Annotated in this window: 60 protein-coding genes and 1 other annotated feature (2 of these 61 cut by a window edge); of the genes, 55 read left to right on the top strand and 5 right to left on the bottom strand. The window is 35.5% G+C overall.

What is annotated here, in order from left to right; genetic code table 11:
* From mrdA to hslO, 20 genes are all read left to right on the top strand, one after another.
* A protein-coding gene (gene mrdA / locus ACYQ3D_RS08015; RefSeq protein ID WP_459837648.1) for a penicillin-binding protein 2 crosses the window boundary here: on the top strand, positions 1–597 show its end. 1,251 nt of this gene lie to the left of the window's left edge; 597 of the gene's 1,848 nt are visible here — the last part of the coding sequence; its start codon lies beyond the left edge, outside the window; the stop codon is at positions 595–597.
* A 21-nt stretch (positions 598–618) separates the two neighbouring features.
* A complete protein-coding gene (minC, locus tag ACYQ3D_RS08010) occupies positions 619–1,221 on the top strand; it encodes a septum site-determining protein MinC (protein ID WP_459837646.1) in 603 nt (200 codons plus the stop codon).
* A gap of 13 nt (positions 1,222–1,234) precedes the next feature.
* On the top strand, positions 1,235–2,026 hold the full coding sequence (gene minD, locus ACYQ3D_RS08005) for a septum site-determining protein MinD (RefSeq protein ID WP_459837643.1): 792 nt from the start codon (positions 1,235–1,237) through the stop codon (positions 2,024–2,026).
* A 16-nt stretch (positions 2,027–2,042) separates the two neighbouring features.
* Entirely contained in the window at positions 2,043–2,315 is a 273-nt protein-coding gene (gene minE / locus ACYQ3D_RS08000; protein WP_459837642.1) for a cell division topological specificity factor MinE, read from the top strand.
* Positions 2,316–2,451: 136 nt separating this feature from the next.
* Entirely contained in the window at positions 2,452–3,579 is a 1,128-nt protein-coding gene (rodA, locus tag ACYQ3D_RS07995; protein ID WP_459837641.1) for a rod shape-determining protein RodA, read from the top strand.
* A gap of 119 nt (positions 3,580–3,698) precedes the next feature.
* On the top strand, positions 3,699–4,565 hold the full coding sequence (locus ACYQ3D_RS07990; protein ID WP_459837639.1) for a site-2 protease family protein: 867 nt from the start codon (positions 3,699–3,701) through the stop codon (positions 4,563–4,565).
* A gap of 41 nt (positions 4,566–4,606) precedes the next feature.
* Entirely contained in the window at positions 4,607–6,256 is a 1,650-nt protein-coding gene (locus ACYQ3D_RS07985) for an Rne/Rng family ribonuclease (protein ID WP_459837638.1), read from the top strand.
* 149 nt (positions 6,257–6,405) lie between these two features.
* Positions 6,406–6,482: a sequence feature (ribosomal protein L21 leader region), on the top strand.
* Positions 6,483–6,492: 10 nt separating this feature from the next.
* A complete protein-coding gene (rplU, locus tag ACYQ3D_RS07980) occupies positions 6,493–6,804 on the top strand; it encodes a 50S ribosomal protein L21 (RefSeq protein ID WP_459837637.1) in 312 nt (103 codons plus the stop codon).
* Positions 6,804–7,139 (top strand): ribosomal-processing cysteine protease Prp, encoded by a 336-nt coding sequence (locus tag ACYQ3D_RS07975; protein WP_459837635.1) that lies wholly within the window; start codon positions 6,804–6,806, stop codon positions 7,137–7,139. Before rplU ends, ACYQ3D_RS07975 begins: the two co-directional genes overlap by 1 nt.
* Positions 7,132–7,434, top strand: coding sequence for a 50S ribosomal protein L27 (rpmA, locus tag ACYQ3D_RS07970; RefSeq protein WP_459837634.1), 303 nt, complete (start codon positions 7,132–7,134; stop codon positions 7,432–7,434). The genes ACYQ3D_RS07975 and rpmA overlap by 8 nt, the downstream gene beginning before the upstream one ends.
* 262 nt (positions 7,435–7,696) lie before the next feature.
* Positions 7,697–8,986: a GTPase ObgE gene (gene obgE / locus ACYQ3D_RS07965; RefSeq protein WP_459837632.1), complete on the top strand. Its 1,290-nt coding sequence runs from the start codon at positions 7,697–7,699 to the stop codon at positions 8,984–8,986.
* Positions 8,987–9,002: 16 nt separating this feature from the next.
* On the top strand, positions 9,003–9,293 hold the full coding sequence (gene yhbY, locus ACYQ3D_RS07960) for a ribosome assembly RNA-binding protein YhbY (protein WP_459837630.1): 291 nt from the start codon (positions 9,003–9,005) through the stop codon (positions 9,291–9,293).
* A gap of 15 nt (positions 9,294–9,308) precedes the next feature.
* Positions 9,309–10,424 carry a glutamate 5-kinase gene (proB, locus tag ACYQ3D_RS07955; protein ID WP_459837628.1) on the top strand — a complete coding sequence of 372 codons (1,116 nt, stop codon included), beginning with the start codon at positions 9,309–9,311 and terminating at the stop codon, positions 10,422–10,424.
* Between the two features lie 208 nt (positions 10,425–10,632).
* Complete coding sequence (locus ACYQ3D_RS07950) at positions 10,633–11,889, top strand: glutamate-5-semialdehyde dehydrogenase (protein WP_459837626.1); 1,257 nt, start codon at positions 10,633–10,635, stop codon at positions 11,887–11,889.
* Positions 11,890–12,057: 168 nt separating this feature from the next.
* Positions 12,058–12,729: a cytochrome c biogenesis CcdA family protein gene (locus ACYQ3D_RS07945; protein WP_459837678.1), complete on the top strand. Its 672-nt coding sequence runs from the start codon at positions 12,058–12,060 to the stop codon at positions 12,727–12,729.
* Positions 12,730–12,816: 87 nt separating this feature from the next.
* The gene (locus tag ACYQ3D_RS07940; protein WP_459837625.1) at positions 12,817–13,380 is read left to right on the top strand and encodes a TlpA family protein disulfide reductase; all 564 of its coding nucleotides are present in this window, start codon (positions 12,817–12,819) and stop codon (positions 13,378–13,380) included.
* A 420-nt stretch (positions 13,381–13,800) separates the two neighbouring features.
* Positions 13,801–14,988, top strand: coding sequence for a hypothetical protein (locus ACYQ3D_RS07935; RefSeq protein ID WP_459837624.1), 1,188 nt, complete (start codon positions 13,801–13,803; stop codon positions 14,986–14,988).
* A gap of 14 nt (positions 14,989–15,002) precedes the next feature.
* Positions 15,003–16,166, top strand: coding sequence for a M20 family metallopeptidase (locus ACYQ3D_RS07930; RefSeq protein ID WP_459837623.1), 1,164 nt, complete (start codon positions 15,003–15,005; stop codon positions 16,164–16,166).
* Between the two features lie 462 nt (positions 16,167–16,628).
* Positions 16,629–17,519, top strand: a complete 891-nt coding sequence (locus ACYQ3D_RS07925) for a PHP domain-containing protein (protein ID WP_459837621.1) — start codon at positions 16,629–16,631, stop codon at positions 17,517–17,519.
* Positions 17,512–18,381: an Hsp33 family molecular chaperone HslO gene (gene hslO, locus ACYQ3D_RS07920; RefSeq protein WP_459837620.1), complete on the top strand. Its 870-nt coding sequence runs from the start codon at positions 17,512–17,514 to the stop codon at positions 18,379–18,381. Before ACYQ3D_RS07925 ends, hslO begins: the two co-directional genes overlap by 8 nt.
* Here hslO and ACYQ3D_RS07915 read toward each other — a convergent pair.
* Positions 18,374–18,895 (bottom strand): hypothetical protein, encoded by a 522-nt coding sequence (locus ACYQ3D_RS07915; RefSeq protein ID WP_459837618.1) that lies wholly within the window; start codon positions 18,893–18,895, stop codon positions 18,374–18,376. The genes hslO and ACYQ3D_RS07915 overlap by 8 nt on opposite strands.
* Before the next feature lie 145 nt (positions 18,896–19,040).
* On the opposite strand from ACYQ3D_RS07915, the gene nadD reads away from it, so the two are divergent.
* From nadD to ACYQ3D_RS07880, 7 genes are all read left to right on the top strand, one after another.
* Positions 19,041–19,664, top strand: a complete 624-nt coding sequence (gene nadD / locus ACYQ3D_RS07910; protein ID WP_459837616.1) for a nicotinate-nucleotide adenylyltransferase — start codon at positions 19,041–19,043, stop codon at positions 19,662–19,664.
* Positions 19,657–20,214 carry a bis(5'-nucleosyl)-tetraphosphatase (symmetrical) YqeK gene (gene yqeK, locus ACYQ3D_RS07905; RefSeq protein WP_459837615.1) on the top strand — a complete coding sequence of 186 codons (558 nt, stop codon included), beginning with the start codon at positions 19,657–19,659 and terminating at the stop codon, positions 20,212–20,214. Before nadD ends, yqeK begins: the two co-directional genes overlap by 8 nt.
* A gap of 25 nt (positions 20,215–20,239) precedes the next feature.
* On the top strand, positions 20,240–21,418 hold the full coding sequence (locus ACYQ3D_RS07900; RefSeq protein ID WP_459837613.1) for an LCP family protein: 1,179 nt from the start codon (positions 20,240–20,242) through the stop codon (positions 21,416–21,418).
* Between the two features lie 60 nt (positions 21,419–21,478).
* The gene (gene rsfS, locus ACYQ3D_RS07895) at positions 21,479–21,835 is read left to right on the top strand and encodes a ribosome silencing factor (protein WP_459837612.1); all 357 of its coding nucleotides are present in this window, start codon (positions 21,479–21,481) and stop codon (positions 21,833–21,835) included.
* A 310-nt stretch (positions 21,836–22,145) separates the two neighbouring features.
* On the top strand, positions 22,146–24,623 hold the full coding sequence (gene leuS / locus ACYQ3D_RS07890; RefSeq protein WP_459837611.1) for a leucine--tRNA ligase: 2,478 nt from the start codon (positions 22,146–22,148) through the stop codon (positions 24,621–24,623).
* Between the two features lie 582 nt (positions 24,624–25,205).
* Positions 25,206–25,799 (top strand): ComEA family DNA-binding protein, encoded by a 594-nt coding sequence (locus ACYQ3D_RS07885; RefSeq protein WP_459837610.1) that lies wholly within the window; start codon positions 25,206–25,208, stop codon positions 25,797–25,799.
* A gap of 16 nt (positions 25,800–25,815) precedes the next feature.
* Positions 25,816–28,113: a DNA internalization-related competence protein ComEC/Rec2 gene (locus ACYQ3D_RS07880; protein ID WP_459837609.1), complete on the top strand. Its 2,298-nt coding sequence runs from the start codon at positions 25,816–25,818 to the stop codon at positions 28,111–28,113.
* A gap of 35 nt (positions 28,114–28,148) precedes the next feature.
* Here ACYQ3D_RS07880 and ACYQ3D_RS07875 read toward each other — a convergent pair whose 3' ends face one another.
* The 3 genes from ACYQ3D_RS07875 to ACYQ3D_RS07865 form a co-directional block, all read right to left on the bottom strand.
* Positions 28,149–28,880, bottom strand: a complete 732-nt coding sequence (locus tag ACYQ3D_RS07875; protein ID WP_459837608.1) for a CAP domain-containing protein — start codon at positions 28,878–28,880, stop codon at positions 28,149–28,151.
* 78 nt (positions 28,881–28,958) lie between these two features.
* Positions 28,959–29,261, bottom strand: a complete 303-nt coding sequence (locus ACYQ3D_RS07870; RefSeq protein WP_459837606.1) for an alpha/beta-type small acid-soluble spore protein — start codon at positions 29,259–29,261, stop codon at positions 28,959–28,961.
* Between the two features lie 40 nt (positions 29,262–29,301).
* Positions 29,302–29,604 carry an alpha/beta-type small acid-soluble spore protein gene (locus ACYQ3D_RS07865; protein ID WP_459837605.1) on the bottom strand — a complete coding sequence of 101 codons (303 nt, stop codon included), beginning with the start codon at positions 29,602–29,604 and terminating at the stop codon, positions 29,302–29,304.
* Between the two features lie 177 nt (positions 29,605–29,781).
* Between ACYQ3D_RS07865 and holA the strand changes: the two genes are divergently transcribed.
* Positions 29,782–30,789 carry a DNA polymerase III subunit delta gene (holA, locus tag ACYQ3D_RS07860; RefSeq protein WP_459837604.1) on the top strand — a complete coding sequence of 336 codons (1,008 nt, stop codon included), beginning with the start codon at positions 29,782–29,784 and terminating at the stop codon, positions 30,787–30,789.
* A gap of 45 nt (positions 30,790–30,834) precedes the next feature.
* Here holA and rpsT read toward each other — a convergent pair whose 3' ends face one another.
* Positions 30,835–31,101, bottom strand: coding sequence for a 30S ribosomal protein S20 (gene rpsT / locus ACYQ3D_RS07855; RefSeq protein ID WP_459837603.1), 267 nt, complete (start codon positions 31,099–31,101; stop codon positions 30,835–30,837).
* Positions 31,102–31,301: 200 nt separating this feature from the next.
* Here rpsT and ACYQ3D_RS07850 point away from each other — a divergent pair, with 200 nt between their 5' ends.
* The 27 genes from ACYQ3D_RS07850 to recO all read left to right on the top strand — a co-directional run.
* Positions 31,302–31,637: a phage holin family protein gene (locus ACYQ3D_RS07850; RefSeq protein WP_459837602.1), complete on the top strand. Its 336-nt coding sequence runs from the start codon at positions 31,302–31,304 to the stop codon at positions 31,635–31,637.
* A gap of 17 nt (positions 31,638–31,654) precedes the next feature.
* Positions 31,655–32,635, top strand: a complete 981-nt coding sequence (gpr, locus tag ACYQ3D_RS07845) for a GPR endopeptidase (RefSeq protein WP_459837601.1) — start codon at positions 31,655–31,657, stop codon at positions 32,633–32,635.
* 141 nt (positions 32,636–32,776) lie between these two features.
* Complete coding sequence (spoIIP, locus tag ACYQ3D_RS07840; protein WP_459837600.1) at positions 32,777–33,913, top strand: stage II sporulation protein P; 1,137 nt, start codon at positions 32,777–32,779, stop codon at positions 33,911–33,913.
* Positions 33,914–33,974: 61 nt separating this feature from the next.
* Positions 33,975–35,780: a translation elongation factor 4 gene (lepA, locus tag ACYQ3D_RS07835; protein WP_459837599.1), complete on the top strand. Its 1,806-nt coding sequence runs from the start codon at positions 33,975–33,977 to the stop codon at positions 35,778–35,780.
* Positions 35,781–35,798: 18 nt separating this feature from the next.
* Entirely contained in the window at positions 35,799–36,935 is a 1,137-nt protein-coding gene (gene hemW, locus ACYQ3D_RS07830; protein ID WP_459837598.1) for a radical SAM family heme chaperone HemW, read from the top strand.
* Between the two features lie 120 nt (positions 36,936–37,055).
* The gene (gene hrcA, locus ACYQ3D_RS07825; RefSeq protein ID WP_459837597.1) at positions 37,056–38,099 is read left to right on the top strand and encodes a heat-inducible transcriptional repressor HrcA; all 1,044 of its coding nucleotides are present in this window, start codon (positions 37,056–37,058) and stop codon (positions 38,097–38,099) included.
* A gap of 71 nt (positions 38,100–38,170) precedes the next feature.
* On the top strand, positions 38,171–38,878 hold the full coding sequence (grpE, locus tag ACYQ3D_RS07820; RefSeq protein ID WP_459837596.1) for a nucleotide exchange factor GrpE: 708 nt from the start codon (positions 38,171–38,173) through the stop codon (positions 38,876–38,878).
* Positions 38,879–38,962: 84 nt separating this feature from the next.
* Complete coding sequence (dnaK, locus tag ACYQ3D_RS07815; protein ID WP_459837595.1) at positions 38,963–40,834, top strand: molecular chaperone DnaK; 1,872 nt, start codon at positions 38,963–38,965, stop codon at positions 40,832–40,834.
* A 136-nt stretch (positions 40,835–40,970) separates the two neighbouring features.
* A complete protein-coding gene (gene dnaJ, locus ACYQ3D_RS07810) occupies positions 40,971–42,098 on the top strand; it encodes a molecular chaperone DnaJ (RefSeq protein WP_459837593.1) in 1,128 nt (375 codons plus the stop codon).
* Between the two features lie 9 nt (positions 42,099–42,107).
* Positions 42,108–42,971: a 50S ribosomal protein L11 methyltransferase gene (gene prmA, locus ACYQ3D_RS07805; RefSeq protein WP_459837592.1), complete on the top strand. Its 864-nt coding sequence runs from the start codon at positions 42,108–42,110 to the stop codon at positions 42,969–42,971.
* A gap of 4 nt (positions 42,972–42,975) precedes the next feature.
* A complete protein-coding gene (locus ACYQ3D_RS07800; RefSeq protein WP_459837590.1) occupies positions 42,976–43,719 on the top strand; it encodes a 16S rRNA (uracil(1498)-N(3))-methyltransferase in 744 nt (247 codons plus the stop codon).
* Between the two features lie 2 nt (positions 43,720–43,721).
* Positions 43,722–45,023, top strand: coding sequence for a tRNA (N(6)-L-threonylcarbamoyladenosine(37)-C(2))-methylthiotransferase MtaB (gene mtaB, locus ACYQ3D_RS07795; RefSeq protein WP_459837589.1), 1,302 nt, complete (start codon positions 43,722–43,724; stop codon positions 45,021–45,023).
* Between the two features lie 126 nt (positions 45,024–45,149).
* The gene (locus ACYQ3D_RS07790) at positions 45,150–45,494 is read left to right on the top strand and encodes a histidine triad nucleotide-binding protein (RefSeq protein WP_459837588.1); all 345 of its coding nucleotides are present in this window, start codon (positions 45,150–45,152) and stop codon (positions 45,492–45,494) included.
* A 23-nt stretch (positions 45,495–45,517) separates the two neighbouring features.
* Positions 45,518–45,961, top strand: a complete 444-nt coding sequence (locus tag ACYQ3D_RS07785) for a GatB/YqeY domain-containing protein (protein WP_459837587.1) — start codon at positions 45,518–45,520, stop codon at positions 45,959–45,961.
* Between the two features lie 101 nt (positions 45,962–46,062).
* The gene (gene yqfC, locus ACYQ3D_RS07780; RefSeq protein WP_459837585.1) at positions 46,063–46,341 is read left to right on the top strand and encodes a sporulation protein YqfC; all 279 of its coding nucleotides are present in this window, start codon (positions 46,063–46,065) and stop codon (positions 46,339–46,341) included.
* A gap of 15 nt (positions 46,342–46,356) precedes the next feature.
* Positions 46,357–47,571, top strand: a complete 1,215-nt coding sequence (yqfD, locus tag ACYQ3D_RS07775) for a sporulation protein YqfD (protein ID WP_459837584.1) — start codon at positions 46,357–46,359, stop codon at positions 47,569–47,571.
* Positions 47,572–47,575: 4 nt separating this feature from the next.
* Positions 47,576–48,526: a PhoH family protein gene (locus tag ACYQ3D_RS07770; RefSeq protein ID WP_459837583.1), complete on the top strand. Its 951-nt coding sequence runs from the start codon at positions 47,576–47,578 to the stop codon at positions 48,524–48,526.
* Between the two features lie 20 nt (positions 48,527–48,546).
* Positions 48,547–50,682, top strand: a complete 2,136-nt coding sequence (locus ACYQ3D_RS07765; protein ID WP_459837582.1) for an HD family phosphohydrolase — start codon at positions 48,547–48,549, stop codon at positions 50,680–50,682.
* Positions 50,663–51,094 (top strand): rRNA maturation RNase YbeY, encoded by a 432-nt coding sequence (gene ybeY / locus ACYQ3D_RS07760; protein WP_459837581.1) that lies wholly within the window; start codon positions 50,663–50,665, stop codon positions 51,092–51,094. Before ACYQ3D_RS07765 ends, ybeY begins: the two co-directional genes overlap by 20 nt.
* Positions 51,094–51,798: a diacylglycerol kinase gene (locus tag ACYQ3D_RS07755; RefSeq protein WP_459837579.1), complete on the top strand. Its 705-nt coding sequence runs from the start codon at positions 51,094–51,096 to the stop codon at positions 51,796–51,798. The genes ybeY and ACYQ3D_RS07755 overlap by 1 nt, the downstream gene beginning before the upstream one ends.
* An 87-nt stretch (positions 51,799–51,885) precedes the next feature.
* Positions 51,886–53,175 (top strand): hemolysin family protein, encoded by a 1,290-nt coding sequence (locus ACYQ3D_RS07750; protein WP_459837578.1) that lies wholly within the window; start codon positions 51,886–51,888, stop codon positions 53,173–53,175.
* Entirely contained in the window at positions 53,176–53,793 is a 618-nt protein-coding gene (locus ACYQ3D_RS07745) for a DUF502 domain-containing protein (RefSeq protein ID WP_459837577.1), read from the top strand.
* Positions 53,783–54,235, top strand: coding sequence for a GNAT family N-acetyltransferase (locus tag ACYQ3D_RS07740; protein ID WP_459837574.1), 453 nt, complete (start codon positions 53,783–53,785; stop codon positions 54,233–54,235). Before ACYQ3D_RS07745 ends, ACYQ3D_RS07740 begins: the two co-directional genes overlap by 11 nt.
* 19 nt (positions 54,236–54,254) lie before the next feature.
* Entirely contained in the window at positions 54,255–55,166 is a 912-nt protein-coding gene (gene era / locus ACYQ3D_RS07735; protein WP_459837572.1) for a GTPase Era, read from the top strand.
* Positions 55,167–55,170: 4 nt separating this feature from the next.
* Complete coding sequence (gene mgtE, locus ACYQ3D_RS07730; protein WP_459837571.1) at positions 55,171–56,529, top strand: magnesium transporter; 1,359 nt, start codon at positions 55,171–55,173, stop codon at positions 56,527–56,529.
* A gap of 29 nt (positions 56,530–56,558) precedes the next feature.
* Positions 56,559–57,245, top strand: a complete 687-nt coding sequence (gene deoC / locus ACYQ3D_RS07725; RefSeq protein WP_459837569.1) for a deoxyribose-phosphate aldolase — start codon at positions 56,559–56,561, stop codon at positions 57,243–57,245.
* A gap of 154 nt (positions 57,246–57,399) precedes the next feature.
* Positions 57,400–57,671 carry the start of a DNA repair protein RecO gene (gene recO / locus ACYQ3D_RS07720; RefSeq protein ID WP_459837567.1) on the top strand. The gene runs 484 nt beyond the window's last position, so the window shows 272 of its 756 coding nt (coding positions 1–272); the start codon lies at positions 57,400–57,402; its stop codon lies beyond the right edge, outside the window.

Below are 57,671 nucleotides of genomic sequence, written 5' to 3'. Positions count from 1 at the left end.
AGTCAGACGAAAGTGGATCTACCTAATGAAGCGCAAGGCTTAGTACCTGATCCAGCCTGGCGTAAAAATAGATTTGATAAGAGGGAAAATCAAATCTGGTATCCTGGTTATACTATTAATCTTGCTATTGGTCAAGGTAATTTAAGAACTTCTCCACTGCAGTTAGCCAATTTAGTTTCTGCTGTAGCTAATGGAGGTAAGTTATATCAGCCTTTAATAGTTGATAAAATTATTGATTCTGAAGGTGAATTAATCAAAAATGTACAGCCGCAACTATTAAGTGAATTAGAAGTTGCTCAATCAGATTTAGAGGTAATTACCAAGGGGATGCAAGGAGTTACTGAATACGGTACGGCTGAGGATTCTTTTGAGAATATTCCTCTTGCTATAGCAGGAAAGACTGGTACAGCTCAAACAGGAGGTAATAGACCTAATCATGGTTGGTTTGCTGGTTTTGCTCCTGTTGATGAGCCAGAGATTGCTATTTCAGTCTTTATAGAATATGGGGGATCTAGTAGTAATACTCTACCTATAGCTAAAGGGATGATTAAAGAATATTTTGATTTAGAAATTGAATTAAATGAGGAATCTAGGTAAGAGTTATTAGGAGGAGGTAGGATGCAAAGGAGTGTAGTATTTAGAGCAGACCAGGAGGGACTCGTTATTTTACTAGATGATGAAGCTAAGTTTTCCACAATTAAAGCTGATTTAAGTGATAAATTTGAGCAAGGGGATAACTTTTTTGCTGGTAATACATTTGTTAAAGTTAATTTAGGCAGTAGATGTTTATCCCACCAGCAAAAAAGAGAGCTATTAGAAATCTTTAAAGCCCAATCAGGCTCCTTTGTAATTGAATTTGATAATAGTTTTATTTCTAATGTTGACCAAGAAGAAACTAGAGATTCATTATTAATTAAAAGAACTATCAGATCGGGCCAATCCATTAGTTATAAAGGTAATATTGTAGTAGAAGGAGATATTAATCCTGGGGCAGAAGTAGTAGCTCAAGGGAATATTCTAGTCATGGGGGAAATAAGAGGTTTTACTCATGCTGGGGCTGGTGGGGATAGCAGTTGTACAATTTCAGCTTTTCGTTTAAAACCTATTCAGCTACGGATAGCTAATTATATTGGACGAGCTCCAGATGATTCCGCAAATGTTCCTGATGCTGCTGAAATTGCTTTTGTAAAAGGTGAACAGATTGTAATTGATTATTTGTAAGGGAGGAATTGTGATGGCAGGAAAAGTATATGTTGTAACTTCTGGTAAAGGAGGCGTAGGAAAGACGACTACTACTGCAAATTTAGGAGTTGGATTGGCTAAGTTAGGTAATAAGGTAGCTTTAATAGATGCAGATATTGGGTTGCGCAATCTGGATGTCGTTTTAGGATTGGAAAACAGAATTGTTTATGATATTGTTGATGTAGTAGAAGATAATTGTCGTTTAGAACAAGCTTTGATTAGAGATAAAAGGTATAGTAGCTTACATTTGTTACCAGCCGCTCAGACTAGAGATAAAACTGCGATAAGTCCAGACCAGATGAGTCAATTATGTAATCAACTCCAACAAGAGTATGATTATATTTTTGTTGATTCTCCTGCAGGAATAGAACAAGGATTCCAGAATTCTATTTCTGGAGCAGATGAGGCAATTGTAATTACTACTCCTGAGGTTTCAGCTGTTAGAGATGCAGATAGAATTATTGGGATGTTAGAGTCGGAAGGATTATCTGACCCTGAATTAGTTGTTAATCGAATTAGAATGGATATGGTCCAGAGTGGAGATATGATGGAGATAGAAGATATGAAGGATATTTTAGCTATCAAATTATTAGGGATTGTTCCTGAAGACGATCAAATTGTTGTTTCCACTAATACAGGAAAACCGATTGTTTTATCCGAAGGAACTAAGGTTGGTCAAACTTTTTGGAATATTGCTCGTAGGATAGAAGGGGAAGACGTATCTTATATTTCTTTAGAAGCAACTTTAGTTGATCGATTAAAACGATTTGTTGGACTTAATTGATGGAGGAGGAACAAATGTGTTGGATCTAGTTAAAAGAATTTTAGGTAATGATGAGGTCTCTAGTAAAGAAGTAGCTAAAGAAAGATTAAAATTGGTTTTAATCAATGATCGAATTGGGGTTTCTCCTGAAGTGCTTGATCAGATGAAAGAAGAATTATTAGAAGTAATTTCTAAGCATTTAGATATTGAAGAGAATGGATTAGAGATGGAATTTGAACAAGAAGAAGATTCTATGGCCCTGGTAGCTAATATTCCAGTTAAAAATTTAAAGAAGACAAATAATGAATAGGATATATAAGATTAGGCCAGGAATTACACCTGGCCTATTTTGCTTTTTAAATTCTTTTTTGTTAAGTTTGAAACTGGACTATTGTAAGTAGATGTTATATAATTTTAAGATGAAGTTGGTAATAAGGAGGTATTAGATGGGAAAGTTATTTAATAATCTTGATTATATAATACCGCTAGTTGTTTTGATTCTGATAGGAGCTGGATTAGTTTTGATTGGAAGTGCTACTTATAGCCCTGATAGTTCTTTTTGGCAGAATAATTTTTTGCAAAAACAAATAATAGCAACTTTAATTGGTAGTGGAGTAGCAATTATAATTTTATTTTTTGATTATAGAATATTAAGGGATTATATAAAAGTTATTTATATAGGAAATATATTATTGTTAGTAGGAGTTTTGGTATTAGGGGAGACAGTTAAGGGCGGCCAAAGTTGGATTTCTGTAGGGGGATTTAACTTTCAGCCAGCTGAAATAACTAAATTAGTAGTAATTATTGGTTTAGCTGATTTGTTGGCTAAGAAGAAGTATAATTTAAAGTATATTTTAGGATTAGTAGTTCCTGGCTTATATATAGCTGTTCCTTTTGGGTTAATTATTTTACAGAATGATTTAGGTTCAGCTTTAGTATTAGGGGCTATTTTTATCGGTATGGTCTTTATTGCTGGGGCTAATATTAAGTTTTTAGTAGGTAGTTTTTTAACAGGAATAACTACTTTGGCTAGTTGGATAACGGCTCATTTATATTGGGATGTACATCTTCCTTTAAAAGATTACCAATTAAATAGATTTTTAGTTTTGATTAACCCTCGCTTAGATCCGCAAGGATCAGGTTACAATGTAATTCAATCCAAGGTAGCCATTGGTTCAGGAGGCTTTTGGGGAAAAGGGTTATTTGCTGGAACCCAGAATCAGCTTAACTTTTTGCCGGAGCGTCATACTGATTTTATCTTTTCGGTCTTAGGTGAGGAGTTTGGTTTTATTGGAGTAGGGATTATTTTGTTACTTTACTTTATTTTGATCTGGCGGGCGATTACAGTAGCCCAGGAAGCTAAAGATAGTTTTGGGCGCTTGGTAGTAGTAGGAATTTTATCTATGTTTATGTTTCATATTCTAGAAAATGTAGGTATGACACTTGGGATTATGCCTGTTACAGGAATTCCTTTACCTTTTATCAGTTATGGAGGTAGTTCCTTAGTTACTAATTTAATAGCTATTGGTTTAATTATAAATATTAATATTAGACAGAAGAAGCTGTTGTTTTGATTCATATTTAATTTAAAGGGCTTGAATTAGCTCATAGCACATGACACACAGCACATATTAGTTTGGTGCCACTAATATGATTATACTATGTAGAAAGCATTAGGAAAGAAGGTGGCACTATGTTTCAGATAGCAAATGTTAGGTTGAAATTAAATTTATTGTTTCTGTTAGTCTTATTTTTATTTGCTATTTCTGGTTTGTTTGTTAAAGCTTGCTTAAGTTTTGTAGTAGTAGTGGTTCATGAGTTGGCCCATTCAATTGTTGCTATTCGAAAAGGGGTTACAGTTAATGAGATTGAGTTGTTGCCTTTTGGGGGCGTAGCTAAATTTAGAGATTTAATCCAGTTAGCTCCTAAGACAGAAATGCAAGTAGCTATAGCTGGTCCAGCGATTAATTTACTTTTAGCAGCAGTTATATTATTATTGTTTAGATATCAGATTATAGATCCAAGTTGGGGTAGTTTTATCTTAAAGACAAATTTAACTATTGGTTTATTTAATTTACTTCCTGTACTTCCCTTAGATGGGGGGCGAATTTTACGGGCCAAATTAACTGCTAGCTTAGGATTTAAAGAGGCTACTTATCAAGTTCTTAAGTGGAGTAAGTATCTAGCTGGAGTAGTAGCCATTTTAGCTGTGGCAAGTTTATATTATGATTATGTTAATTTTTCTTTATTGATTATCTGCTTTTTTATTTATTTTACAGCGCTAAAAGAAGGACAATATACGCCCTATATTTTAATGCAGTATATAGCTAAAAAAAAGGGGCAGGTTTTGAACCAGGAAGTAGTTAGTATAGAACAGTTGATAGCTTTTGGAGACACTCCACTAAAGGAAATTGTAGATCGTTTAGTGCCTAATAAATTTCATACAGTATTGGTAGTTGATAAGCAATTTAATATTTTAGGTTTAGTTACTGAAGATCGGTTGATTAATTCTTTAATTGATGACCATCTGGAGTTAGCAGTGAAAGAATTAATTGATTGACTAAAATATGATTCTAGATAAAGATAAGGAGGTGATTTTTTGTGGCAAAAGAGATCCTAATTAATGGCCATAATTTAGAGAAACAAATTGCTATTGTTGAGGATAGAGAATTAGTTGATCTAGTATTTGAACGAGATTTTGCTACTCAATTAGTAGGCAATATTTATCAAGGCAGAGTAGAGAATGTTGTACCAGGTATCCAAGCAGCTTTTGTGGACATAGGTAGAGAGGATAATGTCTTTTTACCAGTTAATAGCGTTATTCCTCATCAAGAAGAAGCTAAGATTGAAGATATTTTACAGATTGGAGATCAGATATTAATTCAAATAGATAAGGATCCTGTAGGTACTAAAGGACCTAAAGGAAGTACTAAATTAGAATTACCAGGAAGATATCTGATCTTATTGGATGAACCAGGACATATTGGAGTCTCTCGTAAGATCGAGGGCCAAGAACGAGGTAGGTTAAGAGTATTAGCTAGAGAGATTGTGCCTGAGGATAAAGGGGCAATTATTCGTACTGAAGCTGCCTATCGGGAGCAGACAGAAATTGAACGTGAACTGGATTATCTAATGGAACTAAGAGCTGAGATTGCAGCTGATGGAAGACAAGCTACAGGGCCAACTTTGCTTTATGAGGAATTAGATTTAATTGATCAAGTAATTAGAGATCGCTTTACTGAAGAAGTGGACAAGTTGGTTGTAGATACTAAGGAGGATTATAGGCAGGTGATGGAGTTTGTTAAGCATTTGGCTCCTGAACTCCAGGATAGAGTAGCTTATTATCAGCATCCTGAACCAATATTTATTCGCTATAATATTCAAGAGCAGATAGCAGGACTTTTAAAGCGAGAGGTTGAATTGGATTGTGGTGGTTATATTGTAATTGATTCGACAGAAGCTTTGACTGCTATTGATGTTAATACAGGAGCTTATAGTGCTGATAATTTAGCTGATACTACCTTACAGACTAATTTATCTGCTGCTAGAAAAATTGCAACTCAGTTAAGATTGCGTAATATTAGCGGGATTATTATTATTGATTTTATTGGGTTACAGCGCGAAGAGGACAAAGCTCAGTTATTAAAAGTATTAAAAGCAGAACTGGCTAAAGATAAGACTCGTACTTCTTTGTTAGGTATGACTGAATTGGGGTTAGTGGAAGTAACGAGAAAGCGAGAGAAAAATAGTATTAATCAGTTATTAAAAGAAGAGTGTTCTTGTTGCCAAGGATACGGCAAGGTGTTAACTAGTGAGACAATTATTCAACAGGTCTTTACTAAATTAAAAGCTAATTATTGGAACCAGGATCCTGATACTGTGTTATTGACGCTGCATCCTGAGTTAGTAATTGATTTATTCCAGAAGGCCCAATCTGAGTTACAGCAGGTAGCTCAGGAATTAGAGATTACAGTTTCCTTACTTGGTGATAGTAAATTAAGTAAGGAAGAGATTAAAATGGAAGCTGATAGTCAACAAAAGATTAGGGATATATTACCAGTAGCAGTTGGTGATCGTTTAACAGTTGAAGTAGAAGCTGAGTTGACTGCCCAGGATGGACTAGCTATGTTTAATGGCTATTTGATTCAAGTTTTAGAAGGAGCAGCGCTAGTAGGTTCTAAAACCAAAGTAGAAATAACTGAGTTGCATAATCTGTATGCGGTTGGTAAAATAATTAGAAGAATTGATTGAGATAGCAGCCTGCCTTTTTTCTTTTATTGGCCCCAGACCATTGCTACAATTATGTGCTTTGAGCTATGAGCTAAGTTCCAACAGAATTTTTTTCTTGACATTTGGTTAGTTGTATGCTAGAATTTGTATTCGTAAGTGGTTTTGTTAAGCCACTACCAAAACCGCACGGTACGGGTTTTAAAATCTATTGTAGATTGCCTAGTTGCCGGCGAGTCTAAGGTAGAGGAGGTGCTGGTATGTACGCAATTATTAAGACAGGTGGAAAGCAATATAGAGTTAAGGAAGGCCAAGAGCTAGAAGTTGAAAAGTTAGATGTTGAAGCTGGAGATACAGTTGCTTTTGATGACGTTAGAGTTGTATCTACTGCTGAAGGACTAGAAGTTGGCCAACCTACTGTTGATGGTGCTAAGGTTACTGCTGAAGTTGTTGAGCAGACTAAAGGTGATAAGATTATTATCTTTAAGTATAAAGCGAAGACTAATTATCGGAAGAAGCAAGGTCACCGACAGCCTTACACTAAAGTTAGAATCAAAAGTATTGATGCTTAATGATAGAAGTTAAGCTTAAACGAACTAAAGAAGATAATATATATGCCTTTTCTGCTCAGGGTCATGCTGAATATGCTCCCGAGGGTGAGGATATTATTTGTGCAGCAGTATCAGTTATTCTCCAGACAGCTGTTTTTGGACTCCAGGATTATTTGGAGTTAGAGCTGACTGTAGATACTAATAATGGCTGGTTAAGCTGTCAGATCCCGCCTTCGTTGGCCCAGGATAAAGAGGTTAAGGCGATTTTAGAGACGATGTCGATTGGTTTAGAAGAGACAGCTCAAGCTTATTCTGACTATATTAAAATAATTAAAGGGGGTGGAAATAATGATTAAAGAAATGAATCTTCAGCTTTTTGCTGAAAAGAAAGCAGTTGGTAGTTCTAATAACGGTCGGGACAGTATTTCTAAACGATTAGGTGTTAAAAGACACGACGGCCAAAAAGTAAAAGCTGGTAGTATCCTTGTTCGCCAAAGAGGAACTAGTATCCATCCTGGATTAAATGTAGGTCGCGGTGGAGATGATACTCTATTTGCTAAAGAAGAAGGATATGTAACTTTTGAAAGAAAAGGTAGAGATAAAAAATTAGTTAATGTCTATACAGATGAAGAACTTGAAATTATGGCCTAATTTAATGATGCAGACTCCCAGTCACCTGGGGGTTTTTTTATTATTAGTTGTGAAGTGTGAGTGTGGGTGTGTGTTTAATTTGTGTGAGTAAAAATACAGCCTTAATTTTTTATAATAGATGTGCCCACACTCACACCAATTTCTTACACTATTAATTGACAATTATTGCTTAACAATTTACAATTATAAAGTAAGATGAATTAACTACTTAAACTTGTGGGAAGATAATTTAAAGTATTACATAAATCAGGAGTTGGTATTTGTGTTTGTTGATCAAGCAACAATTAAAGTTAAAGGTGGAGATGGCGGTTCAGGTATGACTAGTTTCCGGCAAGAAAAATATGAATCTACTGGTGGTCCGGATGGTGGTGATGGGGGGGATGGCGGACAGGTTATTTTAGTTGTTGATGAAGGTTTAAATACACTTTTAGACTTTAGAGAAAGGAATCTTTTTGCTGCTGAATCTGGTGAAAATGGTAAAAGTAAGAAACAACATGGTAAAGATGCTCCCAATTTAAAGATTCCAGTGCCTCCTGGAACAACAGTAGTTAATCAAAAAACTGATGAAGTAATGGCTGATTTAATAGAAGACGGTCAAGAATTAGTAGTAGCTAAAGGAGGTCGCGGGGGACGAGGAAATGCTAAATTTAAAAGTTCAACTAGACAGACTCCTAAATTTTCTGAGGATGGAGAGCCAGGTGAAGAAAGAAAGATTAAATTAGAATTAAAATTATTAGCTGATGTAGGATTGGTTGGTTATCCTAGTGTAGGTAAATCAACTTTAATTTCTCGTGTTTCTGCTGCTGAGCCGGAGACAGGTGCTTATCACTTTACAACTTTAGACCCTAATTTAGGAGTAGTTAAAAGAGATGATTTTGGCTCTTTTGTTATAGCTGATGTACCTGGGTTGATTGAAGGGGCTCATGAAGGAGTAGGTTTAGGAGATCAATTTCTACGCCATCTAAAACGAACTAAAGTTTTAATTCATATGTTGGATATTTCTGGTTTAGAAGGTCGCGATCCCCTACAAGATTTTGCTAAGATCAACGAGGAGTTAGAAGCATATAGTTCTGATCTATTAGCTAAATCTCAGGTAGTTGCTGCTAATAAAATAGATTTATCAGGAGCAGAGGATAATCTAGCTGAAGTTAAAGAGGAATTAGAAGCTAAAGGTTATGAAGTATTTCCTATCTCTGCTGTTACTGGTGAAGGTGTAGCAGAGTTATTGGAGCGAGTTTATGAGTTAGTTCAGGAAGCTCCAGAAACTATTAAGGAAGAAGAACGAGAAGAAAAAGTAGTTATTCGAGGGCCACAACCTGAGGAGGAAGAACCAGAATTTGAAGTAGAACGGGTTAATGATATTTTTATGGTCTCAGGAGATGAAATTGAACGAATAGTTGCTATGGCTGATTTAACTACTGATGAAGGATTACAGCAATTGCTTAAGAAGTTTAAGCGGTTAGGATTAGAAGATAAATTACAAGAAAAAGGCATTCAAGAAGGCCAAACAGTAGATGTGGCTGGATTACAATTTGAATATTACGAAGGATAATTAAGGAGGAAGAATAATGAAAGGTAAACAGAGAGCTTATTTAAGAAGTCAAGCTAATGAAATGAATCCTTTGTTCCAGATTGGGAAACAAGGGATTACTGCTGGAGTGATTGAACAGGTGAATAATGCTTTAGCAGCTCGAGAATTAATTAAACTAAGGGCTTTAGACAATAGTTTATATACTGCTCAAGAAGCAGCTTATGAACTAGCAGAAGAATGTGAGGCAGAAGTGATTCAAACAATTGGTAATGTTTTAGTTCTCTACCGTCGGAATGATGAAGATCCTCAATACCATCTACCAGAGTAAAGTTAGGTGACTATTATGCGCAATCAAATTAAGGAAGCAGAAAGAATAGTAATTAAGATTGGAAGTAGTACGTTAACTCATGAAAATTCTAAGTTGGATCTAAGCCGGATAGAAAAGTTGATTCGCCAGGTTGTTAATTTAAAGCATCAGGGTAAAGAAGTTATTTTAGTTAGTTCTGGTGCAGTTGCAGCTGGTTACGGAAAATTAAATATAGGGGATCGTCGAGAAACTATTCCTGAACAGCAGGCTTTGGCTGCAGTAGGCCAAGGTATACTAATGAAGACATATCAACAGTTATTTAGTGAGTATGGTTATCAAGTAGCTCAAATCTTATTAACTCAAAAGGATTTAGCAGATCGTCATCGTTATTTGAATGCTAGAAATACTCTATCTCAACTATTAGAATATGATGTAATTCCAATTATTAATGAAAATGATACAGTAGCAGTTAAAGAAATTAGATTTGGTGATAATGATACTTTATCTGCGTTAGTAAGTAGTTTGACTAGTGCAGATCTATTAGTTATTCTATCTGATATAGATGGTTTATATACTGCTGACCCTCGCGAGGATGATTCAGCACAACTAATCAACCAAGTAGAAGATATTTCCCCTGATATTGAAACTTTAGCTGGTGGAGCTGGGACTGGTCGAGGTACAGGAGGTATGGCTACTAAGATTACTGCAGCTAAGATTGCTACTAAAGCCGGTTTACCACTGGTAATAGCTAATGGTAGTTTAGAGCAAGTAATAACTAAAGTCAGCCACGGTCAAAAGATAGGTACTATCTTTTTATCTCAACCAGGAATTACTAGTCGAGAACAATGGATTGCTTTTAACCTTGATGTAGCAGGGAAAATTGCTGTTGATAACGGGGCTAAAGAAGCTTTAATAGCTCATGGTAGTAGTCTATTAGCTTGTGGTATTCAAGAGATCATAGGTGATTTTAGTGCTGGAGATGTAGTTGATATTATAGATTCGACAGGGGAAAAAATTGCTAGAGGATTAGTTAACTATTCTCAGCAAGAAGTAGAACAGATTCAAGGTTTACAGTCCAGCCAGATCAAATCTGAATTAGGTTATCAGGCCTATGATGAAGTGGTACATCGAGATAATTTGGTTGTATTGTAATGTGTCACTTTCGTGCTATAGCTATCTGTCGTCTGTCGTGAGCCAGTTCAAATTTAAAACCTAAAACACAATCCCCCCTAAAGTATATTAATTATAAGGGGTTGGATTTTGAATTTAAAGGTTTTGAATTAGCTAATAGCAGACAGCACACGACACACGACTGTGTCACCATAGGTGACACAATATATTTAAAAAAGGAGGAGAGTAGATGGAATTAGAAGAGAAGGTAACTAAACAGTGTCAAAAGGCTAAAGAGGCGGAGCGAGAATTGGCTAATTTAGGGTCTGAAGTAAAGAATAAGGCTCTTTTAGCTATGGCTGATGCTTTAGAAGAAAGAGAAGAAGATATTTTAGCAGCTAATGAACAGGATATGGAGTATGGGAGAGAGAATGGTTTAGGAGAGTCATTACTTGACCGGTTACTATTAACTGAAGATAGAATTGCTAAGATGGCGCAAGGTTTAAGGGAAGTAGCACAATTTTCGGATCCGATTGGTGAAGTTTTAGAGATGAAGAAGCGGCCTAATGGGCTGAAGATTGGTCAAGTACAAGTTCCTTTAGGCGTGATTGGGATTATCTATGAAGCTCGGCCTAATGTAACTGTTGATGCAGCTGGATTATGCCTTAAGGCTGGTAATAGCGTTGTTTTAAGAGGTAGTTCTAGTGCGATTAATTCTAATAAAGCAATTGTAAATGTTATTTCTCGGGCAGCTTATGAAGCTGGTTTGCCTGAAGGTGCAATTCAGTTGATTGAAAGTACAGATCGTAAGGCAGTCCAGGTTATGTTTGAATTAAATGATTACTTAGATGTTTTAATTCCTCGGGGCGGAGCTGGTTTGATTGAAACTGTAGTTAATAATTCTACAGTACCTGTGATCGAGACAGGGGTAGGTAATTGTCATACCTTTATTGATAGTGAAGCTGATCTGGAGAAAGCAGAGCAGATTGTGATTAATGCTAAGACCCAGCGAACTGGTGTTTGTAATGCTTTAGAGACTTTATTAGTTCACCAGGATAAGGCAGAAGAATTTTTACCAACTATTATCCAAGAGTTAAGACAGCGAGATACTTTAGTAAAAGGGGACGGGCAAGTCCAAGAGATTGTTGCTGATGTAGAAGAAGCTACAGAAGAAGATTGGGCAACAGAATTTTTGGATTATACTTTAGCCATTAGGATAGTAGAAGATTTAGATCAAGCTCTAGATCATATTGCTCAGTATAGTACTAGTCATTCTGAAGCAATTATAACTGAAAATTATACTAGAGCCCATAAATTTTTAGATATAGTTGATTCTGCTGCAGTTTATGTTAATGCGTCGACTAGATTCACTGATGGCGGTCAGTTTGGATTAGGAGCTGAAATTGGTATCAGTACTCAGAAATTACATGCTCGCGGGCCAATGGGCGTTAATGAACTAACTACAACTAAATATATCATTTTTGGTGATGGACAAATAAGAGAGTAATTAATAAATTATAGTCTAATTAAACCTGGGGCTTTTTTGCTTCAGGTTTCTTTTTTTAATATTAAATTTTGTTTTACCTTTAGATCTTCGGTTCCTTCTACTTGTGATAAGCCAATTTTATAATCACATTTCAAAGTTCTAATTTAGGAGAGTGAAACTGTGGAAAACATTTCAGTTTTTGTTGCTTTTATAGCAGGAGTTGCTTCTTTTGTTTCTCCTTGTGTTTTACCTTTGGTACCAGCTTATATAAGTTATATAACTGGGAGTGCTATTGATAAGGGAAGATTATTTACTGTAATTAGAGCAGTTGGTTTTGTGATTGGGTTTTCAATTATCTTTGTGGTTATGGGTGCTTCAGCTAGTTATATTGGACAATTATTTAGCCAATATCAGTTATTATTTACTAAAATAAGTGGAGTTTTGATTGTTGTTTTTGGACTACATATGACTGGTATACTAAAGTTAAAATTATTATATAAAGAGTTTAGATTAGACGGGCCAACTCAAGCTACGAATTGGTTTAGTTCTATCTTAATGGGAATGGCTTTTGCAGCAGGTTGGGTACCCTGTGTAGGGACAGTATTAGGTTCTATTTTATTATATGCTGGAGCAGAGGCTACTTTACAAACTGGAATTTTATTATTGACTGCTTATTCTTTAGGGTTAGGAGTGCCTTTTATAGTAACAGCTATCTTTATTAAGCAGTTTACTAAGTTTTCTGATCGAATTAATCAGTATTTGCCAGTGATTTCTAAAGTTAGTGGTGTGATTATGATTGTCTTTGGAGTCTTGCTGTATTTAAATAAGATACAACAATTAAGTCAGTATTTTTATTTTTAGTTGATAGTGTGTGAATTTAAAATAAAAATTGTAAATTGTCCATTGTCAATTATCAATTGTTTATTTGTTAGAAAGGATGTGGTGAAAGTGAAAAGTAGTCTTAAGTTATTATTGGTTGCTGGATTAATAGTTGGGGTTGTTAGTCTAGGGATTATATACCACAACCAAGGTTTAACTGAGGATAAATCTAAACTTAATCAAGAAGCAGAAGCTAAAGTTGGAATTAGTATTGGAGATACTGCCCCTGACTTTACTTTACAGAATTTAGCCGGGGAAGAAGTTTCTTTATCTGATTTTAGAGGTAAGTTTGTGATGGTTAACTTCTGGGCTACTTGGTGTCCACCGTGTCGAGCCGAGATGCCTGCTTTAGATAGTTTTTATGAAACTAATAAAGAAGATTTTGTTGTCTTAGGAGTTAATTTAGGAGAAGAGAAGTCGCAAGTTAAGTCCTTTATTGAAGATGGGGACTATGAATATCCTATTCTTTTGGATCAGTCTCGTAAAATAGCTCGTAACTATCGAGTCTCAGTAATTCCTACTTCTTATTTTGTCGGTCCTAAAGGTAAGATCCAATATGTCAAAAAGGGAGTTGTTAGCGAAGCAGAATTAAATCAGATTAAGAATAATTTAGAAAGCAAAATTGATCAATAATGATGAGGGCTAGGCCTTTCTTTTTTTATTTTTTGAGGTTATAATCGGTTTGGGGTCTGATCACATATTAGGATGAATATGGTAATATATAATTGTAAGCTTTTATTATATTAGTTAAAGGAGCTAATATAATGAAAAAAATAACTAGTATCTTCTATATCATGATTATCCAGCAGATTTGCGTTATGTTTATGGAGCTGAACCAGTTTTAATCAGGCTTGGGTCAGGTAAGGTGAGTTTTGTTACCAGATAAGGATAAATTAGCTACTACTCCAGTTAGAGCAGCTAAGAAGAATAAAGTAGCTGTCCTCCTATCTTAGAACTTGCCTGGTATTTAATTATTAGATTATTTTTTATTGAATTGAATCTTAAAGTATGATAAGATCATTGAAAATAAACTAAATAAATTGGAGGTATAATATGGATTTTACTTTAATGGAATCTTTTTGTATAATTTTAATTATTTTAGGGATTGGTGATATTGTATCAGCTAGAACAAAGGCTTTTGTTCCCTCTGTTTTTGTAGCTGCGATCTTGTTTTTAGCTGGTTTTTGGACTTTTTTTCCTTCTGATTTAGTCAAGATAGCAGCTTTAGGAATGCCTCTAGCTCAGTTAGGGATGTACTTATTAGTAGCTCACATGGGTACTTTAATGAGTTTACAAGAGCTTGCTAGTCAATGGAAAAGTGTTTTAATAGCAGTTGCGGGAGTTATTGGGGTCTGTATCATGACTTTAACTATCGGAAATTTCTTATTTGATTTTAAGACTGTTATTACAGCTACTCCACCACTTACTGGAGGAGTTGTGGCAGCAATGATAATGTCGGAAGGAGCAAGTGCTCAAGGATTAGATAATTTGGCTGTATTAGCAATTGTAATGTATGTAATGCAAGGTTTTGTGGGGTATCCTTTGACAGCTTTATGTCTTAAACGAGAGGGGAAAAGACTACTAAATTTATACCAAGAAAAAGATTCAGAAGAGGTTGTAATTAATAATTCAGGTTCTGAGAAACAAAATAGTCAATTTAGAATTTTTTCTCCTTTGCCCGATAAATATAAGACTACTTTTGTGATCTTGGCTAAATTAGGATTGGTAGCTTGGGCTGCAGTAGCTTTTGCAGGTTTAATTAACGGGATTATTTCTAAATATGTAGTTTGTTTAATCTTTGGATTGATTGCTGCTGAAATAGGGTTTTTGGAACGGAAACCACTTAATAAATCAGGTTCTTTTGGCTTTTTAATTACTTCTTTAATGGCTTATATATTTGCTCAATTGGCTAAAGCCAGTCCAGAAATGTTGGGGCAGATAGCTATTTCTTTAGCTGGAATAATTGTACTAGGTGTTTTAGGAATGGGCTTAATTTCTATTTTAGTTGGTCAAAAACTTGGTTATTCTAAAGCAATGTCTTTTGCTGTGGCTTTGACTGCTTTATATGGTTTTCCACCTAATTATATTTTAACTGATGAAGCTACTACAGCTTTAGCGGAGACAGAAAAAGAAAAGGAATATTTAATGAATCAAATGTTGCCTAAGATGTTGGTGGGAGGATTTACAACTGTAACTATTGTTTCAGTTGTAATTGCTGGTTTCTTTATTAAATTACTTTAAAAGGAGTGGTTTAAATGATAAATAAATTGATAAAAAATGTCAAAGAATATGTAGTTGAGTTAAGGAGAGAATTTCATCAATATCCTGAACCAAGCTGGAAGGAAACAAGAACTGCTAAAAGAGTTAAAGAAGAATTAGAAGCAATGAATATTTCCTATCAGACGATTGCTGGAACTGGTGTCGTAGCAATAATTGAAGGAAAAGAAGAAGGAAAAACAGTTGCTTTAAGAGCAGATATGGATGCTCTAGAAGTTGAGGAAGAAAATAAAGTAGATTATAGGTCCCAGAATGAAGGAATTATGCATGCTTGTGGTCATGATGGACATACAGCTATGTTATTAGGAGCAGCTAAAGTATTAAATCAAATCAAAGATCAACTTACTGGTAGGATAAAATTAATTTTTCAGCCAGCAGAAGAAGTAGCTGAAGGAGCTAATGAAATGATTACAGGCGGAGCTCTTGACTCAGTTGATAATGTATTTGGTATTCATTTATGGGCTGATTTACCTTGTGGAAAGGTAGCAGTAGAGAGAGGGCCTAAGATGGCTTCAGCAGATGTATTTAAAATTGAAGTGCAAGGTAAAGGAGGGCATGGTGCTTCTCCTCATCAGGGCGTAGATTCTGTGGTTGTTGGTTCAGCTATAGTAATGAACTTACAATCATTAGTAAGTAGAGAATTTAATCCATTGGAATCAACTGTAATAAGTGTAGGTAAGTTTAATTCTGGAACTAGATTTAATGTAATAGCTAATAAAGCAGTCTTAGAAGGAACAACAAGATGTTTTAGTAAAGAAGTAAGAGAACAATTTCCTGATTTAATTAAGCGAGTAGCCAATAATACAGCCCAAAGTTATAGAGCTGAGGTAGAAGTGGAATATACTTGGGGAACGCCACCAACTATTAATGATCCCGCTGGGGCTCAGATAGCTCAAGATGCTGTAATAGAAATGCTCGATGAGACTGCACTAGCAAGTATAGATCCAGTTATGACTGCTGAGGACTTTGCTTTATATCTGGATAAAGTACCGGGAGCTTTTGCTTTTGTAGGAGTGGGTAATAAAGAGAAAGAAGCTAATTATCCTCATCATCACGAAAAATTTAACATAGATGAAGATGGTTTAAAAATTGGTACTAAACTTTATGTTCAATACGTGATAAATTATTTAGAGAAAGTTTAAATTTTAAGAATATCTAAAAGCTCTAGTCCTTGGACTGGAGCTTTATTATTTTTAAGTAGGTCCCTTCATTATTTATGAATATCTTTTCCAGTTGCTCCCTTAGGATAACCTGAGCTGTTGATTTTTTCGTGGTGCGAAAGGATTATTGTTTTGGAAAGTGGGCTAATATTGTGATATTCTTTTGATTAAGAAGGCTGAAGTCTTTTATCATGTAGTATAGCTTCAACACCTAACTTTTTTAATCGTTGTTGATTATAATTTAGAGTTCTGCCTAATAATAAAGATAAGATAGTAACATTAATTTAGTGTTCAAAGGTATAATCATCAGTATTTTTGATATATTGTGTCAAAAGATGATAAAGGGTTAGAATTAGTGGTTAATATTTGTTATTGATTTTAATGGTTAGTATCTGGTATAGTATCAACAGGGTCCAGAAATTAATTTTTGTAGGGAGGTCGACGATGAAGGAAATAGACTTACATATTCATACTAACTATAGTGATGATGCTGATTTTTCTCCCCAGGAGATAATCAATAAAGCTCAACAGAAAGGACTGGCTGCGATAGCAATTACTGATCATGATCTAACAGCAGGTGTGCCCGAAGCTCTTGAGCTAACAACAGATAAAGAGTTAGAAGTAATTCCAGGGGTTGAGTTTGATACTAGATATGGCACTAATAATTTACATATTTTAGGTTATTATCTGGATTGGCAGTCTTCGCAAATAGATGATTTATTAGCTGGCATGGAAGAGGCTAAAGAGGAGCAATTTTTTAAGCGGATTGCAAGACTACAGGAGTTAGAATTTGAGATTACAGCTCAGGAGGTACTAGCTCAGTCTGAGAATGATCGACCATTAGGTGGTTTTATAGCTGAAGTTTTACTTAATAAACCTGCTAATCAGAATGATGACAGATTACAAACTTATTTGACAGGAGAGAAAAGTGATCAACCTTATTTTAACTTTCATCTGGATTATTTTAAAGCAGGGGCTAAGGCTTATGTTCCTTGTTGGAAGCCTCAAGCAAGTGAGGCGATTAAACTAATTAGAGAGTTAGGTGGGGTAGCTGTTTTGGCCCATCCTGGGTCTGCTTTAAACTATGATGATCAAGAAGTGATTACTGATTTGATGGCGGCTGGATTACAAGGGATAGAAGCTTATAGTACCTATCATACCGAAGAGGAAAGGGCTGGATTTATTAAGTTGGCCGAAAAAAATGATTTACTAGTAACTGCAGGTAGTGATTTTCATGGTTCTTTAAAGCCTAAAATCGAATTAGGCGGGGTTAAAGGTAATGATTATGCAATTGTGGACAAGTTAAAAGAATTAAGAGGTGATAGTAATGAGTAATTATTTGGTCCGGGCTATGACAACTAATAAACAAATTAGAGCTTTAGCAGTAGATTCTACTAGGGTAGTTCAAGAAGCACACAAGTCGCATCAGACTACTCCTGTAGCTACGGCAGCTTTAGGAAGGACTTTGACGGCAGGTTTATTGATGGGGTCAATGGTTAAATCAGGTGCTGAAGTTATTCTTCAGATTACAGGAGATGGTCCTTTAAAGAAAATTGTGGTAGAAGGGAATCAGTCCGGTCAAGTGAGAGGTTATGTTTCTAATCCACAGATTGATCTGCTGACTAACCAGGCTGGAAAGTTAGATGTAGCTCAAGCTATAGGACAAGGAGAACTACAAGTTACCAAGAATCTTCATTTGAAAGAACCTTACCAGGGGAGCATTAATTTAGTTTCGGGAGAAATAGGAGATGATTTAACCTATTACTTTACTAAATCAGAGCAGACACCTTCTTCAGTAGGTTTAGGAGTATTAGTTAATCCCGATTTATCTGTTCAGGCAGCAGGTGGGTTTATTATTCAATTATTACCTGAAGCTAGTGAAGAGACAATTGATAAGTTAGAAGAGAATTTAGCTGAGATAAATTCAGTTAGCAGATTAATTGAGCAAGGATTAAGTCCAGAAGAGTTATTAGAAAAGTTATTAGCCGGTTTTGATTTTAAAGTGCTAGCACAAAAGGATGTGGAGTTTGAATGTAAATGTAGTAGAGAACAAACCCAGGAATTAATATTAAGTTTAGGTGAAGAAGAAGTTAGAGAAGTGCTAGAAAAAGAGGGGGAAGTAGAAATCACCTGTCATTTCTGTGGTGCGGCTTATTCCTTTAATCAAGAGGAAGTAGAGGAGATATTGGCTAATTAGAATCTACTTGATTGATTGTTAGTAAACTAGGTGGAATATCAGATGTATAGATAAATTCAGCTCTGAATTGTCCTTGGTAATCAGCAAAAGGGATAGGTCGAGCTATCTCTTTTAGCTGCTGCCAAAATTGATCTGTAACTAGATAATTTTCTTGTATTTCTAGGATGGTATCTGCAATTTGGTGTGGGAAAGCATATAGCTTAGTTAGTTTAAGCTCAGAAATATCTACTGCAATATGAACCTGGTCTTTGATGGGTTGGCCCCAAAAATAGATTCCAGTTGGTCGTTGTGTTTTCTGATCGATAATATTAGTTGTACTCCTTGGATGGGCTACTTTAAGTCCTACTTTTTTGACTTCTTTGATTGCTTCTGTAATCAAAGTTGATTTATTTTCTCTAATATAATGATATAATTTATTAGGTACCAAATTAGGTTTGGTTTGTTGGTGGTATAATTCTTGTAATTGGATTAATTTGTTTTTTTCTGTTCTAGATGTTAGTTTCGTTTTAGTCATTAAATCCCCTCCTAAATAAATTTTAACCAGATTTAGTTTATAGTATACTTTTATTAAACAGGAAGTAAGTTGGTGCTTGAGAGAAATCTTTGTCTATTATATGATAATAAGCAAACTACAAACTTGAGATTAGGAGTTGACAGATATGAATGACGATAGATTAGCAATTGGAATTATGGGCGGGACTTTTGATCCCATTCATAATGGCCACTTAGTAACTGCTGAGTGTGCAGCTTATCAATATAATCTAGATGAGGTTATTTTTGTTCCGTCTGCTAATCCACCACATAAGACTGAACAACAGATAACTAAAGCAGAAGACAGGTTTAGAATGGTTACTTTAGCTACAATGAGTAACTCTAAATTTAAAGTTTCCCGGATAGAGATTGAAAGAGAAGGTTTATCCTATACTATAGATACAGTCTGGGAGTTTAAAAGAAGGTATCCTCAAGCTGAGATTTATTTTATTACTGGTGCAGATGCTATCTTGGAGATTTTTACTTGGAAGAACCCAGAAGAATTATTAGAAGAAGCGCAGTTTATTGCTGCTAGTCGACCTGGTTATTCCTTATCCCAATTAGGACAAGAAATTTATGACTCTTATAGGGATAGTATTCATTTGCTTAAGATTCCTGGATTAGCTATTTCTTCGACTGATATTCGGCAACGTGTAAAATCTAATCGGCCTATTAAATATCAACTGCCAGAAGAAATAGAGTACTATATTAATAAACATGACTTATATACGGAGGCAACAGATAATGAATGAGGAACAAGCTATTGTTAAATTAAAAACAATGATCAGTGACCAGCGATTAAAACATAGTTTAGGAGTAAAAAATACAGCAGAAAAGTTGGCTAAGAAGTATGGTGCTGACTCAGTTAAAGCTCGGTGGGCTGGCTTGCTTCATGATTGTGCTAAAGGTTATAGCGAACAAGTATTATTGCAAAAGGTAGAAGAGTTTGGTATAGTAGTAGATAGCATTCAAAAGCAAGTACCGGCTTTATTACATGCTCCTGTAGCTGCTAAGTTAGTGACAGAGGAGTTTGCAATTGTTGATCAGCAGATTCAGCAAGCTATTCGGTTACATACTTTAGGTAGTCCAGAGATGACAACTTTGGATAAAGTAGTTTTTTTAGCTGATTATATTGAACCCAACAGAGATTGTACAGCAATAGATGAGCTGAGAAATAAAGTCCAAAATAAGTCTTTAGATGAAGTAGTTAGATTTGCTTGTGAGAATACAATTAAGTATAATTTAACTAAGGAATCTATAATTCACCCCCAAACGATTAAGACCAGAAATAGTTTGTTGTAAATAATTTTTCCAAGGAGGGGACTTGATGTCTAAACGATTGTTATTGTTTCTAGCTTTGCTGTTAGTGATTAGCGGGATCAGTATTGTGACTTATCAAGTGTTAACTGAGGCTCCCTCTCCCGATGCAACCCCTGACAAATCTCCTCCAGAAGATATTGGAGAAGAAACTAAGGTGCAGTTGGAGAATAAATTTAATATTTTGCTTTTAGGTTCTGATGTTAAAGCAAAGGGCCAACGACGGTCTGATACCATCATGGTAGCTAGTATTGATCTAGATTCTAAACAGATAGGTTTAGTATCTATTCCCCGGGATACTAGAGTCAAGATTCCAGGTTATGAAGGTTATCATAAGATTAATGCTGCTTATTCTTATGGTGGACTAGAGTTGATGACTGAAACAGTAGAGGGGTTGTTAGAAGTTTCGCTTGCTTATCATTTGCAGGTTGATTATCAAGGGTTTATAGCTATTGTTGATACATTAGGCGGGGTAGAAGTTGAGATAGAACAAGATCTGGAGTATGTTGATCAAGCTGCTGATTTAACTATTGATCTAGAAGCTGGAAGCCAGACATTAACTGGTCAACAAGCGCTAAATTATGTTCGGTTTAGACATGATGCCTTGGGAGATATTGGTCGTATTCAACGCCAACAGAAGTTTTTAAAAGCTGCGTTGGATAAGTTTTTAACTTTCAAAACTTTATTTAAGGTTCCTAAATTGGTGCAAGAATTTAATAACTATGTGACTACAAATCTAGAGCTAGCTAAGATGGCTAGATTAGTAGCAGATATAAAAAACTTTAGTTTACAACAGTTGAAAATGGAGTTGTTACCAGGTGAAGCTAAGTATATCGGAGAAGTTAGTTACTGGTTGCCTGATTTAGAGAGTACTAGGCAACTAACAACTTCTTTATTGGAGACTAAAGATTATTTTAAGCACCAACAGTTAACTTTAACTGTTTTAAATGGCCAGGGAAGTTCTGGTTTAGCTAGTCGTGTTGCTCAGTTATTAGCAAGCCAAGGTTATAAAATTGAGCAAGTGGATAATGCTGATCATTTTAATTATCAGGAAAATAGGATTTTAGTTCCCCCAGCTAAAGTCGAAGTTATAGCTGATTTGGCTGATTATTTACAGGCTACAATAGTTGAAACAACAGAAATAGATCAAATTAAAGTAATTATTGGTCAGAAATTGTCTGAGGATTAGACAATGCATAATTTATGTCATAATTAGAATAATATAAATATATAGGAGGTAATATTGTAGATGGAGGTTGAGACGTTAGAGACTGATAAATTGGCTGAGTTAATTGTTGATGCTGCTCAAGAGAAGAATGCTGAGGAGCTGACTGTGTTGGATATGAAAGGGATTACTACTTTAGCAGATTATTTTGTGATCTGTAATGGTACTTCAACTCCTCATGTACGAGCTATTTTTAATTCGATTGTTGATAATTTAGAGGAAGCAGATATAGAACTGCAGCATAAAGAAGGAACTGATGAATATAGGTGGGTTGTGTTGGATTATGCTGATGTAATAGTCCATATTTTTCATCCTGAAGAAAGACAACTTTATAATTTAGAAAAATTATGGGGCGATGCTGAAAGAGTAGATTGGGAGTAATAAAGAAGTTTTTAATTGACAAAATTTATCCTATATTTTATAATGACTGTAACTGAATATTTACTTAGCTGAGAAGAGGAGTAGTAGGTTTTAGTAACTGAACTCGCCTTGGAGCTAGATAGGTGAATTATTAGTAGCTTATCAATTAAGAGAGGATTTAATTGGTGTTATCTAATTAGATCAAGTAGGGTGGTACCGCGAGCCAACCTCGTCCCTATAAAGGTTATTCTTTATCAGGGGCGAGGTTTTTTGTGTATTAGTTATTTAGTAATTAATTTCCAATAATTTTTGGCAAGGAGGTTACAATTAAATGAAGGACAGATATAATTTTAAACAGATTGAACCTAAGTGGCAGACAGAATGGCAGGAAGACAATTTATATCATACTACAGTTGATGAAGATAAGGAGAAGTATTATGTACTAGAGATGTTCCCTTATCCTTCTGGTAATCTACATATGGGCCATGTTCGTAATTATTCTATTGGTGATGTATTTGCCCGTTTTAGAAGGATGCAAGGCTATAATGTTTTACATCCAATGGGCTGGGATTCCTTTGGTTTACCAGCGGAAAATGCAGCTATTAAACGTGATATTCATCCTGCTGACTGGACTGATGATAATATTGCTAATATGAAGGAACAGTTTAAAATGTTAGGTTTAAGTTATGATTGGGATCGAGAAGTTGCTACTTGTAAACCTGATTATTATAAATGGACTCAGTGGTTATTTCTAGAGTTGTATAAAGAAGGATTAGCTTATCAACAAGAAGCCCAAGTGAACTGGTGTCCTAGCTGTCAGACAGTACTAGCCAATGAGCAAGTGATTGATGGTCAGTGCGAACGATGTGATAGTGAGGTTGATGATGATAAGGACTTAGAGCAGTGGTTCTTTAAGACTACTGAGTACGCTGACCAATTATTAGCAGATCATGAATTGTTAGCTGGTTGGCCGGACCGAGTTAAAACAATGCAGCAGAATTGGATCGGACGGAGTGAAGGAGCTGAAATCGAATTTGGAATTAAGGATAGTGAGCATACTTTAGAAGTCTTTACTACTCGTCCAGATACTATTTATGGAGCTACTTATATGGTATTAGCTCCGGAACATCCTTTGGTGGATGAATTAATAACAGGTCGAGATAATGAAGTTGAAATTCGAGATTTTATAGCTGATATTAAAGCCCAAGATGAAGAAGAAAGAACTGGAGATGAAGCGGAGAAGTTAGGAATCAAGACTGGGATTAAAGCTATTAATCCAGTAACTGAAGAGGAAATTCCAGTGATGATTGCTAATTATGTACTAATGGATTATGGTACAGGAGCAATTATGGCTGTACCTGCCCATGATGAACGAGATTTTAAGTTTGCTAAAAAGTATGATCTACCAATTAAGGTAGTTATCCAGCCAGAGGAAGAAGACTTCACAGCCGAAGATTTAGAGACTGCTTATACTGAAGCTGGAGTAGTAGTTAATTCTGGTATGCTTAATGGATTAACTGTTGACCAAGCTTTTCCTAAGATTGTAGAGTATCTTGAAGAAGAAGGAATTGGTAGTAAAGAAGTGAATTATAGATTACGAGATTGGTTGATTTCTCGCCAGAGATACTGGGGAACTCCAATTCCAATTATCTATTGTGACCAGTGTGGGACAGTACCAGTTCCTGAAGAGGATTTACCTGTTGAATTACCGACAGATGTAGAATTTACTGGTGAGGGCCAATCCCCGTTAGCTAAAGAAGATGATTTTGTAGCTACTACTTGTCCTGAGTGTGGTCAAGCTGCTCAACGAGAAGTGGATACTATGGATACTTTTGTGGATTCGGCCTGGTATTATCTGCGCTATACTAGTCCAGAATTAGATGATGTAGCCTTTGCTTCTGATAAAGCTGATTACTGGATGAGTGTGGATCAGTATATTGGCGGGGTTGAACACGCTATTATGCATCTGTTATACGCTCGCTTCGTAATGAAGTTTTTACATGATCAAGGACTAGTAGCTGATAAAGAACCATTTGCTAATCTATTAACCCAGGGAATGGTCTTACTAGATGGAGCTAAAATGTCTAAATCCAAAGGAAATGTTGTTGATCCTTTAGAGATTTTAGATGAATACGGAGCCGATGTAGCTCGCTTATTTATTCTATTTGCTGCTCCGCCAGAGAGAGATTTAGATTGGAGTAATGACGGGGTAGAAGGAGCCGAGCGGTTCTTAAATCGAGTTTGGAGGTTAGTAGTTCAGAATTTAGATCAGATCCAAGGAACTAGTACTGACTTTACTCTAGCTAGTAACTGGGATGAAGAGCTACACCGCCAATTACATGTAGCTATTAAGGATGTAACTAGTGATATTGCCGAGCGTGGTCAGTTAAATACTGCTATTAGTTCTATTATGGAGTTAGTTAATGCTGCTTATAAATATTTAAGTGAAGCAGAGAAATTAAATCAGGAGCTATTGACAGTAGTGATTGAGAATATTATTTTATTGTTAGCTCCATTTGCGCCTCATATGACGGAAGAGCTGTGGTCTGAGTTAGGTTACGAAGAAAGTATTCACCAACAAGAATGGCCTGAATACAGTGAAGAAGCTACTAAAAAGGATGAAATTGAGATTGTAGTTCAGATCAATGGTAAAGTCAGAGATAAAGTAGAAGTTGCTGCTGATATTGGAGAGGAAGAGCTAAAACAGGTAGTTAAAGAACAGGATAATGTCCAACGTCATCTTGAAGGCCAAGAAATAGTTAAAGAGATTGTGGTTCCTCAGAAATTAGTTAATATTGTAGCTAATTAATAGTTGTTTAAGAGAAAAGCCTACACGATTGTCGTGTAGGCTTTTCTTTATTTTTTGGTTTATTGTGTCACCGCAGGTGACACAATTGTCAGTCGTGTATCAGCTAATTCAAAACCTTTAAATTCATTTCGGAAAGCTTGCAAGCAAGCTTTTTTTCCGTAAAGTCTTAGGAAAGAGAAAATACTTTTTGCAATTAAAAAATATTCAGCTATTAAATAGCATCAAAACTTAAATTAACTTCTAGTTTTTAGTCTTAAGGCGCTTCTCTTTTTTTGATTAAAATTCAAAAACTTAAAGAATATTAGCTGATTTTAATTTTTTATCAGAGAACAATCAGTGCCCTATAATTAAAATCAGCAAGTAATATATGAACTAAGACTGTCTAAATATTATTGCAATTTTTTACTGGCAGAAAACATTGATTGTTCTCCCTTGAAATCTTTTGGTAACTTTTATATTTTGATAAAAGTTACTCGGAAAAAAGCTACAAAGTAGCTTTTCCGAACTAGCTGTTGAATTTTTATTGTTAATGTATAAAATTAACTTTATTGTAAAAGATAATTTCAGATAGGAGGTGGGGGGATGTTTAGAGTACCAGATAACAATGATACTATAGTAATTTTATTAATAGTTGTTATTGTAGGAGTTAGTGGTTTCTTGCTCTGGCAGGATAAGACAGATCAGCAAGAAACTATCGAGATTGACCAAGAGGAAAGTACAGCCCAGGTTAAATCGAACCAGCCAACAGAAGCTACTAGTCAACAAGACGAGCAGATTATTGTTCATATTGGAGGAGCTGTAGCTAATCCTGGTGTCTATAACTGCCAAGCAGATGCTAGATTATATCAAGCCTTAGACCAGGCCGGCGGGCCAACTAACCAAGCTAATCTAAATGCTATTAATTTAGCTGACTCTATTAAAGATGGCGAGAAGATAATCATCCCTAGCAAGAGTAAAGAGAAGCAAACACCAGACTCAGAGAGTGATCGGATTAATATTAATTCAGCTAGTCAGAGTAAGCTAGAAGAATTAGAGGGAGTTGGCCCGGTAACAGCTCAAAAAATTATTATCTATCGTCAACAGCAAGGTGAATTTAGTAAGCCTGAGGATCTAATCCAGGTAGCAGGGATTGGCGACCAGACCTTAGCAACTATAAAAGGGCAGATTACTTATTAGAGTTAATCGCCCTTTAGTGGAAGGAATTATTGCTTTTGGTTGGGGGTTAATAGTAGCTAATTATCTACCAGTAACAGCTGAATTACTTAGTGTAGTAGGCTATATAATTATAGGCCTTGTGTTAGTAACCTTATATAGCTGGTATCACAAATCTCAGTTGACTAAATTGCTAGTCTGGTTGTTAATCTGTTGTCTAGGATTCTTTTATCTCCAGAGTTTAGATCAAGACTGGGCTACTTCAGAGTTAGCTACTAAATTGGGGACTGAGGTAACTATGCAGGCTAGAATTACTGATGTTGAAACTAGCCAACAACAGGTTAAATACACAGTTGATAAGTTAAAATTTCCAGCAGATAACGATAGATTTAAGAGACAAGTATTGCTTAGTCAGTGGCAGCCAGAAGAGAAGTTTAAGCCAGGGGGTTTAGTAGAGATAACTACTACTTTACAGTTACCTTCAAGGCAGCGTAATCCAGGTGGGTTTTCTTATCGGTCTTATCTTAAAAAACAGGGGATTTATGCAGTAGGAGATATTGCTAGCATCGAGAAGATAGGAGAGATGAAAAATGTATTACTGAAGCCTTTAGTGGTTAGCCAAGAAAAGTTGAAAGCTAAAATAAATTCTTATTTTTCCCGTCCTTATAATCAGCTCCTCCAGGCTTTGTTATTAGGAGTTAAAGAGAAGCTGCCTTCTGAGTTAGAAACACAATTAAGAGAGTTAGGGGTCAGCCATTTATTTGTGATTTCTGGCTTCCATATTGGATTGCTTAGTTATTTACTTTACTTAGTTGGGCAGCAGTTTAATTTATCTTCTGGTTGGATTTTATTACTGACTAGTTTAGGTTTAGGTAGTTATTTAATCCTAATTGGTTGTCAACTACCAAGTTTGAGAGCGGTTATATTGATTTTATTAGTTTCTGTAGGTCAGTATTTAGACCGAGATTGGGACTTATATAATTTATTAGCTGGAGTCGGAATCATTATTTTATTGATCAATCCGAGAAGTTTATTTACTATTAGTTTTCAACTATCTTTTATGGCAGTAGTAGCTTTAAGTTATTTAGCTCCTGTGTTAGAGGATTATTTTAGTTGGTTACCAGAAAGAATGCAGTCGACAATAGTAGCTACTTTAGCAGTTCAGTTAGGATTGTTACCTTTATTAATTTATTATTTTAATCAACTTGCGGTAAGTAGTCTAGTAGCTAATTTATTATTAATGCCTCTAATTAGTCTACTAGTCTGGTTAGGAATAATTTTTAGTATAGTATCCTTTATTAGCTCAGGTTTAGCTAGTTTAGTAGCTTGGTTAATTGAATTATTATTAGTAGTAACTGTAGAATTAATTCAGTTTCTTAGTCATTATCTAGCTGTTACTATCTCTATTGCTACTCCTGGTTTATTGGTGATTATAGTTTATTATTTAGTACTTTATTATTTAGCGCAGTTAATTAAACCTAGTTTGATTCCTTATAATCGGCAGTATAATAAACGAGATTTAATTATTTGTTTAAGTTTAGTTTTTTTATTAGTAGTCTATGTAGGTTGGAGTGGACAGGGGAGGTTAAAAATCATCTTTTTTGATGTAGGAGCTGGTGATGGAGCCTATATTAAAACCCCTAGCGGCCAAAAGATAGTAGTTGATGCTGGCAAGACAGGAAAAGAGATGATAAATTACTTTCAAGCAGCCGGGATTAAACAGTTGGATTTAGTTTTAGCGTCCCATCTTCACGAGGATCATATGGGAGGAATGTTAGCGCTTATTAAGCAATTGAGAGTGGGTCAAGTTTGTCTACCACCTACTCCAACTCAGGATTTGGATCCAGCTTTACAACAGGCAATTGTTAAGCACCAGATTAATAAGAGTAAGTTAGTAGCTGGAGATCAAATTACTATTGCTCCGCTCCAATTACAGGTTTTAGCTCCCAGTTACCCTTTATTACAAGAGGAAGCAGCTAATAACAATTCGTTAGTTGTTAAATTGACTTATCAGCAGTTTAGTTTATTATTAACAGGTGATATAGAAGCTAAAGCAGAAGAAAGATTGCTAGCTAAGGGGTATAATTTAGAGAGTAATTTATTAAAAGTTCCTCATCACGGTAGTGAAACTTCAACAACTTCTGATTTTCTTAAGCAAGTTGGCCCTGATTTAGCTATTATTTCAGTAGGAGATAATAATTATGGTCACCCAGATTCTAGTGTTATTAAGCGTTTACAAAAGAGGGGGGTTAAGGTAGTAAGGACAGATAATAGAGGAGCAATTACTATAGTTACTAGTGGACAACAGTATCAATATCAGACTACTATTAAACAGTAAAGAGGTCAAGATTCTATCTTGACCTCAAGTTAGAGCTATGGTCTGACAAACATTTGGACCCAAGATGGAGTCTCATTTTCATCTCTGGCTAGTCCGATTCCTATCTGAGTAAATTTTTGGCTGAGAATATTTCTTCTGTGGCCGGGAGAATCCATCCAACTATTGACCACTTGTTCGGCTGTTCTTTGGCCTTGGGCAATATTTTCGCCAGCTGCTGTGTATTGGATATTAAATTGCTTTAGCATTTCAAAAGGTGAACCATAAGTTGGTGATGTATGGCTAAAGTAATTATTATCTACCATATCTTGGGCTTTAGTCTGGGCTACGTCTGATAGTTGTTGGCTGTGTTGATAAGGTTGTAACCCTCTTTTTTGTCGTTCTTGGTTTACTAGATCAATTACTTTGGCCTTAATAGCTTGAATATTATCAGTTGGTTTCTGTTCTGGTTGCTCTGGTTCTGGTTGTTTCTGTTGGGATCTATCTTGTTGGGGTGTTCTTTGTTGTTGAGGTTGTTGTCTGTGGTTAGGACTATAAATTTTATTTCCAGGATAAATCAAGTCAGGATTTTCAAGATGAGGATTGGCTTGGACAATATTATCTAACTTCATCTGGTGGCGACGGGAAATTTTCCATAAAGTATCTCCTTTTTCTACGACACATAATAATTGGCGTTGTTGCTGTGGTTGTTGGGCTAGTACAGGAGTTAAAGTGCTGAATAATAGAGCAATCATTAGTGAACAAATCAGGTATTGTTTAGTCTGTTTCATTAATCTGCTCCTTTCTCTAGTTTGGTATAATTTTAATAAGCGGTGCTTGATCAAGCACCGCTTATTAAATATTTAGTTTTATTGTTGAGGTTCAAAGGAACCTACTTTATTCTTAAGGTTATAGTCTTGTTGTTGACTCTCTTGAGTTTGAGCATTAGTAGTACCTTGGTTATTGGCTAGATTTTGCTCGTATTCTTGGATCATTTTCTTAACCATTTGACCACCAACAGCACCACATTCACGAGAAGTCATATTACCCCAGTAACCAGACTTATAATCATTAGATACATTAAGCTCTTGGGCAGCTTCCACCTTGAACTTGTCCATAGCTTGTAAAGCTTGCGGATTAACTAATCTGTTGTTATTACTTCTAATAGACATAATTTAGTACCTCCTTGAGTAGTGGATTTTAATAGTAGATTTACTGTTGAGGTTCAAAGGAACCTACTTTATTCTTAAGGTTATAGTCTTGTTGTTGACTCTCTTGAGTTTGAGCATTAGTAGTACCTTGGTTATTGGCTAGATTTTGCTCGTATTCTTGGATCATTTTCTTAACCATTTGACCACCAACAGCACCACATTCACGAGAAGTCATATTACCCCAGTAACCAGACTTATAATCATTAGATACATTAAGTTCCTGGGCAGCTTCCACCTTGAATTTGTCCATAGCTTGTAAAGCTTTAGGATTGACTAATCTGTTACTATTATTTCTAGTTCCCATTTGTCTCATCTCCTTTGTGTGATTAATTAGTTGATTAATTAGTTGATTTGATTACTGTGTTACATTACCTATTGTACGGCTAAATTCTTATTTTATACTTAGTAAGTTTTAACTTCAATTAATTTTCTTTCATACTTCTAAATTTTATGTTAATATTAAAGATAAGTAGGTGATAAAATGCAACATCAAGATATTTTAAAACAGGATATAGCTGATCTGGAGTCTGTTTATCTAGCTTATAGTGAAGATGAATATTTATTAGAGGATTTTGTAGATAAGTTTATTACTACTTTTGTAACTGATGAATTTAGTGATTTTAACTTGAATATTATCCAGGATAAATCGGATATTGTATCTCAGATAATTAATGCTGCAGAAACATTACCATTTATGGTAGACAAAAGAATAGTAATTGTGCATACTTATGACTTATTTACTAAGCAAGTTAAGAATAGAGATCAACTTCAGGATTGGTTAGCTGATATTCCGGAAACTACTATTTTATTATTTGTTAGTTATCAACAACCGGATAAACGCTTGAAATTATATAAGAAAGTAAAAGAAGTAGGTCAGATCCTAGAATTTAATCCGCTCCAGTATAAGAAATTAGATAAGTGGATAGCTAAGCAAGCTCGACAGGAAGGTTATCAGATTCAAGGCGGAGCAATTAAGTTACTAGAAGAGGCTTTTAATAATGATTTACAGAGATTAGAAAGTGAACTGGAGAAAGTAATTACCTTTGTTGGTGACCAGCAGACTATAACTAGAGCTGATGTAAAAGCAATCATCAGTAGAGATTGGCTGGTTAAAGATAATATTATCTTTGATTTTGTGGATGCCATTGGTCACCAAGATACTTCTTTAGCCTTAGAGTTATTGACTAATATTTTAGAGGAAGGAACAGAGCCTAAGCAGATTTTAGGAATGGTTGCTCGCCAGATTAGATTGATGTTACAGACTAAATTATTATCAAGACAAGGATTAAGAATTAAAGAAATTGCTAGTGAGTTAAATCAACATCCTTATCCTGTAGAGAAGTGCCTTAAACAGAGTCGTAATTTTACTATTTCAGCTTTAGAAGAGGCTTTAGAAAAGTTAGCTGAGGCTGATTATAAGCTGGTAACAGGAGCAGACCAGGAACTGGAGTTAGAGTTGTTAGTTGTTAATCTCCAGGAAGCAATTTAATAAGTTATAGAAAGGGTGCTGCCCTACGGCAGCACCCTTTTTGTATTATTCAGCTAGTTGATTAAATTTACGATCTAATTTAGACTTTTTGCGAGCAGCTTTATTTTGATGAATAGTTCCTTTACTAGCCACTTTATCAATAGTCTGTTTAGCTTCTTTTAATTTTTCTTCTGCTGAATTAATATCTTCTTCTGCTACTGCTTCGTGAAAATCTTTAATAGCAGTCTTCATTTTAGCTCTTCTAGTGTTATTAATTTTATTCTTCTTATTATTTACTCTAGCTCTTTTATCTGCAGAATCAGTTGTAGGCATTACTTGCACCTCCTTATGTATATCAAGAAATTATTATCTATTTCAACCATCTGAATTTTATCATATCACTGGCAAAAAAGCAAGGTTGAGTTTTAGATGAGAGTTAGAGAATAAAAAGATGAATAAAAGTAACTGAGGCGGTTAAGATAATGAATAAATAAGCAAATAACTATAGATGAGAATAGACAGGAGGTGAAACAATGGTTGGCTGGTTAGGTGCTATTATCCGGTTTATTGTATCTGCTTTTGTGTTGTTAGGAGTAAGTGCGTTAGTTCCAGGAATGGAGGTAGTAGGATTTACTAATGCTTTGATTGCAGCTGTGATTATAGCTTTTTTAGGTTTTATATTAGAGTCAGTAGTAGGGGAAGAAACTTCTCCACAAGCTAGAGGAATTATTGGATTTACTACTTCAGCTGTAGTGATTTATTTTACTCAATATTTAGTTACAGGAATGGCTGTTACAACTATGGGAGCTTTATTATCGGCTTTGGCTATTGGAATTATTGATACTTTTGTTCCCACTGAACTGCGGTAGAAAGGAAGGAGTTAAATATGACAGCTGATTTTGATGATTTAGCAACGTTAACTGATTTAGCTGTAGAAGCTAGAGATATGGCAGTTGAGAGAACTGGGGGAGAGATTCCAGGTGTTACATTAGAAGAAACAGAAGCAGATAACGCTACAATTAGTAGAATTGAAGTCCTAAATCAAGATGCAGCTCAGCGGATTGGAAAACCACCTGGGGACTATATTACACTTGAATCTGAGTCACTACGAAGAACTAACCGGCAAATTCACGAGGAATTAAGTGGTACTTTAGCTGCTGAAATGAATAATTTAATAGATTATAATAGTCTACCTCAGGCACCAACTATTTTAGCAATTGGTCTAGGAAACTGGAATACTACTCCTGATGCCTTAGGTCCTAGAGTAGTTCATCATCTACTGGTTACTCGCCATCTCTATGATTCATCTGCTCCTCAAGCTCAAGAAGGTATGCGGTCTGTGTGTGCTTTGGCTCCGGGAGTATTAGGGATAACAGGAATAGAAACGGCTGAAATTATTAGAGGAGTTGTTGATCGGGTACATCCCGATTTGATTATTGCTGTCGATGCTTTAGCTGCTCAGGAAAGTAATCGTTTAGCTTCAACTATTCAAATCAGTAATACAGGAATTTATCCTGGTTCTGGTTTAGGAAAACAACGAATAGGAATTACAGAAGAGGATATGGGAGTCCCAGTAGTAGCGATGGGAATGCCGACAGTTATCAATTCAGTCCATATTGTAAATGATACGATTAGCGAGATTGAAAGTAGCCAAGATTTGCCTCCGCAAGCTAGTGATTTACTAAATCAGACTAGTCAAGAGGATTTAATTGAGAGTGTTTTACAACCATTTATGGGGGATTTAGTTGTAGCTCCTAAAGGAATTGATCAGTTGATTAGAGATACTAGCCGAGTAATAGCAGGAGGGATCAATGTAGCTTTGCATCCTGATGTTAGAGCAGAAGATGTTTCGTTATACTTACAATAGGCTGTTTAGATAAAAGCTCTAATCTGATCAGATTAGAGCTTTTATTATTAGTTATAAATCTGGTCTCTTTTACATAAATTTCTTATAGATTCAGTAGTAAAGAATCTGCTAGATTGTAGATCAGATATAGGAAGTGATATAATGGGCAAAAAATTAATCAGCCTTCTGCTAGTACTAATTATTATAAGTTATTTATTTTGGGGAGTAGAAGAAGTTAGGTTAAGTTCCAGTAAGCTAATTAATCAGTTAGCTAGATTAGTTGAGCTTGATATGGCGCAGGCTAAATTTTTGTTACAAGAAGGATTGCCAATTATTAGAGCTAGTAATCAACTAGAAGCTAATAACTCTCCAACGATACTTGATTCTTTTTGTCAAATTACAACTGGTCTCCCTTTATCCTTTTTTAAGACTAAAGTAGCTTTGGAAAAACCAGTTGCCTCAGTTGTTAGTCGCTTACAGTCTAAATTGCAACTAGAGAAGAAAGAAGTAGAAGAGAAGTTAGAGGCTGAAGGGAGGCATACTAATGAAAAACAACGGAAGGTTAAACTTGATTTTTGGCAGACTGAACCGCAAACTGATGCTCCAACTAAGCAAGACAAGAAAGAAGATGTATTCCAGGAGGATAACGAATATAATCAAGAACGTTTTATCCCGAATAAAGGTTCATTAGTCGGGATTTATCATACTCATACTTCAGAAAATTATAATAATAGAGGTCATAATGCTCATGCTTCAGCTGGTCAGCAAGGGGGTGTAGTTGAAGCTGGTAAAGCATTAGCTAACAGATTAGAAACTAAGTATGATATATCAGTAGCACATTCTACTAGAGTTAATGATAGAACTTATGCTCGGTCTTATATTAATTCATTAAATACAGCTCGACAGATGATAAAAGATAACCCTGATTTGGAGATGATATTTGATATTCATCGTGATGCAGTTGCTGATGCTACTGATGGTTTTTTTACTACTGAAATTAATGGCCAACAAGTAGCTAAAATAATGATTGTTGTGACTAATAATAATTATAGTTTACCTCATCCTGACTGGAGACAAAATTTAAAATTTGCTAAAAGACTAGGTGAAAAAATGGAAAAGATGTATCCCGGGTTATTAAGGGAAGTAGAGTTAGTTAGTAATAGAAGATATAACCAACATATTCATCCTCATGCTTTATTGTTAGAAATGGGAGGAGCTAGTAATACAATAGCAGAAGTTAGACGCTCTGCAAATCTTTTTGCAGATGTATTAGCCCGGCTAGTACAAGAAGGTGGTTGATTAAACTAAACTCTGGTGTTATAATTAGACCAGCAAACTTTATGTTTAAAGGAGGTAGAGGATGAGTCAGGTTAGTCAAGAATATATTAGGAATTTTTCTATTATTGCTCATGTCGATCATGGGAAATCAACTTTAGCTGATAGATTGCTAGAGATTACAGATACTATTTCGCAACGGAAGATGGAAGAACAATTATTAGATACAATGGAGTTAGAACAAGAACGAGGAATTACAATTAAAGCTCAGGCTGTGCGGATGGATTATCAAGCTAATGATCAGGAAAATTATATTTTAAATTTAATTGATACGCCAGGTCATGTTGACTTTGCTTATGAAGTTTCGCGGAGTTTAGCAGCTTGTGAAGGAGCAATATTAGTTATTGATGCGGCTCAAGGAATAGAAGCCCAGACATTAGCTAATATTTATTTAGCCTTAGAAAATGATTTGGAGATTATCCCTGTTATTAATAAGATAGATCTACCTAGTGCTGATCCAGACCGGGTAAAAGAGGAACTTATAGAAGTAGGGATTGATCCTGCTGAAGCTATTTTAACTAGTGCTAAAGAAGGCACTGGAGTAGAAAAAGTACTAGAGGCTATTGTTAATCGGGTACCAGCTCCTACAGGTAAGCGGGACAAGCCACTAAAGGCTTTAATCTTTGATTCAATGTATGATTCTTACCGCGGGGTTATTTCCTATTATCGAGTTATGGATGGTGTGCTTGAACCAGGGATGGAGATTAAAATGATGGCTACTGATAAGACTTTTGAAGTAGCTGAAGTAGGAACGTTTAGTCCGGAGATGACTGAAGCAGATCAGATTTCTGCTGGTGAAGTAGGCTATGTAGCGGCTAATATTAAAGATGTTCAGGATGCTCAAGTAGGAGATACAATTACTAATGCGGAGAATGAAACTGAGAATCCGTTACCTGGTTATAAACCAGCTAAACCAATGGTCTTTTGTGGTTTATACCCAGTAGAGAATGAAGATTATGAGCCATTACGTGAGGCATTAGAGAGGTTACAACTAAATGATGCTTCTTTAACTTTTGAAGCAGAATCCTCTGAGGCATTAGGATTTGGTTATAGGTGTGGCTTTTTAGGTCTGTTGCATATGGAGATTATTCAGGAACGTTTAGAAAGAGAGTTTGATCTTGATTTAGTGACTACTGCTCCTAGTGTAATCTATAAGGTATATAAGACTGATGGGCAGGTATTAGAGATTGAAAATCCTGCTAATATGCCAGAAAAACAGGAAATTGAAAAGATGGAAGAGCCAGTGGTAGAAGCAACTATTATGTTACCAGATAAGCATGTAGGATCGGCAATGGAGTTGGCCCAAGAAAAAAGAGGCGAGTTTAAGAATATGGAGTATTTAGATGAAATTAGAGTTAGATTAACTTATGACTTGCCATTAAGTGAGATTGTTTTAGACTTTTTTGATAAACTTAAGTCTAAGACTCGAGGCTATGCTACTTTTGATTATGAATTTTCTGGATACCAAGAAGCTGACTTAGTTAAGTTAAATATACTGGTTAATAAAGACTCTGTGGATGCTCTATCTTGTATTGTACACCGTGATTTTGCCTATAATATAGGCCGGCAGTTGGCTCAAAAGTTAAAAGATTATATTCCAGAGCAAATGTTTGAGGTGCCTATTCAGGCTGCTATAGGTAATGAAATAATTGCTAGAGAAACAATCAAGGCTAATCGTAAAGATGTATTACAAAAGTGTTATGGTGGCGATGTCTCTCGGAAGAAGAAATTACTTAAAGAACAAAAAGAAGGTAAGAAACGGATGAAACAGGTAGGTAGTGTAGATATTCCACAAGAGGCATTTATGGCTGTCCTAACAATTGATGACTAAATAAGTAAGGTGAAAATTATGTCAGATTATGGTTTGTATATTCATATTCCCTTTTGTGTGGAAAAATGTTATTATTGTGATTTTAATTCAGTTGCCCTCCAGGAGGAGTTGGTGACTGAATTTGTTACTGCTTTAAAACAGGAAATAAAGTTATTAGCTACTAGATATCAACCTCGGTTGCGGACTGTTTTTATTGGCGGGGGGACTCCTACTGTCTTGTCTCAATCAGATTTAGAGGCTATTATTACTACTTGTCAGCAAGAATTTACCTGGGGAGCTGATGTGGAGTTTACAATTGAGGCTAATCCTGGTACAGTAGATCAGGAGAAATTAGAGTTACTCCAAGAGCTAGGTGTTAACCGATTGAGTTTTGGAGTGCAGTCTTGCAATGATTATTGGTTAGAGCAACTAGGTCGGGTTCATACTTTACAGCAGGCAATAGATAATTACTATCAGGCTCGAGAAGTAGGCTTTACTAATATTAATTTGGATTTGATTTTTGCTCTACCTGGTCAGAGTATAGATGATTGGGAGCTGACTTTAGATTTAGCTTGTCAATTAGATCCTGATCATTTATCTACATATAATCTGCAGTTTGAAGAAGGAACCCTATTTTATAAGTGGCTCCAGGAAGGGAAGTTAACAGCTGTTAGTCAGGATCTGGATTTAGAGATGTATCAGTTGGCCCAGAAAAAATTAAATCAAGCTGGCTATCAGCAGTATGAAATCTCTAATTTTGCTAATAATAATAAAAAGTGTCAACATAATTATGATATTTGGCTTAATCAGTCTTATTTAGCGCTTGGCCCAGGGGCTCATTTTTATGATGGAATAGCCAGAGGCTATAATTATCAATCAATTAAGAAATATTGTCAATCTATTAGTGATCATCAGTTGCCAGTAGCTAATTACTGTCAGTTAAGTCTAGAAGAAGAGATAGAGGAAACAATGATGTTAGGATTACGGTTAACTGCTGGTATTTCTAGAACAGAATTTATAGCTAGGTATAATTGTTCAGTTTTTGATATCTACCAGGAAGAATTGCACAAGTTAGAAGCAAATGGTTTATTGGAAATAAAGCAAGACCGGATTGCTTTAACCCCTCAAGGTAGGTTATTAGCTAATCAAGTTGTGGCTGAGTTTTTATTAACTTAGTATTAATTTCCAATTGTAAATTAAATTTGACAAATTAAAAGGTACATGATATTTTTATTATAGCAAGTTGTTAGCACTCGTTGACTTCGAGTGCTAACACAGAGGGGTGATGGTTTAAAGATGCGGGTTACAGACCGGAAAAAGAAAATTTTAAAAGCAATTGTTAAAGAATATATTACAACAGCTGAGCCAGTTGGTTCACGAAAGTTAACCAGAAGATATAATTTTGATGTCAGTTCTGCTACTATTAGAAATGAGATGGCTGACTTAGAGGAGGCCGGTTATTTAGAACAACCCCATCGTTCTGCTGGGCGAGTGCCTTCAGATAAGGGATATAGATTTTATGTTGATTCATTAATGGATTTAAACCAGTTATCTTCTACACAGGCTGAGTCAATTAAGCAAAAGTATGATTCTAAGGAACAAGAAATTCAGGGGTTGATTGAAGATACTTCTCAGTTGTTATCTGATTTAACGCAGTATACTTCATTAGCTTCCAGTCCTAAGATTCAAGAGAGTGTCTTAGAATATTTAAAGTTAGTTCCTGTAGCAGATGAAAAATCACTGATAGTATTAGTTACTGATACTGGTATAGTAAAGGATAAGGTGGTAGATATTCCATCGACCCTCAGTCATAATAAATTAGAAAAGATTTCTCGCTTTTTAAACCAGCGGTTACATGGTTTACCATTGCATCAAATAGATGAACAATTATTACAGAAGTTAAATCAGGAATTAATTAATCGTTTAAGTTTAGATACTAATCAGTTACGATTTTTAAGCAATGCTGCTTTTAAGAATAATTTTTCTTCAGCTGGTAAAATATACTTAGGGGGTACAACTTATATACTGGATCAGCCTGAATTTAGTGAAATAGACAAGATTAAAAATGTTTTACAGGTATTAGAGCACGAGTCAGCTCTAGAGGATATTTTGGGTGGTTTTAAGTCTCAAGCAGGTTTAGAGATTTTAATTGGTAGTGAGAATGAATGTGAAGAAATAAAAGATTGTAGTATAGTAATTGCAACTTATTCTCTTAATGGGCGACCAGTAGGTAAAATTGGCGTACTAGGGCCAACTAGAATGAACTACCCTCAAGTAGTAGGAACAGTTAAGTTTATGTCTGATTTTCTAAGTAAGCATTTGACTGAGCAAGACGATTAACATCCTAGGGTTAGGGGAATCCTTAACCTTAGTACATATAAATTAGCTAGTAGAAATAGGTGGTGATAATAATGGGTGAAGATACAGAGGATACAACAGAGCAAGAAGAAGTTTTAGAGGAAGAAGAGATTGATTCTATACCGGAGACAGAAGTGCTTGATTCAGAAGTAGAGAGTGATCTAACAGGACTTGAGGTTGAAATTAGTAACTTAGAAGATAAATTAAAAGAAGAATTAACCGAAGAAGTAGATGCTATTGAAGAAGAATTTGCTAAGTTAAAAGATGGTTTAGATACTGCTAAACAACTGGAAGAACAACTTGGTAAGTTAGAAGAGGAATTAGCTAGTGTAAGTGAAGAAAAGGAAAAATACATCAATCGTTTACAAAGGTTACAAGCTGACTTTTCCAATTATAAAAAGCGAGTAACTAAAGAGAAAGAAAAAATATCCAAACAAACTACTAAGGATTTCGTAGCAGATCTACTGCCAATCATTGATAATTTTGAACGAGCCTTAGATACCTCTGGGGATAGTAAAGAGGTAGCAGATGTCTTAGAGGGAGTAGAGATGATTCATCGCCAACTTACGGATCTATTAGAGAATAATGATGTAGAAAAGATTGCAACAGTTGGTAAGGAGTTTGATCCTAATTTCCATCAAGCAGTAATGAATGAAGCAAGTGATGAATATGAGTCAGGTGTGATTACTGAAGAGTTACAAGCAGGTTATAAACTAGAGGACTTAGTAATTAGGCCAGCAATGGTAAGAGTAGCAGAGTAAGACAGAATGTATAATAATAAAAGGTTGATAATGCAAAGATAAAATATATTTTGGTTAAATTAAAAATAAGGAGGAGGATACATAATGAGTAAGGTTATTGGTATTGATTTAGGTACGACAAATTCTTGTGTAGCAGTAATGGAAGGTGGAGAACCAACTGTTATTCCTAATAGACAAGGAGGTAGAACTACTCCGTCTGTAGTAGCTTATAATGATAATGATGAACGATTAGTAGGTGAACCAGCTAAACGACAGGCAATTAAGAATCCAGAAGGTACAGTTCAATCAATTAAACGTCATATGGGTGATAGAGATTATACAGTTGAATTAGCTGGTGAAGAGCGGACACCAGAAGAAGTTTCAGCTATGATCTTACAAGAGATTAAAGATTATGCTGAAGATTATTTAGGAGAAGAAGTAGAAGAAGCAGTAATCACTGTTCCAGCTTACTTTACTGATGCACAACGACAAGCAACTAAGGATGCAGGAAAGATTGCTGGACTAGATGTTAAGCGGATTATTAATGAACCTACAGCTGCTTCTTTAGCTTATGGATTAGATGATGATTCTGAACAGACAGTTTTAGTTTATGACCTTGGTGGCGGTACATTTGATGTTTCTATTTTAGACCTTGGTGGCGGTGTTTTTGAAGTAGTAGCTACTAAAGGAGATAATGAACTAGGTGGCGATGACTTTGATGAAAAGATTATTAGTTATTTAGCTGATGAATTTAAGAAGAAACATGGGATTGATCTGCGTGATGACAAAATGGCTCTGCAACGACTTAAAGATGCTGCTGAGGAAGCAAAGATTGAACTTTCAGGAGTAGCCACTACTAATGTTAACTTACCATTTATTACTCAAACAGAAGATGGTCCTAAACACTTAGATATTGATATCTCTCGGGCTGAATTTGAGGATATGATTTCTGATTTAATTGATGGAACATTAGATGCTACTCGTAATGCTTTAGCTGATGCTGATTTATCTAAGTCTGATTTAGACCAAGTATTATTAGTTGGTGGTTCTACACGAATTCCAGCTGTCCAAGAAGCTCTTAAGGAAGAGGTAGGTATTGAGCCTAACAAAGGCATCAATCCTGATGAGTGTGTAGCACTAGGAGCTGGAGTACAAGGTGGAATCTTAAATGATGAAGTTGATGATGTTGTTCTATTAGATGTTACCCCATTATCTCTAGGTATTGAAACATTAGGTGGCGTCTTTACTAAGTTGATTGAAAGAAATACAACTATTCCGACAGAAAAGAGTAAAGTCTTCTCTACAGCTGAGGATAATCAGACAATGGTTGATATTCATGTATTACAGGGAGAACGTGAAATGGCCAAGGATAATGAAACTTTAGGTCGGTTCCAATTAACTGATATTCCTCCAGCCCCACGTGGAGTACCACAGATTGAAGTTTCTTTCCAGATTGATAAAGATGGTATCGTTAATGTTTCTGCTAAGGATAAGGGAACAGGAAATGAACAAGAGATTACTATCCAGTCTGATACTGGATTATCCGAAGAAGAGATTGAAGAGATGGTTAATGAAGCTGAAAAGCATGCTGAAGAAGATAAAAGAAAGAAAGAAGCTGTAGAAACAGTAACAGAAGCAGATGGGTTAGTTCGTCAGGTAGAAAAGACAATTGAAGAAGCAGGCGAGCAGATGGACGATAGTTTAATTGGTGAAATTGAGTCTGCTAAAGAAGAATTAGAAGAAGTATTAGAGGATGTTGATGTCCATAATATCGATCCTGATGAAGTTGACCTAGATACAATTGAAAGCAAGAAAGAAGCTTTAAGTGATAAATTACAAGAGATGACGACACAGATGTATCAGCAAGCAGAACAAGCTCAGCAAGCAGCGGGTGGAGCAGGAGCTCAAGGAGCAGCTGGTGCAGAGGATGAAGAAGATGTAGTAGATGTTGATTATGAAGAAGTTGATGACGAGTAAATTGTGAATAATAGAAAGTTAATTACTAGAGTCAAAGCCATAATAGTTGGCTTTGGCTCTCTTTTTATGTTAAGATAAAATATACTCATTACTGACACTATATATTAATAAATTGTTGAAATAGGTGGTGACAATTATGGCAAAAAAAGATTATTATGATATATTAGGTGTTGATCAAGATGCAAGTCAGAAGGAAATTAAACGAGCTTATCGTGACTTATCGAAAAAGTATCATCCTGATATTAGCGATAAAGAGAATGCTGAAGAAAAATTTAAAGAAATTACAGAAGCTTATGAAGTACTGAGTGATGAAGAAACTCGAGCTAAGTATGACCGTTATGGCCATGCTGGTGTTAATCAAGATGCTGCTGGTGGTGCTGGTGGCTTTGGTCAAGGCCAAGCTGGTGGTTTTGATGATATCTTTGATATTTTCTTTGGTGAAGGAGGCGGTCGTGGTCGTCGTCGGAATGGACCACGCAAAGGTGCTGATCTAAAGTATAGAATGAGTGTTAGTTTTGAAGAAGCTGCTTTTGGAGCTGAAAAAGAAATTACTATTCCTCGCACCGAAGAGTGTTCTGCTTGTGATGGTACAGGTGCTGCTTCCCAATCTGATTTAGAGTCCTGTGCTAAATGTAATGGAACAGGAGAACTAAAGTTTAAACAAAATACTCCATTTGGTCAGATGGTGCAGACTAAAACTTGTGATCGGTGTGGTGGTTCTGGTCAGTTTGCTACAAATCCTTGTTCAGAATGTAATGGCGAAGGAAAAGTGAAAAGAAACCGAAAGGTATCAGTTAATATTCCAGCTGGTGTTAAAAATGGTTCTAAACTTAGAATTAGAGGTGAAGGTCAAGCTGGAGAGAATGGTGGGCCAGCCGGTGATCTATATGTAGTAGTTAGTGTTGAATCGCATGAAATATTCAAACGTGAAGGTGATGATGTAATTTGTGAGGTACCAATTAGTTTTGTGCAAGCTACTTTAGGAGCTGAAATTCAAGTACCCACTCTAGATAGTAAAGTTAAGTTCACTATTCCTGAAGGGACTCAACCTGGAACTTCTTTTAGGTTACAGGATAAAGGAATTCCTCATCTCAATCGTCGTGGCCGAGGTGACCAAAGAATTAAGGTTAAGGTAGTAATTCCTGAAGATTTAGACCAAGAGCAAAAGGAAATGTTACAGGAATTTGCAGATATTAGTGGTGAAGAAATCAACCCGGAACATAAAGGGTTTTGGGACAAAATAAAATCTTTCTTTGAAAAGTAGGTGACGAGCGTGTCCTGGCAAGAAATTCAGATTAGTACAACTTATCAGGCTTATCCAGCAATTAGTAATCTATTAGAGGAATTAAATGTAGCAGGAATTTCTAAAGAAGAATTAACAGCTAAGGAAGATGAGGTATTAATTAAAGCTTATTTTCAAGCAGATATTGACTTAACTAAGTTACAGGAAAAAATTTCTTCGTTACAAGAGTATGATTTAAATATTGGTAGTGGTAAACTAAAAGTTGAGGAAGTAGTCAATAAGGATTGGGCTAGTAAATGGAAGGAAAATTTCAAACCATTAAAAATAACAGATAGAATTGTAATCAAGCCCACCTGGGAAGAATATCAACTAGCTGAAGAAGAGATTGTAATTGATATTGACCCAGGCCAGGCTTTTGGGACTGGGCATCATGAAACGACAGAGAGTTGTTTACAATTGATTGAAGATTATGCAACTAAAGATATTAGTCTATTAGATATTGGAACAGGAACAGGTATTTTGGCTATTGCTGCTGCCAAGTTAGGGGTTGAAGAGATCTTTGCTTTAGATATTGCTCCTATAGCAATTGAAGCAGCAAGAGAGAATGCCCAGTTAAATCAAGTAGCGGAAGATATAGAGTTTGCCACTGGAGATTTAGTAGAAGTGGTAGCTAAAGATTATGAATTAGTAGTAGCTAATTTGCTCCCGCATATTATTCTTGATTTAATTCCTGATTTGGCCCAAGTAATAACAGCAGATAGCAGGTTTATTCTATCAGGGATTATTGTGGAGAAAGAAGAGCAGATTAAGGATAAACTAGAGGAGTATGGGTTTATAATTAACAAGAGAGTCCAACAAGGTGAATGGGTGACACTTGTAGGTGGATGGGAGTGAGATTATGAATCATTTTTTTGTTGATCCAGCTGACATCAGAGGAGAACAAGTCTTGATTACTGGCTCTGATGTCAAACATATTACTCGGGCTTTACGCCTTCAGGCTGGAGATGAGATTACTATAGCTGATGGTCTGGAGAATAAATATTTAGTTGAGTTAATTGCTACTTCCAATGAAGTAGTAGAGGGCCAAATCCGAGAAGAATTAGCTCGGCCAGTAGAATCCGAAATAGAGATTACCTTAGTTCAGGGATTGCCTAAGCGGAAAAAGAAGATGGACTTAATTGTAGAAAAATGTACTGAACTAGGTGTAGATAAAATCATTCCTACTATAACTAAAAGAACTGTAGTTAAACTAACAGATGACAAAGCTAAAAAAAGACAGCAGCGGTGGCAGAAGGTGGCTTTAGCAGCAGCTAAGCAGTCCCGGCGAGCTAAAGTTCCTACTGTAGAAGAGGTAATTGATTCTTCTGTGGTTTCTTCTTTGGTAGCAGACTATGATTTAGCTTTAATTCCTTGGGAAGATGAGGAGACAAGAGGAATTAAGGAGATTTTGCAAGAAGAAGAGGCTAAGAAGATAGTTATTTTTGTTGGCCCTGAAGGTGGATTTAGTTCAGAAGAGGTAACTAAGGTTAAAGAGGCTGGAATGAGGTCTGTCAGTCTTGGCCCTCGGATTCTACGATCAGAGACAGCAGGGATTACTGCAGTATCAATAGCCCAGTATGATTTAGGCGACTTAGGAGGATAATTATGAAGCGGGTTGCTTTTTATACATTAGGTTGTAAGGTTAATCGTTATGATACAGAAGCTATGATGGCTCAGTTTGAGGAAGCAGACTATCAGCTAGTTGATTTTGAAGATCAAGCTGATATCTACATTATTAATACTTGTACAGTGACTCATCAAGGGGCTAGAAAGTCACGTAAAATAACTAGACGGGCCAAACGAAGGAATCCTGAGGCAATCTTAGGAGTAGTAGGTTGCTATCCCCAGGTAGAACCAGAAACAGTATTAGATAGTGCTGAGATAGATTTTATAGCTGGTACTGCAGCCCGGAGTCAGATTGTAAATTTTGTTGAACAAGCTGCTCAGGCCGACCAGCCGCTTAATTTTGTTCAATCAGTAGCCCAAGAAGATAGCTTTGAAGAGGTAGCAGTAGATGACTTTACCGGACGAACTAGAGCTTCGATTAAGATTCAAGAAGGATGTGAGCAGTTTTGTTCCTACTGTATTATTCCTTATGCTCGAGGTGCAGTCCGAAGTCGGGAGTTAACAGATGTAGTAACTGAAGCTAGACGTTTGGCCGAGCATGGATTTAAGGAGATTATTCTGACTGGAATTCATCTAGGAGAGTACGGGGCAGATAAAGAGGAGCTAAATTTAGAAAAGTTACTCCAGGAATTAATCCAAATTGATGATCTCAAACGGATTAGACTTAGTTCAATAGAGGGCACAGAAGTAAGTGCTGAACTGATTGATTTAATCGCCCAATCCGATAAGTTATGTCGTCATTTACATTTGCCCTTACAGAGTGGTTCGGACCGGATACTTGAGGTTATGAATCGGCCGTATACTAGTCAAGAATTTAAAGAAATGGTAGCTAAAATTAAGGCGGAGATTCCAGAAATCGCTATTACTACTGATGTAATTGTAGGTTTTCCTGGTTCTAGTGAACAGGATTTTGCTGCTACTTGTCAGTTAGTAGAAGAATTGGAGTTTAGTGATTTACATGTCTTTAAGTATTCGCCTCGGGAAGGGACTCCAGCAGCTGAATTTTCGGATCAAGTTCATTCTAGAGTAAAAAAAGAGCGGAGTAAAAAGTTAAGACAGGTAGCTGATGAGTTAGCTACTAATTATCAACAGCAATTTGTTGGTACTAAATTACAGGTATTATTAGAAGAACAGCGAGATGGTAGATCAGGTTACTTAACAGGATTTACTGACAATTACTTAAAAGTTTTAGTAGATGGTCCAGATGAATTAGCTGGTGAATTAGTAGAGGTTAAACTAGTGGAAAAAGAAGGAAAATTATTCGGCAAGCTAGAAGGTTAGTAATTAGTGTATAATTGATATTTGAGAGTTGATAGTTAAAATCTAAAAACAAACTTCATAGATTTTGAATTTTTTTTAAATTGTAAACTGTAAATTGTTAATTGTAAATTTAAGGAGGTGGAGCTAATGGAGGATTGTTTATTTTGTCAGATAGTAGCTGGCGAGATGGAGAGTGATATTGTCTATGAAGATGAGCAAGTAATTGCTTTTAAGGATGTTAATCCCCAAGCGCCGGTTCATTTATTGATTGTACCTAAAGAACATATTGCCACTTTATTGGAGCTAGAAGAAGAGGATCAGCAACTGATAGGACATATCTATCAGGTAGCTAATAAGTTAGCTAAAGATTTCGAAATAGCTGAAGATGGTTTCCGAGTGGTAAGTAACTGTAAAGAACAAGGAGGACAGACAGTCTACCATATCCATTATCATTTACTAGGAGGTCGTCATCTACAGTGGCCACCAGGATAAAATAATTCTAAGGGGGAGTTAAAATGTCTATTCAGGATCAGTTGTTAGCTGATATGAAAGAAGCTATGAAGAACCAACAGAAGGATAGATTGTCTGTTATTAGACAAGCTAGAGCTGAAATCAAAGATGCTGAAATTAGTGAAGGTAAGGATTTATCTGAGGAAGAGCTAATTAAGGTATTATCTAAGTTAGTTAAGCAGACTAAAGAATCTTTAGCAGAATTTGAAAAAGCTGGGGATGAAGAAAGAATAGCTCAAGCTAAACAAGAGATAGAGATTTTACAGGAGTATTTACCAGAACAATTAAGTGACGAAGAACTAGTGGATTTAGTCGAAGAGACAATTGCGGAAGTAGGAGCCCAGGATATGAGTGATATGGGCCAAGTTATGGGTGCGATTATGCCCCAAGTAAGAGGTAAAGCAGATGGTGACCAAGTTAATAAATTGGTTAGAGAAAGATTACAATAGTTAACTTCAACCTGGCAGTTGCTGTCAGGTTTTTTTATTTTTTGGTGTCATTAATATTTTAGAGTTTACATAATATTTATATAGATTAAGGAGGAATTTAAATGAGGAGGCAGGATAAGCTAAAAGCTAAACTGGCTGAATTATTTGACCTTCCTCGAGATGTAGTGCTTAATTTACCTCGAATTTCTTTAATCGGGAATCTGAAATTACAAGTGGAAAATCACCGGGGGATAATTAAATATACACCTGAGTTGATTAAAATCAGAGCTTATCGTGGAAGTTTATTAATCACCGGAAAAGAATTAATTATTGATCAACTGCGAGAGGAAGAGATCATTGTTATGGGTAAGATATCTGATATAAGTTTTGACCTATTATAGGTTAAGGAGGATATTATGTTTAATAGATTATATGAATTTTGGCGAGGATATCTACGAGTAAAGATTACTGGTCAACAATTTACTAAGTTGATCAATGAATTAATGCGAGAAGGGATTAAACTGTGGGATATTGTACGGATAGATGATACTTTTTATGCAAATATTAATCTCAGTGATTTTAAAGAATTAAAAAATAAAGTCCGGACTATAGATTGTAAGGTAGCAATTTACCAAAAGAAAGGATTACCTTTTTGGTGGACTAAATTATTACGGAGGAGGATGTTAGCAGTTGGTATTTTAATTGTGATTTTAACTATCTATATTCTATCCCAGTTTGTCTTATTTATAGAGGTGACAGGAACTGAAAAACTGTCAAAAGAGGAGATCACCTCTCTGTTAGAGCAGGTTAAAATTCAGCCTGGGGTGTTAAAATCCAATGTACCTTTGGATAAGTTAAGGCAGATGATTATCCAACAAAAGCCAGAAGTATCCTGGGCCAATGCTTACTTTAAGGGAACTAAGTTAGTAGTGGAGGTAGTAGAAAAGGAGTTAATAGATACCGAAGTTAAGCCGGCTGATATTGTAGCTGCTAAATCAGGGGTAATTAGTGAGTTGATTGTGTTGCGCGGAACTGCTCAAGTAGAAGAGGGGACTACTGTTAGCCAAGGTGATATTTTAATTAGTAAAAACATAGAAGTGAAAAAGAAAGCAGAAGAGATAGCTACAGAAGAGGAATCTAAGATAGAGGTAGAGACTAAACAAGTTAAGGCAGCTGGATTAGTCAAGGCTCAAGTCTGGTATGAAGGTTATGGTGAGGCTGAACTAGTTAAACACTATCAGCAGCCAACAGGTAATTATAAGAGCAGTTTAGTGGTTAAAGTTGATGATCGTGAGTTTGTAATCAAGGGACCTACTAAGCCTCCTTATGCTAATTTTGTAGTTCAAAAAGATGTAAAATCCTTGCCACAATGGAGGAATCAGCAGTTACCTATAGAAGTAGTTATAAGGAAATATGTTCAGGTTAAAGAGGTTAAAGAAGATAGGTCTCTTAAGCAGGCTAAGCAGATAGCTAAAGAAAAAGCTGTTAATAGTATCTTGCAAGGCTTGGATAAAGAGGCTATAATATTAAATAGTAAGCTAGAATTAATTACTAGAGATAATAATCAGCAGTTAGTTAGAGTTAAAGCCTTAGTAGAAGTAGAAGAAGAAATTGGAGTTAGGAGGGAATAAACATTTGGTACAAGTAACTGAAGAATTAAAATTAAGCAATAATCATGCAGCAATGAGTATCTTTGGCAATCAAGATCAGAATTTGGAGTTGATTGAGGATCAATTTGCTGTTGAACTTATAGCTCGTGGTAATTTAGTTAAAATAACAGGGGATAAAGAGCCCGTTGAACAAGTAATAAATTTATTCCAGGAATTAGATAAAGTAGTCCAAGCGAAAGGTAATTTGACTCAGCAAGAAGTAGAATACGCTATTGAATTAGCTACAGCAGAGGATTTTTCGTTAACAGATATCTACTCTGATGTGGTTCAGGTAACTAGCTCTGGGCAAAAGATTAGACCAAAGACAATCGGACAAAAGATCTATCTTGATGCTATTCGGCAGGATGATATTGTTTTTGGGGTTGGTCCAGCGGGAACCGGAAAGACTTTTTTGGCAGTGGTAATGGCTGTTAATGCTTTGATGAGTGACCAAGTTAAAAAGATTATTTTGACTAGGCCAGCTATTGAAGCAGGAGAAAACTTAGGGTTTCTACCTGGTGATTTACAGGAGAAGGTTGATCCTTATTTACGTCCTGTTTATGATGCGTTGTATGAAGTTTTAGGAACGGGGAAAGTTGATCAGTTACTAGAAGAAAAGGTAATAGAAATAGCACCTTTAGCTTATATGCGCGGGAGAACTTTAAAGAATTCTTTTGTTATTTTGGATGAAGCTCAAAATACTACTCAAGAACAGATGAAGATGTTTTTAACTCGGTTAGGAAGAAATTCTCAAGCAGTAGTCAATGGTGATATTACTCAGGTTGATTTACCACATAAAAAAAGATCTGGTTTAGTACAAGCGGAGGAAATTTTAAAATCGATTCCAGGAATTAATTTTGTCTATTTAACTAACCGAGATGTAGTTAGACATCATCTGGTTAAAGAAATCATTGCTGCTTATGATGACCTTGGGTAAATACTTTAGGAGTGAATATTATGGGATTTTTGTCTTGGATTCAAGATAAATTTAATTTTGATCAAGTTGAGTTTTATCAGAATAAGTCCTTTCAGAGGATAGTCTGGGGAATATTAATAGTTATTTCCCTAATTATTCTGGTTACTATTGATTTTTTACCGGATAAAGTTAATTTAAAGGTGGGACAAGTCAGTGAAAATGATATTAAAGCCCCTAGAACTGTTAAATATGTTGACCAGCAGCGGACTAGAGAATTAAAAGAAGAAGCTGCTAATGCTGTATCTAAAGTTTATAAAGAAGAAGCGGCAATCACTGTTGAGATCAAAGAGGAAGTTAATCATTTTTTTGAGCAAGTAGAAGAATTAAGAGGTCAGGATAAGAAGTTAGAGACTAGAGTGGCTACTCTGCAGGAAGAAAGTGAATTAGAATTAACTGAAAATAATTTTGTTTATTTATTACAGATCAGTCCGCAAAAGTTGGATAATCTCCACCAAAATATTTTATCTATTTTGGAGAAATATTTAGATCGCGGGGTTAAGAGTGATTATTTGGCCCAAGTGAAACAGCAATTAAATACAGAAGCAATTTTAAGCCAACCACAAGAATATAATGCACTAGTTAAAAAGATTACTAGACAATTAATTAAGCCTAATTTGATTCTTGATTTAGAAGCTACTCAACAGAGGAAAGAACAGGCTAAACAGGAAGTAGAGCCAGTTAAAAAGACAATCCATAAAGGAGAAATTATTATTCGCCATGGTAGAGTAGTCACTGAACGGGATATGAAAAAATTAAAAATATTAGGTTTACGTAATCCCCAGATAAATTATCTGAATATAATTGGTTATATGTTGCTCACCTTGATTATTGTAGCAGTAACATTAATTTATATTCACCAGTATCACTATCATGTCCTGGAGAATATGGGTGAATTAGCTTTGATAGGTTTATTACCAATTATTATTTTATTACTTGCTAAGATAATGAATTATCTACCTATCACCTATCCTTCTTTTATAGTTCCAGTGGCAGCAGCTTCAATTCTGGTAACTGTGTTAATAGATGGTGATTTAGCAATTGTATTTACTGTAGGATTATCCTTTTTAGTAGCAGTTGTTAGTGATAAAAGTATGGCGGATATGATAGTAGCAACTATTGGTGGCTTGAGTGGGATTTATAGCGTCAATAAATTAAGTCAAAGATCAGACTTAGTAAGAGCTGGCTTTATTGTAGGAGGAGCTAGTTCAGCTACGATATTTGCTTTTTTATTGACTAGGCCTAGCTTAGAAGTAGTTAATTTTTTAAAAATAGTTCCTTTGGGTATAATAAATGGGATCATAGTGGCAGTTATTACTAATGGATTATTGCCCTATGTAGAGAATATATTTGGGATTACTTCTCCAGTTAAATTATTAGAATTATCCAATCCAAATCATCCTGTACTCAAAAAATTACTAGTAGAGGCTCCAGGAACCTATCATCATAGTATTATTGTTGGTAATTTAGTTGAAGCAGCTGCTGATAAAGTAGAAGCTGATTCTTTATTGGCTAGAGTAGGTGCTTATTATCATGATATAGGTAAAATTAAACGATCTTACTTCTTTACTGAAAATCAGATTGGAGATGAGAATCCTCATGATAAATTATCGCCTAATTTAAGTACCTTAATTATCACTTCTCATGTTAAAGATGGGGTGGAGATGGCTCAAAAATATAAACTCCCCCAAGTAGTAATTGATATTATAAAACAACACCATGGTACTAGTATAGTCTATTATTTTTATCAGGAGGCAGCTTATGATGACGAGTATGAAAATCTAGATGAGAGTGAATTTAGATATCCTGGTCCTAAGCCCCAGACTAAGGAGACGGCTTTAATAATGTTAGCTGATACAGTAGAGGCAGCAGTCAGATCTAATGTAGCTGTTCAGAGTAATCCGGATAAATTAGAAAAGTTTGTTAATGATTTAATCAAAAGTAAATTAAATAGTGGTCAATTAGATGAGTCAGATTTAACACTACAGGATTTAGATAAAATAACTACTGCTTTTGTTGGTATTCTAAAGGGGATTTTTCATAATCGGATTGAATACCCAGATAATATTGCGCAACAATTTGAGAAAGGAGACCAGGCAAATGACAGTTCTAATAAATAATTTACAGTCGGAGACTGAGTTAGAAGACCAGGTAGTTGATATAATCCAGCAGGTAGTTAACCAAGTACTAAAATCAGAAGTACAATCTGAGCCAGAAGTAAGTATAGCTGTAGTTGATAATGATTATATTCAGCAATTAAATAAGAAGTTTAGACAACAAGATGAATCAACTGATGTATTATCCTTTCCACAAGAAGAAGAAGACTTATTAGGTGATATTGTTATTTCTCTAGAGACAGCTAGAGAGCAAGCAAAAGAATATAATCATTCTTCAGCTAGAGAGGTAGGATTTTTAACTGTTCACGGGATGTTACACTTACTAGGTCATAATCATAAGCAACAGCAAGAACGGGAGATAATGCGCAGTAAAGAAGAAGAGATCTTAGCTAGATTGGGGTTAAGTAGAGACTAATGAAATTGATTGATGATTTAATCAAGAGTTTTAATTATGCTGTAGTTGGTATCGTTGAGGTTTTAAAAGAAGAAAGAAATATGAAGTTCCATTTTGGATTAGGGGGGCTAGTATTATTAACTGGTCTGTTATTTGATATCTCTAAAGTGGAGCTATTGGTTTTATTTATGACCATTACCTTAGTTATTTTTGCTGAAATGATTAATACAGCTATTGAAGCACTAGGTGATTTAATTAGTCAGGACTTTCATCCTCAGTTGAAAATGATTAAAGATGTTGCAGCTGGGGCGGTACTAGTTACAGCTATTAATGCTTTTATTATTGGTTATATTATCTTTTTTAATGATTTTAGGCCGTTGACTTTGAGTTTATTACAGCAAGTCCAGCAGACTCCTATTCATTTGACCTTTATTTCTTTGGCAATTGTCATGTTAGTAGTGATTATTACTAAGGCTTATTTTAAATCAGGTACTTTTTTACAGGGTGGGATGCCTAGTGGACACACAGCTATTGCTTTTTGTCTAGTAGTGATTATTTCTATTCTGGTAAATAATGCTTTGGTAATCAGTCTTGTGTTTTTATTAGCTTTCTTAGTAGCTCAAAGTAGAATCGAAGGAAATATTCATAGCTTTTGGGAAGTATTGCTAGGAGGAGTAGTTGGCTTTTTAGTTGGTTTATTAATTTTTCAGTTATTACATTTATAAATATTCGATTGAAGGAGGGCTATAGCTAAGAAATTTTGTAGTATATAATTAGTGTAATCGAGGAATATTTAAAGGAGGCTTTGATGTATGGAGATTACGGAAGTAGTTGAACCAGTTAGTTTTTTCTTACTCTTATGTGGTTCGGCTTTCTTTTCTGGTTCAGAGACTGCCCTTATGTCAGTTAATAAGATTGAAATTAGACATTTACAGCAAGAAGGAAATGCTAAAGCTGCTATCTTAGAAAAATTGTTAAGTACCCCAGATAGATTAATATCCACTATTTTAGTAGGCAATAATTTAGTTAATATTGCTGCTTCCTCTATTGCGACTAAGATAGCTATCGATATCTTTGGCAATGCTGGGGTGGGTATAGCTACTGGGTTAGTTACTCTATTACTATTGATTTTTGGCGAGATCACTCCTAAGTCAATAGCTAATAGTAAGGCTTTACAGTTTTCTTTGACTGTAGCTCGTCCGATTGAGATCTGTTATTATTTCTTTTATCCAGTAGTAAAGGTGTTAAATATAATAACTGGTTTGATGACTGGTGGTCGAGAGGGAGAGCAGACCTCCAAACCATTTATTAGCGAAGATAGGATTAGAAGGTACTTAACTGTGGGAGAGCGAGAAGGAGTCATTGAGACTGATGAAAAGCAGATGATTAATAGTATTTTTGAATTTGATGATACTAGAGTAAAAGAGATATTAGTTCCCAGAATTGATATGGTCTGTGTAGAAATCAATGATTCTCTAGAGGAACTGATTAATACTGTTGTTGATAGAGGTTTGTCTCGGATTCCAGTTTATAATGATACGATTGATAATATAGTGGGAATTGTTTATGCTAAGGATTTATTGCCGTTGTTAAGAGAAAAGACTGAACTGAATATTCAAAAGATTATGCGTCCTGCCTATTATGTACCAGAGACAAAAAAAGTGGATAATCTGTTAAGTGAATTAAAGAAAGAAAAGATACATATGGCTATTATCCTGGATGAGTACGGTGGAACAGCTGGCTTAGTTACTATTGAAGATTTATTAGAGGAAATTGTAGGCGATATTCAAGATGAATATGATGAGGAAGAAAAGTTGATTAAGATGATTGAAGAAGATGAGTTATTAGTTGATGGTAGAGTTGATATTGATGAGATTAATCAGGTGCTAGGTGCTAATTTACCAGAAGAGGATTACGAGACAATTAGTGGTTTTATCTTAAGTATGTTAGGTTATGTGCCTGAAGCGGGGGAGAAAATAGAATTTGAAGATCTGACTATTGAAGTAGAAAAAGTAGTCCAGCGGAGGATTTCCCAGGTTAAGATTAAATCTTTTGTGACTGAAACTGAATCAGATACAGCTAATAATCAGGAGGAAGATTAGATGTTAAAGCAGCTACGGAATTATTTGATTACTGGCTTAGTAGTCTTATTTCCGCTATTAGGCACTATATATATCTTGTTTACACTAGTTAGTATAGTTGAACAGGGTTTTGGCCCGCTAATAGAAATCTTAATTGGAGATAGGATTTATGGTTTAAGTGTTTTGATTAGTCTAGGGTTGATCTTAGGAGTTGGGGTTATAGCTACTAATGTGTTAGGAAAGAAGTTAATTGAATTGGGGGAGCAACTTTTAACTAAGATACCAGTAGTACGCAATATTTATTTAAGTATTCAACAGATAATTCAGGCTTTATTTTGGAAGAATAAGACTGCTTTTCGGAAAGTAGTCTTAGTAGAATATCCTCGGAAAGGAGTTGATCAACTTGGTTTTTTGACACGAGAAGGAGTTAATCGGATAGAAGGGAAGCTAGCGCCAGAAACTGAACTAGTAAGTATTTTTATTCCTACTACTCCTAATCCGACGTCTGGTCATCTAGTCTTATTAGCTAAAGAAGAGGTAACTTATTTAGATATGACAGTAGAAGAGGGATTAAAATTAATTATATCGGCTGGTACTGTACTACCAAATGAAGAACAGGAGGGAGAGTATGCAACTTAGAGTAGAGAGACTAACCACTACTCAACAAGAGATAATCGATCAGCTAGTAGATATTGAAACTGAAGCTTTTGGAGCTGGAGGATTGAACCAGTGGGGATTAGTGCCCTTTATTCATCATGGTGCAGTTTATATAATTTATCAAGCAGATAAACCTGTAGGAGTAATAGAATATATGCGGGATCTAGACCAGCCTAAACAAGCTTATTTATATGGTCTTGCTATTTCAGAAGAATATCAGGGCCAAGGTTTAGGTCAAAAATTACTAGATTATTCTTTACAGCAGATGCAAAAACTAGGGATTACTAGGGTAGAGTTAACAGTTGACCCAGCTAACGAACCAGCAGTTAAGTTATATCGTAAATTTGGTTTCCAGAAGATAGATTTTCGCCAGGCGGAATACGGGCCAGCTGAAGATAGATTGATTATTTACCTAAACTTATAACATTTAAGGAGGGAAGAAGATGAATCAACTAGAAACAGAGAAGAATTTTAAATCAGGTTTTATTACAGTAGTTGGACAACCTAATGTTGGTAAATCAACGCTAGTTAACCAATTGATTGGAGAAAAGATAGCTATTACTTCCCGGAAAGCTCAAACAACTCGGAATCAGATTCAATGTGTTTTGACTTTAGACCAAGCGCAATTGGTTTTTCTTGATACGCCAGGTATCCATCGCCCTGAAGATAAGATGGGAAATTATTTAAATCAAGTAGCCTATCAGACCTTAGAGGATATTGATGTAGTCTTATTTATGGTTGATGCTAATTATCCTCCTAACAAGGATGATAAAAGAATTGCTAGCCAATTATCTGGTTTAGACACTCCAGTATTATTAGTAGTTAATAAAATTGATACATTGGCTAAGGAGAAATTAGCCGACCGGATTACAGCTTACGAAAGACTAGCCGATTTTAAGGACCTAGTTACCATTTCTGCTTTAAATGAGATCAATTTAGATTATTTAATTGAAGAAATGGTGGATTTATTACCTACTGGCCCGCAGTATTATCCAGCAGATATGATTACTGATCAAATCGAACAGTTTCTTGTTGCTGAACTGGTCCGGGAAAAAGTTCTTGATTATACCCATGAGGAAGTTCCTCATTCAGTAGCAGTAGAGGTTATTGAGTTTAATGAACGACAAGACCAGGAATTAATTGATCTTAGGGCTAATATTTATGTAGAACGAAAGTCGCAAAAAGGAATTCTGATTGGCAAACAAGGCCAAATGCTAAAAAAGATCGGTACTGCAGCTAGAGAAGAAATAGAGAAGTTATTAGGGACTAAGGTGTTTTTAGATTTATGGGTTAAAGTAGAGAAAAATTGGCGAGAGAAAGAGGATGCCCTACAGATGTTAGGATATCGAGGATGATTATATGGACCATAAGACAGAAAAGTTATTAGTTGAGCTAAAAGAGAAGATTGCAGCCGAAGCTGAAACAAAGGTAGAGATTTTTTTAGCTGATTTATATCCAGCTGATATTGCCGAATTATTAAAAGAGCTATCTACTGCAGAGACAAGGTTTGTACTACCGTATTTGCCACTTCAGAAGATAGCTTTTTCTTTAACTGAGCTAGATCCTTCTACTCGGAGAGATTTATTGAATTTTTTAGAAGCTAAACAGCTAAGAGTGATCCTGGATAACATGTATGCTGATGATATAGCTGATTTAATTGAAGTTATATCTATTGGCAAAAGTAAAGAATTATTGGAGCTGATGAAGCAAGAGGATGCGCAACAGATCCAGGATTTATTAGGTTATGATGAAGAAAGTGCTGGCGGGATTATGACTACTGAATACATTGCAATTAAGGAAGATAAAACAGCTCAGCAGGCTTTAGCTACCATCAGAAAAGTAGCTACTAAAGCTGAAATGATCTACTATCTGTATGTTGTTAATTCCAATCAGAAATTAGTGGGTGTTATGTCTATGCGAGAATTAATTACAGCTGATCCTACTGCCCAGATAACAGACTTAATGCAGGAGCAAGTAATTGACGTTCCTCTGGATTTGGATCAGGAGGAAGTAGCTAATATTATCTCTAAGTATGATTTATTGGCTATTCCAGTAGTCAATGAAGAACAGCAGTTATTAGGTATTATTACTGTAGATGATGCCTTAGACGTGATTGAGGAAGAGGCAACAGAAGATATTTATAAGATGGCAGCAACTGAAGAAAGGGAGTTAGATGCTAAATATGAGACAATCCTCGGTCGTGCTTTTAAAAGATTGCCGTGGTTGACTATTTTATTATTTGCTAGTATGCTTTCAGGAACAGTGATTGGTAATTTCTCTAGTGCTATTTCTTCAGTAGTAGCTTTAACCTTTTTTATCCCTACTTTGACAGGAACTGGTGGTAATGCGGGAACACAATCTTTAGCGATTGTAGTCCGTGGTTTAGGAACAGGAGATATTGATCCTCAGGAAATTGGTCTTTATTTATGGAATGAATTTAAAGTTGGTGGCGTGACTGCTTTATGGTGTGGCTTGATTATTGGTTTAGTAGCTACTTTGTGGCAAGCAAGTTATATGTTAGGAATAGTCGTTGGTGTAGCTATGTTTTGTACAATATTATGGGCTACTATAGTAGGTACTATTATGCCTTTTCTTATTAATTACTTAGGAGCTGACCCTGCTGTAGCAGCTGGCCCATTTATTACTACTTTAATAGATGTATCAGGTTTATTTATTTATTTTAGTTTAGCTAAGTTATTTATTGAGTACTTAATGTAAATTAATTAAAGAATAAGGAGCTGATTTAAATGGCAATTAAACCTAAGGATATGGTTAAAATAGTTGATTATACCAAGTTAGATCCTTTGGCTACTGTAGCTGATATAAAGCAAATCTGTCAGGAAGCTAAGGAGTATAATTTAGTAGCTGTCTGTGTTAATCCTTGTTTTGTGCCTTTAGCTAATCAGTTATTACATGATACTTCCGTTAAAGTATCTACTGTAATAGGTTTTCCCTTAGGTGCGTCGACTCCTAAGGCTAAGGCTTATGAAACCAAAAATGCTTTAGATAATGGGGCTCAAGAGGTAGAAGTAGTAATTAATACTGGAGATATTAAGAATAAAAATTGGGCTAATATTGAAGAAAGTATCAAACCAGTAATTGAAGCTACTAAGTTATCAGGAGTTACTAAAGATATTATTACTAAGGCGATTATTGAAACTTATTATTTAACTGCAGAAGAATTAGACTATATAGCTAAATTTCTAAAAGAATTTGGGATTGATTTTATTAAAACTAGTACTGGTTTTAGTCCAGCTGAGGAACCAGACTTAGATGCTGTAGCACTGATAAGAAAAATAGTAGGTCGTGGTATTGGAGTAGAAACTTATGGTGGAGTTGAGAATTTTGATGATGCAATTAAGATGTTAGATGCTGGTGCTAATCGAATCGGGACTAGAAATGCTATTTCAGTGGTTAAACCAAAGGAAGATTAAATATTGCAAATGAATTAATATTATTTAATAATTAGGAAATGATAAGTAATAAAGTAAGGAACTAAAATCATCTGTATCAGAGAGGAGTTTCCCTTTGCGTATAGAAGAATATAAGAATAGGTATACTAGATACTAACTAAAAGGATTGATATTAATGAGCCTGTTTGATACAGATGCTATTGTTTTACGCCACTATGAATTAGGAGAAGCAGATAAGATAGTTATTTTATTTACTAGAGCGAAGGGAAAGATTAAAGTAGTTGCTAATGGGATTCGCAAGACCAAAAGTACTTTAGCAGCTGGCTTAGAGCCTTTCACCTATAATCATGTAGTTGTCTACCAAGGGAAATCAGAGTTGGCTAGATTGAGTCAATGTGAAATTAAAGAATCATTTAGTAGTTTAAGAGATAATATCGTCAAGATGGG

Source organism: Halanaerobaculum tunisiense (assembly GCF_054657635.1).
The sequence above is the reverse complement of the archived record's forward strand: the minus strand, read 5'-3'. Positions and strand labels throughout refer to the sequence as shown.

Bases quoted from the DNA above. Each gene is read 5' to 3' on its own strand.
- minC (WP_459837646.1), top strand. From the start codon at position 619: ATGCAAAGGAGTGTAGTATTTAGAGCAGACCAGGAGGGACTCGTTATT.
- minD (WP_459837643.1), top strand. From the start codon at position 1,235: ATGGCAGGAAAAGTATATGTTGTAACTTCTGGTAAAGGAGGCGTAGGA.
- rodA (WP_459837641.1), top strand. From the start codon at position 2,452: ATGGGAAAGTTATTTAATAATCTTGATTATATAATACCGCTAGTTGTT.
- ACYQ3D_RS07990 (WP_459837639.1), top strand. From the start codon at position 3,699: ATGTTTCAGATAGCAAATGTTAGGTTGAAATTAAATTTATTGTTTCTG.
- rplU (WP_459837637.1), top strand. From the start codon at position 6,493: ATGTACGCAATTATTAAGACAGGTGGAAAGCAATATAGAGTTAAGGAA.
- ACYQ3D_RS07975 (WP_459837635.1), top strand. From the start codon at position 6,804: ATGATAGAAGTTAAGCTTAAACGAACTAAAGAAGATAATATATATGCC.
- rpmA (WP_459837634.1), top strand. From the start codon at position 7,132: ATGATTAAAGAAATGAATCTTCAGCTTTTTGCTGAAAAGAAAGCAGTT.
- yhbY (WP_459837630.1), top strand. From the start codon at position 9,003: ATGAAAGGTAAACAGAGAGCTTATTTAAGAAGTCAAGCTAATGAAATG.
- proB (WP_459837628.1), top strand. From the start codon at position 9,309: ATGCGCAATCAAATTAAGGAAGCAGAAAGAATAGTAATTAAGATTGGA.
- ACYQ3D_RS07950 (WP_459837626.1), top strand. From the start codon at position 10,633: ATGGAATTAGAAGAGAAGGTAACTAAACAGTGTCAAAAGGCTAAAGAG.
- ACYQ3D_RS07935 (WP_459837624.1), top strand. From the start codon at position 13,801: ATGGATTTTACTTTAATGGAATCTTTTTGTATAATTTTAATTATTTTA.
- ACYQ3D_RS07930 (WP_459837623.1), top strand. From the start codon at position 15,003: ATGATAAATAAATTGATAAAAAATGTCAAAGAATATGTAGTTGAGTTA.
- ACYQ3D_RS07925 (WP_459837621.1), top strand. From the start codon at position 16,629: ATGAAGGAAATAGACTTACATATTCATACTAACTATAGTGATGATGCT.
- hslO (WP_459837620.1), top strand. From the start codon at position 17,512: ATGAGTAATTATTTGGTCCGGGCTATGACAACTAATAAACAAATTAGA.
- ACYQ3D_RS07915 (WP_459837618.1), bottom strand. From the start codon at position 18,895: ATGACTAAAACGAAACTAACATCTAGAACAGAAAAAAACAAATTAATC.
- nadD (WP_459837616.1), top strand. From the start codon at position 19,041: ATGAATGACGATAGATTAGCAATTGGAATTATGGGCGGGACTTTTGAT.
- yqeK (WP_459837615.1), top strand. From the start codon at position 19,657: ATGAATGAGGAACAAGCTATTGTTAAATTAAAAACAATGATCAGTGAC.
- ACYQ3D_RS07900 (WP_459837613.1), top strand. From the start codon at position 20,240: ATGTCTAAACGATTGTTATTGTTTCTAGCTTTGCTGTTAGTGATTAGC.
- rsfS (WP_459837612.1), top strand. From the start codon at position 21,479: ATGGAGGTTGAGACGTTAGAGACTGATAAATTGGCTGAGTTAATTGTT.
- leuS (WP_459837611.1), top strand. From the start codon at position 22,146: ATGAAGGACAGATATAATTTTAAACAGATTGAACCTAAGTGGCAGACA.
- ACYQ3D_RS07885 (WP_459837610.1), top strand. From the start codon at position 25,206: ATGTTTAGAGTACCAGATAACAATGATACTATAGTAATTTTATTAATA.
- ACYQ3D_RS07875 (WP_459837608.1), bottom strand. From the start codon at position 28,880: ATGAAACAGACTAAACAATACCTGATTTGTTCACTAATGATTGCTCTA.
- ACYQ3D_RS07870 (WP_459837606.1), bottom strand. From the start codon at position 29,261: ATGTCTATTAGAAGTAATAACAACAGATTAGTTAATCCGCAAGCTTTA.
- ACYQ3D_RS07865 (WP_459837605.1), bottom strand. From the start codon at position 29,604: ATGGGAACTAGAAATAATAGTAACAGATTAGTCAATCCTAAAGCTTTA.
- holA (WP_459837604.1), top strand. From the start codon at position 29,782: ATGCAACATCAAGATATTTTAAAACAGGATATAGCTGATCTGGAGTCT.
- rpsT (WP_459837603.1), bottom strand. From the start codon at position 31,101: ATGCCTACAACTGATTCTGCAGATAAAAGAGCTAGAGTAAATAATAAG.
- ACYQ3D_RS07850 (WP_459837602.1), top strand. From the start codon at position 31,302: ATGGTTGGCTGGTTAGGTGCTATTATCCGGTTTATTGTATCTGCTTTT.
- gpr (WP_459837601.1), top strand. From the start codon at position 31,655: ATGACAGCTGATTTTGATGATTTAGCAACGTTAACTGATTTAGCTGTA.
- spoIIP (WP_459837600.1), top strand. From the start codon at position 32,777: ATGGGCAAAAAATTAATCAGCCTTCTGCTAGTACTAATTATTATAAGT.
- lepA (WP_459837599.1), top strand. From the start codon at position 33,975: ATGAGTCAGGTTAGTCAAGAATATATTAGGAATTTTTCTATTATTGCT.
- hemW (WP_459837598.1), top strand. From the start codon at position 35,799: ATGTCAGATTATGGTTTGTATATTCATATTCCCTTTTGTGTGGAAAAA.
- hrcA (WP_459837597.1), top strand. From the start codon at position 37,056: ATGCGGGTTACAGACCGGAAAAAGAAAATTTTAAAAGCAATTGTTAAA.
- grpE (WP_459837596.1), top strand. From the start codon at position 38,171: ATGGGTGAAGATACAGAGGATACAACAGAGCAAGAAGAAGTTTTAGAG.
- dnaK (WP_459837595.1), top strand. From the start codon at position 38,963: ATGAGTAAGGTTATTGGTATTGATTTAGGTACGACAAATTCTTGTGTA.
- dnaJ (WP_459837593.1), top strand. From the start codon at position 40,971: ATGGCAAAAAAAGATTATTATGATATATTAGGTGTTGATCAAGATGCA.
- ACYQ3D_RS07800 (WP_459837590.1), top strand. From the start codon at position 42,976: ATGAATCATTTTTTTGTTGATCCAGCTGACATCAGAGGAGAACAAGTC.
- mtaB (WP_459837589.1), top strand. From the start codon at position 43,722: ATGAAGCGGGTTGCTTTTTATACATTAGGTTGTAAGGTTAATCGTTAT.
- ACYQ3D_RS07790 (WP_459837588.1), top strand. From the start codon at position 45,150: ATGGAGGATTGTTTATTTTGTCAGATAGTAGCTGGCGAGATGGAGAGT.
- ACYQ3D_RS07785 (WP_459837587.1), top strand. From the start codon at position 45,518: ATGTCTATTCAGGATCAGTTGTTAGCTGATATGAAAGAAGCTATGAAG.
- yqfC (WP_459837585.1), top strand. From the start codon at position 46,063: ATGAGGAGGCAGGATAAGCTAAAAGCTAAACTGGCTGAATTATTTGAC.
- yqfD (WP_459837584.1), top strand. From the start codon at position 46,357: ATGTTTAATAGATTATATGAATTTTGGCGAGGATATCTACGAGTAAAG.
- ACYQ3D_RS07765 (WP_459837582.1), top strand. From the start codon at position 48,547: ATGGGATTTTTGTCTTGGATTCAAGATAAATTTAATTTTGATCAAGTT.
- ybeY (WP_459837581.1), top strand. From the start codon at position 50,663: ATGACAGTTCTAATAAATAATTTACAGTCGGAGACTGAGTTAGAAGAC.
- ACYQ3D_RS07755 (WP_459837579.1), top strand. From the start codon at position 51,094: ATGAAATTGATTGATGATTTAATCAAGAGTTTTAATTATGCTGTAGTT.
- ACYQ3D_RS07750 (WP_459837578.1), top strand. From the start codon at position 51,886: ATGGAGATTACGGAAGTAGTTGAACCAGTTAGTTTTTTCTTACTCTTA.
- ACYQ3D_RS07745 (WP_459837577.1), top strand. From the start codon at position 53,176: ATGTTAAAGCAGCTACGGAATTATTTGATTACTGGCTTAGTAGTCTTA.
- ACYQ3D_RS07740 (WP_459837574.1), top strand. From the start codon at position 53,783: ATGCAACTTAGAGTAGAGAGACTAACCACTACTCAACAAGAGATAATC.
- era (WP_459837572.1), top strand. From the start codon at position 54,255: ATGAATCAACTAGAAACAGAGAAGAATTTTAAATCAGGTTTTATTACA.
- mgtE (WP_459837571.1), top strand. From the start codon at position 55,171: ATGGACCATAAGACAGAAAAGTTATTAGTTGAGCTAAAAGAGAAGATT.
- deoC (WP_459837569.1), top strand. From the start codon at position 56,559: ATGGCAATTAAACCTAAGGATATGGTTAAAATAGTTGATTATACCAAG.